Origin of the sequence: Pseudomonas sp. NY15372 (assembly GCF_048068215.1) — a bacterium.
Taxonomy (GTDB): domain Bacteria; phylum Pseudomonadota; class Gammaproteobacteria; order Pseudomonadales; family Pseudomonadaceae; genus Aquipseudomonas; species Aquipseudomonas guariconensis_A.
Genome location: NZ_JBLUPY010000007.1, coordinates 55,287 through 112,957 on the forward strand (window position 1 = coordinate 55,287; position 57,671 = coordinate 112,957).

Sequence of the window (57,671 nt, forward strand, 5' to 3'; positions counted from 1 at the left end):
CCCACCAGGTGGCGCTGCTGGACGCGGCCACCAGCGGCAACAGCAAGTTCTTCCTCGGCACCGATTCGGCGCCCCATGCCCGTCACGCCAAGGAAGCCGCCTGCGGCTGCGCCGGCTGCTATACCGCCTATGCGGCCATCGAGCTGTATGCCGAGGCCTTCGAACAGCGCAATGCGCTGGACAAGCTCGAAGGTTTCGCCAGCCTGCACGGCCCGGCGTTCTATGGCTTGCCAGCGAACACCGACACCATCACCCTGGTCCGTGACGAGTGGACCGCTCCTGACAGCCTGCCATTTGGTGACAACACCGTGGTTCCGCTGCGCGCCGGTGAAAAACTGCGCTGGCGTCTGCTGGAGGAGAAGGCGTGAGCGAAGCGTTCTACGAAGACGACCAGGAAGGTCAAGGCAGCGGCGTTCGCCATCCGATGGCCGAGCGTTTCCGTGGTTACCTGCCCGTGGTGGTGGATGTGGAGACCGGTGGTTTCAACAGCGCGACCGACGCGCTGCTCGAAATCGCCGCCGTTACCATCGGCATGGACGAAAAAGGCTTCCTGTTCCCGGAGCACACCTACTTCTACCGGGTGGAGCCCTTCGAAGGGGCCAACATCGAACCGGCGGCCCTGGAATTCACCGGTATCAAGTTGGATCACCCGCTGCGCATGGCAGTGAGCGAAGAAACCGCGCTCACCGACATCTTCCGCGGGGTGCGCAAGGCATTGAAGGCCAATGGTTGCAAGCGGGCCATCCTGGTCGGCCACAACAGCAGCTTCGACTTGGGTTTCCTCAATGCTGCCGTGGCGCGCAACGACCTCAAGCGCAACCCGTTCCACCCCTTCTCCAGCTTCGACACGGCTACCCTGGCTGGCCTGGCCTACGGCCAGACCGTCCTGGCCCGAGCCTGCCAAAGTGCCGACATCGACTTCGACGGGCGTGAAGCCCACTCGGCACGCTACGACACCGAGAAGACCGCCGAGCTGTTCTGCGGCATCGTCAACCGCTGGAAGGAAATGGGCGGCTGGCGCGATTTCAACGACTGATCCAGGCGTTGTAAACGGCGAAACATAAAAAAACCGGCCATGAAGGCCGGTTTTTTTATTCGCGTGGCAATTACAGCTTGCCAGCGTTCTCGCTCAGGTAGGCCGCAACACCTTCCGGCGAAGCGGTCATGCCCTTGTCGCCTTTTTTCCAGTTGGCAGGGCAGACTTCGCCGTGCTCTTCGTGGAATTGCAGGGCGTCGACCAGGCGCAGCAGTTCTTCCATGTTGCGGCCCAGCGGCAGGTCGTTGACGATCTGCGAACGGACAACGCCGTTCTTGTCGATCAGGAAGGCGCCACGGAAGGCGACGCCACCTTCGGACTCAACGTCGTAGGCCTTGCAGATCTCGTGGGAGATGTCTGCAGCCAGGGTGTACTTGACCGGGCCGATACCGCCGTTGTTGACGGGGGTGTTACGCCAGGCGTTGTGGGTGAAGTGCGAGTCGATCGACACGCCGATCACTTCCACGCCGCGCGCCTGGAAGTCAGGGATGCGGTGGTCCAGGGCGATCAGCTCGGACGGGCAGACGAAGGTGAAGTCCAGTGGGTAGAAGAACACCAGGCCGTATTTGCCCTTGATGGCCGAAGCCAAGTTGAAGCTGTCGACGATCTCGCCGTTGGCCAGTACGGCTGGAACGGTGAAGTCAGGGGCTTGTTTACCAACGAGTACGCTCATTCGTTATCTCCTTGATGGTGGTGAAATCAGATACCCGGGAGGGTCGACCTGCCCCGGCATCCAGCAAAGGTTGCCCATCATACACGGCTTCGGGTGACAGGCCGAATCCAACCGCCGGTCGCACCGACACAAGGCCGGCGGAAAGTTCTTTGACACGCATTCTCATTACCATTAAGCTCCACCCCATCGAGCCTCAACCATGATGGTCTGACCTTATGTATGTGTGTCTTTGTGTCGGCGTCACCGACGGACAGATCCGCGATGCGATCTATGAAGGATGCTGCAGCTACAAGGAAGTCCGGGCCGCCACCAACGTGGGCAGCCAATGTGGCAAATGTGCATGCCTGGCCAAGCAGGTGGTGCGCGAGACCCTGACCGAACTTCAGGTCAGCCAGCAGGCAGCCCTGCCCTACCCCGTTGAATTCAACGCGGCGTAAATCACCGAAATTCGAAGAACCGGACCTAGTGTCCGGTTTTTTTATGCCTTCAATTCAATAAGTTAGCGTTCGAACGCGGTTCACAAACATTCTTATTCCTATTAATTTTCACTTACTATTCAATAACTTAGGTTTGACAGCGCTCCAGGTCGGGCTCAGACTTCCTGTATTGGCACACTTCAACAGGGCAGGAACCCGACATGAAAGGCGACGTAAGCGTCATCCAGCATCTCAACAAGATCCTCGGAAACGAGCTGGTCGCGATCAACCAGTACTTCCTGCACGCGCGGATGTACGAGGACTGGGGCCTGAACAAACTCGGCAAGCACGAGTACAAGGAATCCATCGACGAGATGAAGCACGCTGACAAATTGATCAAGCGTATTCTTTTCCTCGAAGGCATCCCCAACGTGCAGGACCTGGGCAAGTTGCTGATCGGCGAACACACCAAGGAAATGCTCGAGTGCGACCTGAAGATCGAACAGAAAGGCCTGGTCGACCTCAAGGCGGCCATCGCCCATTGCGAAACCGTCGGTGACTTCGGTTCGCGCGAACTGCTCGAAGACATCCTCGAGTCCGAGGAAGAGCACATCGACTGGCTGGAGACCCAGCTGGGCCTGATCGACAAGGTGGGAATGGAGAACTACCTGCAGTCGCAGATGGGCGAGGAATAAACCTGGATTCGGGCGCGCAGCGTGCTCTGTTCCATATGGAAAAGCCCCGCCTAGGCGGGGCTTTTCTTACCTGCAACGAAAGCGATCAGGCTTCGGAGGCCTTGGCCTTGGCGGCGGCTTCCTTGATCAGGGTTTGCAACTCACCCTTCTCGAACATCTCCAGCATGATGTCGCTGCCGCCGACCAGTTCGCCGCCGACCCACAGTTGTGGGAAGGTCGGCCAATTGGCGTACTTGGGCAGGTTGGCGCGGATTTCCGGGTTCTGCAGGATGTCGACGTAGGCGAACTTCTCGCCACAACCCATAACGGCCTGCGCGGCACGCGCCGAGAACCCGCACTGCGGGGCATTCGGCGAGCCTTTCATGTAAAGCAGAATGGTGTTGTTGGCGATCTGCTCTTTGATTGTTTCGATGATATCCATGAAGCACCTCGGCTGAACTTTCCGACGCGATCGTCGGCACGGTGACGCATTGTAACGGAAAGCCGAGCTGCATGCTCGGCCTTGCCAGCCCCGTTGCGGCCTGCGCATGCACAGCAGCGCCGCTCCCGAGGATTCGCCAGGCGCGGGCCCGCCGACACTCGCGACATGATTCGCGACGCAAGGTTTGCAAAAGGGCCGGCAAGCCGTGTACAACCCACCTGTGGAAAATAAAAAACAGTACGCTCACAAGGGCTTACGACATGCCTTGCAACAGAGCTGCTGGCCCCCCTCTTGGTTTCAGGCGACATTTAATTATAGTATTGCGCCTTCCCCCTATTCCGTCCGCCCCGTGCGGCTTACGCCGCAGGTCGCTCCCGTTGTCAACAAAACCATACGGTCGGCCTGCAAACCGTTGCAGATAAGGTAGTCAATCATGAGCGCTAGGCACTTTCTCTCCCTGATGGATTTCACTGCTGACGAACTGCTCGGCGTGATCCGTCGAGGCATCGAGCTGAAGGACCTGCGCAAGCGAGGCGTGCTGTTCGAACCCTTGAAAAACCGCGTGCTGGGGATGATCTTCGAGAAGTCCTCCACCCGTACTCGCGTGTCGTTCGAGGCCGGCATGATCCAGCTCGGCGGCCAGGCCATCTTCCTCTCGCCCCGCGACACCCAGCTGGGCCGTGGCGAGCCGATCGCCGACAGCGCCATCGTGCTGTCGAGCATGCTCGATGCGGTGATGATCCGCACCCATGCCCACAGCACCCTCACCGAATTCGCCGCCAACTCGCGGGTCCCGGTGATCAACGGCCTGTCCGACGAGTCGCACCCCTGCCAATTGCTGGCCGACATGCAGACCTTCCTCGAGCACCGCGGCTCGATCCAGGGCAAGACCGTGGCCTGGATCGGCGATGGCTTCAACATGTGCAACTCCTACATCGAGGCGGCCCTGCAGTTCGACTTCCAGCTGCGCATCGCCTGCCCGGAAGGCTACGAACCCGATCCACGCTTCCTGGCCCTTGGCGGCGACCGTGTGCACGTCATCCGTGACCCCAAGCAAGCCGTGCAAGGTGCCGACCTGGTGACCACGGATGTCTGGACTTCCATGGGCCAGGAGGAGGAAACTGCACGGCGCCTGGCGCATTTCGCGCCTTACCAGGTCACCCGCGAACTGCTCGACCTGGCGGCACCCGACGCCCTGTTCATGCACTGCCTGCCCGCCCACCGTGGCGAGGAAATCAGCCAGGACCTGCTCGACGACCCTCGTTCGGTCGCCTGGGACCAAGCTGAAAACCGCCTGCATGCACAGAAGGCCCTCCTGGAATTCCTTGTAGAACCGGCTTACCACCACGCATGAGTCAACCGCTATTGCTCAACCTGCGCGACCTGGCCTGTGGCTATGGCGACCAGCGCATCGTCCAGAACCTCAATCTGCACCTGAACGCAGGCGACATCGGTTGCCTGCTGGGTTCCTCAGGTTGTGGCAAGACCACCACCCTGCGGGCCATCGCAGGCTTCGAGCCCGTGCACGAAGGCGAAATCCAGCTGGCCGGCGAGGTCATCTCCCGCGCAGGTTTCACCCTGGCGCCGGAGAAACGCCGGATCGGCATGGTGTTCCAGGACTATGCCCTGTTCCCCCACCTGACCGTGGCGCAGAACATCGCCTTTGGCCTGGGCAAGCATCCACGCCCGAACGAGGTGGTCGAGGAAATGCTCGAGCTGGTCAAGCTCGGCGGCCTGGGCGGGCGTTATCCCCACGAGCTGTCCGGCGGCCAGCAGCAACGGGTCGCCCTGGCCCGCGCCCTGGCACCGGAGCCGCAGTTGCTGCTGCTCGACGAGCCCTTCTCCAACCTGGATGTGGAACTGCGTCGGCGCTTGAGCCATGAAGTGCGCGACATCCTCAAGAGCCGAGGCACCAGCGCGATCCTGGTCACCCATGACCAGGAAGAAGCCTTTGCCGTCAGCGACCAGGTCGGGGTATTCAGGGAAGGCCGCCTGGAGCAGTGGGACACACCCTATAACCTCTACCACGAGCCGCAGACGCCCTTCGTCGCCAGCTTCATCGGCCAGGGCTACTTCATCCGTGGCCAGATGAGCAGCCACGAAGCGGTCAAGACCGAGGTAGGCGAACTGCGCGGCAACCGTGCCTATACCATGGCGCCAGGCAGCTCGGTGGACGTGCTGTTGCGTCCGGACGACATCATCCACTCTCCCGACAGCGACCTGCGGGCGAATATCGTCGGCAAGAGTTTCCTCGGTGCCTCGACCCTGTACCGGCTGCAACTGCCCACCGGCAGCCAGCTGGAGGCGATCTTCCCAAGCCACGTCGACCATCAGGTCGGGCAGGAAGTCGGCATCACCGTGGCCGCCGACCACCTGGTGCTGTTCCCCGTTCCAGGCACTGTCGCGGCGCAGCTGCCACGGCAGGAAAACGGCGTGCGCCGCTACAGCTCGGCGACCTGATCGGCGCATCACCTCTGAGCGGGCTTGGCCCGCTCCTACAGGGGCGAGCTTCAGCCCCGGCCAATCTCGGCGAACGTTCCTTGGGTGTGCTCGGCCAGCACCGCTGCGGCCAGTTCGACCTCCAGCCCACGCCGCCCGGCACTCACATGGATGCTGTCGAATAGCTGCGCCGATGCGTCGATAAACGTGCGCAGGCGCTTCTTCTGCCCCAGCGGGCTGATCCCCCCAACCAGGTAGCCTGTGGAACGCTGCGCCACCGCCGGGTCAGCCATTTCGCACTTCTTGGCGCCTGCTGCGTGGGCCAGCGCCTTGAGGTCTAGCGTGCCCCCTACCGGTACCACCGCCACCAGCAACTCGCCCTTCTCGCTGCTGGCCAGCAGGGTCTTGAACACACGTTGCGGATCGAGCCCCAGCTTTTCAGCTGCTTCAAGGCCATAGGACGCAGATTTCGGATCATGTTCGTAGCTGTGCACGCGATGTTCGGCACGCGCCTTCTTCAAAAGATCGAGGGCGGGGGTCATGTACGGCTCCAGTCGATGGCAAGTCGGCGGCTACTTTAGGCCAATTCCTACAACCCGACCAGCCGCCCGTCTAACTCGGTATTCGGGATCGATGTGTGCAGCCAGAATGTGACTGAGCGTTCACTTTCGACCTTTGACATCAGCGTTTCTTGTCTATATTTTTTCGTTTCTGAATAAATGACACCTTTTAAAGGTGCGTTTCCTACACTTGTCCGGCGTCAACGGGGATAGACACCGGACCTTGCTGTCGAGCGCCCAGTGCCTCACAACAACAAGAAACGAGGTCATACATGACGACTGCTCTACGACAACCGACTTTGTCCGGCCAATGCATGGCCGAATTTCTCGGCACCGCACTGCTCATCTTCTTCGGCACCGGCTGTGTCGCGGCGCTCAAGGTCGCCGGTGCCAGCTTCGGGCTCTGGGAGATCAGCATCATCTGGGGCGTCGGCGTAAGCATGGCGATCTACCTCACCGCCGGCATTTCCGGTGCGCACCTGAACCCGGCCGTGAGCATCGCCCTGTGCCTGTTCGCCGGTTTCGACAAGCGCAAGCTGCCCTTCTACATCCTCGCCCAGGTATGTGGTGCCTTCTGCGCCGCCGCGCTGGTCTACGGGCTGTACAGCAACCTGTTCTTCGATTTCGAACAGGCCCATGCCATGGTCCGCGGCAGCGAGGCCAGCCTGGAGCTGGCGTCGGTGTTTTCCACCTATCCACACCCGGCCCTGTCCATCGCCCAGGCCTTCCTCGTCGAAGTAGTGATCACCGCCATCCTGATGGCTGTGATCATGGCCTTGACCGATGACAACAATGGCCTGCCCCGAGGCGCCATGGCGCCGCTTCTGATCGGCCTGCTGATCGCGGTGATCGGCAGTGCCATGGGCCCGCTGACCGGCTTTGCGATGAACCCGGCACGAGATTTCGGGCCTAAACTGATGACATTCCTGGCCGGCTGGGGCGAAATTGCCTTTACCGGTGGGCGCTCCATTCCCTATTTCCTGGTTCCGGTGTTCGCACCGATCCTCGGCGCATGCCTGGGGGCAGCCCTGTACCGGGGCCTGATCGCCCGCAACCTGCCGATGGCGCAAATCGCGACCCCGCAAACAGACGATAATCCACAGGGCGATACCCAGGCTTCCTGATACTGGCGCGCCGGCAAGACACCCGGCCCCCTGATTTCCCCTATTTTGTGCAAGGCCACCGACATGACAGATTCCCAGGACAAGAACTACATCATCGCCCTGGACCAGGGCACCACCAGTTCGCGGGCCATCATCTTCGACCGGGACGCCAACGTGGTCGGCACCTCCCAGCGCGAGTTCGTGCAGCATTACCCGCAAGCCGGCTGGGTCGAACACGACCCAATGGAAATCTTCGCGACCCAGAGCGCAACCATGGTCGAGGCCCTGGCCCAAGCCGGCATCAGCCATGCCCAAGTCGCCGCACTGGGTATCACCAACCAGCGTGAAACCACGGTGGTCTGGGACAAGGAAACCGGGCGCCCGGTATATAACGCCATCGTCTGGCAATGTCGCCGCAGCACCGAGATCTGCGAGCAGCTCAAGCGCGATGGCCACGCTGCCTATATTCGCCAGACCACCGGCCTGGTCACCGATCCCTATTTCTCCGGCACCAAGCTCAAGTGGATCCTCGACAACGTCGAAGGGGCCCGCGAACGCGCAGAGCGTGGCGAGCTGCTGTTCGGTACGGTCGACACCTGGCTGATCTGGAAATTCTCCGGCGGCAAGGTGCATGTCACCGACTACACCAACGCCTCGCGCACCTTGATGTTCAACATCCACACGCTGGAATGGGACGAGAAGCTCCTGCAGATCCTCGGCATCCCCCGCCAGATGCTGCCGCAGGTACGCCCGTCTTCCGAAGTCTACGGCCACACCAAGAGCGGCATCGCCATCGCCGGCATCGCCGGGGACCAGCAGTCCGCCCTGTTCGGCCAGATGTGCGTCGAACCTGGCCAGGCCAAGAACACCTACGGCACCGGTTGCTTCCTGCTGATGAATACAGGCGACAAGGCGGTGACTTCCTCCCACGGCCTGCTCACCACCATCGCCTGCGGCCCGCGCGGCGAAGTGGCCTATGCGCTGGAAGGCGCTGTGTTCAACGGCGGCTCCACCGTGCAATGGCTGCGCGACGAGCTGAAGATCGTCAATGACGCCTACGACACCGAGTATTTCGCCAGCAAGGTCAAGGACAGCAACGGCGTCTACCTGGTACCGGCCTTTACCGGCCTGGGCGCTCCCTACTGGGACCCTTATGCCCGCGGCGCGTTGTTCGGCTTGACCCGGGGCGTCAAGGTCGACCACATCATCCGCGCCGCCCTGGAGTCGATCGCCTACCAGACCCGCGACGTGCTCGACGCCATGCAGCAGGACTGCGGCCAGCGCCTGAGCGAACTGCGCGTGGACGGCGGTGCGGTAGCCAACAACTTCCTGATGCAGTTCCAGGCCGACATCCTCGGTACCTGCGTGGAGCGACCGAAGATGCGCGAAACCACAGCCCTGGGCGCCGCCTACTTGGCAGGCCTGGCTTGTGGCTTCTGGAGCGGCCTGGATGAACTGCGCGACAAGGCGATCATCGAGCGTGAGTTCAGCCCGCAGTTGGACGAAGCGCAGAAGGAAAAACTCTACAAAGGTTGGCGCAAGGCCGTGGACCGCACGCGCGACTGGGAAGATCACGAGGCCTGAACCTGCAGATCTCATATCGCCTGGCCCGCCCTATCGCCGGCAAGCCGGCTCCTACCTGCCCTGCGCTGTTTTCCTAGACATCGCCGTACCTGTGGGAGCCGGCTTGCCGGCGATAGGGCCAGAACAGGCAATACGCCGAACCTGTGGTAGCAGGCTGGCCGTCATCTCCGTCCTACGGCATCATTGCAGCATTTGCCCGGCTGCCCCAAAGGACCGCCCATGAATCTGCCCCCCCGCCAACAACAAATCCTCGAACTGGTGCGCGAGCGTGGTTACGTCAGTATCGAAGAAATGGCGCAGTTGTTCGTCGTAACCCCCCAAACCATCCGCCGCGACATCAACCAACTCGCCGAAGTGAACCTGCTGCGGCGTTACCACGGCGGCGCAGCATACGACTCCAGCATCGAGAACACGGCCTACGCCATGCGCGCCGACCAGATGCGCGACGAGAAGCAGCGCATCGCCGAGGCCGTGGCCCGGCAAATTCCCGATCATGCCTCATTGTTCATCAACATCGGCACCACCACCGAATCGATCGCTCGCGCCCTGCTCAATCACAACCACCTCAAGGTCATCACCAACAACCTGCATGTAGCAGCGATCCTGGGCGCCAAGGATGATTTCGAAGTCCTGGTCGCCGGCGGCACCGTACGCCGGGATGGTGGCGTGGTCGGCCAAGCCAGTGTCGATTTCATCAACCAGTTCAAGGTCGATTTCGCCTTGGTCGGCATCAGTGGCATCGACGAGGACGGCAGCCTGCTGGACTTCGATTACCAGGAAGTGCGGGTTTCCCAGGCGATCATCACCAATGCCCGCCAGGTGATCCTTGCCGCCGACTCCAGCAAGTTCGGACGCAACGCCATGGTACGCCTCGGCTCGATCAGCCTGGTCGACTGCCTGGTGACCGACCAGCAACCTACCCCTGCCCTTGCCCAGCTATTGAGCCAGCACAAGGTTCGCCTCGAAGTGGTCTGAAAGACCCGATCGCCCGCGCCTACGGCATGCCCGTAGAAGCGGGCTCGTCCCGAGACCGACTGCCCTTTCGGTCTCGATGTTCACTATTGTTCACTTCTTTGTAATCCGATCAGTTTTTTCTATAGAGACTGACTGGCGGACGCCTTTTCGTTGCGCTAGTATTTTCGAAAACGAACATCAATGTTCACTTTCGATGTGAATCGCGCCCCAGGAGGCCTTGCCGTGTCCCAGTTCGCTCCGCCCCAGCCCCCCCTCGCCGATTGCTACGACCTTGCCGTGATCGGGGGGGGCATCAATGGCGTGGGTATTGCCGCCGACGCGGCCGGACGCGGGCTGAAGGTGTTCCTTTGCGAAAAGGACGACCTGGCCAGCCACACCTCTTCGGCCAGCAGCAAATTGATCCATGGGGGCCTGCGCTACCTCGAGCATTACGAATTCCGCCTGGTCCGCGAGGCATTGGCCGAGCGTGAGGTCTTGCTGGCCAAAGCACCGCACATCGTCAAACCGATGCGCTTCGTCCTGCCTCATCGTCCGCACCTGCGCCCAGCCTGGATGATCCGCGCCGGCCTGTTCCTCTACGACCACCTGGGCAAGCGCAAGCGCCTGGGTGCCTCCCGCAGCCTGCGCTTCGGCCCGGGCAACCCCCTCAAGCCGGCCATCACCCGTGGCTTCGAATACGCAGACTGCGCAGTGGACGATGCTCGACTGGTCGTGCTCAACGCCATGGCGGCCCGCGAGAAAGGCGCGCACATCCATACCCGCACCCGCTGCCTGCGCGCCGAGCGGGTCGATGGCGTCTGGGAAGTCGAGCTGCTGCACGCCGACGGCCGCCAGCAGAGCATCCGTGCCCGCGCCCTGGTCAACGCTGCGGGTCCATGGGTCGCCAGCTTCATCAAGGACGATCTGAAACTCGATGCCCCGTATGGCATTCGCCTGATCCAGGGCAGCCACATCATCGTCCCACGCCTGTACGAGGGCGAACATGCCTACATCCTGCAGAACGAGGACCAGCGCATCGTGTTCGCCATTCCGTACCTCGAGCGCTTCACCCTGATCGGCACCACCGACCGCGAATACAGCGGCGATCCTGCCAAGGTGGCGATCACTGAAGCTGAAACGGATTATTTGCTCAATGTGGTGAACGAGCATTTCAACCACCAGCTCGGTCGGGCCGATATCCTGCACACCTACTCGGGCGTGCGCCCGTTGTGCAATGACGAATCGGACAACCCCTCGGCCGTGACCCGCGACTACACCCTGGCGCTGTCCGCCAGCGAGGGCCAGGCCCCGCTGCTGTCGGTGTTCGGCGGCAAGCTGACCACCTACCGGAAACTGGCCGAATCGGCCATGGCCGAGCTCAAGCCTTTCTTTACCCAGATGCGCGAAAGCTGGACGGCCGGCGCCGCGCTGCCTGGGGGAGAAAACATGACCACCGTCCAGGCGCTGGTGGACGCCATACTGGCCCGGTATGACTGGCTGCCCGTGGCGATCGCCACACGCTGGGCCAAGACCTACGGCAGCCGCACCTGGCGGCTGCTCGAAGGCGCCCAAGGGCCGGAAGATCTGGGCCAGTCCATAGGCGCGGGCCTGTTCACCCGTGAAGTGGATTACCTCTGCGCCGAGGAGTGGGCTGGCAGCGCCGAAGACATCCTGTGGCGCCGTAGCAAGCTCGGCCTTTTCACCAGCGAAGCCGAACGGCAAACCTTGGACGAATACCTGCAGCAAGCCCAGACCAGACGCGGATCGGCACAGGCCGCCTGACACGCGCAGCCTCAGGCCGGGTGGCGCTCGTAGGCTTCCCTGGCCAGGGCTCGCATCAGGGCCCGCCTGGCTGACTCATATTCCAGGCGCAGGCGCTCGGATTCCTGTACGTAGTCAAATTCCCGAACGGCCCGGGCGGATTCCGTCTGCTCCTGCCCAGCCGCTTCTGCGGCCGCGGCAGCCTTGGCCAGGCGTTCCTGGAACGGTTCGACCAGCGCATCGAACCGATCGGCATAGCGTTGCTGCACGTAATCGTGCCAGAACGGTCGCTGCGCCAAGGAATCAATGATTGCTTCCGGAGTTTCGAGCCTGGCGATCTCGTTTTGCGCAGAAAGCAGGTCACTGTCCCTGACCTTGGCAAAGCTGGGATGATGCATCCTGTCCAGCTCAATCGGCAGGTGATAGCGCTTGGCCATCCTCAATCGATAGGCGAGGATGATTTCAAGTTCATCGATGCCCATGGCCTCGGCCGCACGAAGCCTGTCGATGTGCTGCCGGGCAATGGTATCGACCAGGTCCAGTCGATAGAACGAGCGCCCCAGCTGGACCAACCGGCTTTCGAGCTGCGCTGGGGGAACGTCTTCGATACCTCTGAGCACCAACAAGCCGACTTCAAGCTGGTTGAGTACCATCACAGGGCGGTCGTCGCAAGTCGCGGTGCCGAACTGCACACGAAACAAGTGCTCCCGGACAGCTTCGCTCTGCTCGCAAGCATCCAGGATCCGCCAAATGCGACGCTGCAGATGCTCGGCATGTTCGATGAAATCGTCGCTGTCCGCCAGATGCGCGAGAAAATGGAACAGTTCCTGTGAATCAGGCTCTTCGCGCAAGCGATTCCAGGTCGCTTCCCGTCGCCCTCGCAGTGCCTTGTCTGCGGTCCTGGTCCAGGCCCGACGTACGACTGCCTCCTCCAGCATCGGTCGATGCGAACCGCTTCCCTGCAACTGCTCCAGGTACTGCTCTGACGCAGGGTCCAACGGATTGCCATGCAGGTTCAGGCGCCGCCAGGATGCGATCATCCCATGCACGTTCTGACGCAGCCGCCTGATGCCGTTGTCGCGGGCGTTCACATAGGCCCGCCAGGGCATTTCCCGCACCGGGTCGGGGGCTTCGGTGAGGTCTGCCAGACGCAGCCCCAGGTGGCGCAGGTTCGGCAAATGGGCAAGCGCTGGGCAACGCCCCATCGGGTTGCCCCCGACCTCCACCACTTCGAGGCGGGACAACCCAGCCAAACGTTGGTCGACCAGAGGACTCGCGACGATCTGGTTGCCCGACAGCGTCAGGTGCCTGAGCCGACGCAACAGTCGCAGGCCCGCAGGAACGGTCGTCAACTGGTTGCCATGCAGGTCGAGGGTATCGAGATTGGCGAAACGCCTCAGGAACGCAGGATCCAGCGCCTCCAGATTCATCTTGCGCAATACCAGCCGCCGCACGTGGCTGAAATCGATACTCGCAGGCAATGTCGGAAGCTCATCCACCGGCTCACCGTCGATCACCAGTTCGTATTCGCCATCGGCACCTACCAGCTTGCGTCGCCAGCATCGGCGTATCGTGTCAGCGACCCGACGCCGCCTCAACAGATCAAGCGGATTGCGCCAACGCCCCTGCCAATCGCTCAGGGCGCTACGCAGCTCAGACAGTTGCTGCTGGAGTTCCACGTAATGACTCCACAGGCTGGTGCTTCCTCCCCTGGCCTGACGCAGGTACGTATCCAGCTCTTCTTCGCTGAGGGTCGGATAGATCTGGTGGATGCCTCGCCTGATCGCCCGTGTGCTGCTTTCCGGCCGACCGCTCAAGGCATAGCCCAGCCGCCCGTCGGCGAACCGTCGAGGCAGCCGCCATTGCGCTTGCGACTCCATGCCGAGCAGCCTTGCAAGCTGCTGACGATTGTCGCGAGCCTGTTCCAGCAACCACCTGCTCAGTTGCGAAACGCTGGCCCTGGGACCGATCTGTGCCATCTGCGCCGGCCCCATCGTACGTAGCAGCATCGTCATCAGGCCACCCTCGGGTTCGAGCGAGCTGGCAGCGAGCTCCCCCAGCAACCGATAGCCGTGTTCGCCTTTGACGATGCAATGCGTCGTTCCAGCCTCCTGCGGACCGGCAGCGGCAAGCAACACCCCCTGTCCATTGCCGACGCGCAACTCCACCCGCACCGAACCGGGCCAGGGCGCCCGTTCGCCGATCAAGCCCAGGGCCAGTTTTTCAGTGTCGGCGTTGACTGCCTGGCTCAAGCGCAGCCCCAGGCAGGCGCGATCAAGACGGCTGTCGTATAGATACTGGCGAACCCGCTGCGCCATGGCCAACGGAACGCGCGAGGACGCCAGCAGTGCATCGACCTGATCACTGCTGGATTGCTCGAGGACTTCTTGCGCCCCCCGCCACGTCAGGTCGTGGTATTGGCCTAGCAGCAAGGTTTGTGCCTGGCTCGGCTCACCTGGCGCAGCGCCGATATGAATCTGAGACAGCAGCGTCTGTGAGCCTGCAGAGGAGGCTTTGTACGCCTGAAAACGCGCCTTGGTATCGAGCAGGCGTGCCGGGACGGGGCCGTTTTCCACGCGCAATCGGCGCAACTGGTCAATGCTCAGCCCTGTGATCGCCAACAGATCTTCGGCCTCGCTCTCCAGCAGTTCGGCGAACTCACTTCCTGCCAGGCCTTCCAGCAGGTGCCCGGCACTGCGCAGGCCGTGGGGTTGATCGGGATCATGGGCCAATCTGGCCTGACCATCCCTGACCCGCGGGTGCAGGTCATCGACGAAGGGAACGCGTCGGAAACCATGGACGACTCCCGCCAGGGGCACCTGTGACGAACAGATCCTGCGCCACGCCATACACGTGATCCAACGCGCCCTGGCGATCGCCCAGGCGCCAGCTTCGATAGCCGTCGAACACCTCCTCCGCCAATTCCACGGCGCACTCCAGCAACAGCAGCTCACCCAGCACCGGCACGAACATCCCGGCCAGGCCCAGCAGACTGAATCCGGCGCTCTTCATTTCCTGAAGGCGTGCATGCCGGCTGGCCATGTCCTCATCCCCGGTGGGCACCGCCAGGGCGCGGGCGTTTTCAACGATGCTTTCCATCTGCACCGCTCGCAGATATTGGAACAGGTCACCCGGGATGACGAAATGACGCCCATCGAGCTCGACCGGCGCTCCTGCTGCCGTGTTCGACAGCGCCTTTGCCAGAGCGCTGTCGAACGAGAGCCGGTCCTCTTCCTTGATGAAACGGGCAAAGAAACGTCGATAGGCCTGCTGACGCAGGCGACTTGCCAGGGAGCGGTACAACGAAGCCCAGCTTCGATGCCAACCTACAGCTTGCTGCGGGTCGCCCGGGATCCAAGCGACCACGCCCTCCACGGGTGCGTCGCGATCAGCCCGCAGCTCCAGTGTGACCACGCCCGCCACGCGCTTGCCCAGCAGCCAGAGCTGGCAAGGCGTGACCACTCCGGCGCAGCGCTGGGCATTCGGATCGACAAGGGTTATGGGCAGTGCTTGCCGGTAGCTGGCTTCATCAAGCGCCCCCTTGAGCGCGGCCATGCGCACCGCCGCTTCCATCCGTGCGCGAAGGCTGTCTTCGAACAACCGCTCGACAGCTTGCCGCGCGTGCCCTTCAGCATGCCCGGGCCGCTCGGCGGGCAACAGCACGCTGGCAATCTTGTGCTGGTACGCCCCGCCAATATCCACTTGCCTGCACAATCTGACGAAGACTTCGAAGCTCAGCGCCAACCGAACACCCTGCGCATTCTGCAACTGCGCCTTGCGAAAGATCGAAGGCTTGGTCTCTTCCTGGTGATAGTTGTGCAGCGCGGCGGCCAATGCACTCTGCCGGGAATGGTAAGTGAACCGAGGCGCATAGAGTTTCGATGCAGCCGAAGGCAGCTCCACGCTCTGCTCGATGGCGACCCAGATACGCCTTGGATCAGGGTCGGCCAAGCCTGCCTTGCGTAACGCTGGTGTAAGCAATGAAACGGCGAACTCATCCAGCGCCGGGATCTGTCGCAACAGATGTCCCAGCCGCTCTGTGCTTTCCTGCTCCCTGCGCAACGCTTGGTGAAATGCAGTGCGCTGATCGGGTGCAGCTTGCCTGAACCAATCCGGCAACCGCTGCGCAATCAAAGCGTCGATCGAATCCATGGGAAAGGACTGCATGGGCACAACCTCTTGACGTCGAAAGACATCAGTCGATCATTTGCCCGCCATTGCCCAGCGGCATTTATTAGCTACCTGTGTGCCGATTGCGGAAACATCTCGCAGGCACCCGTTCGGATTTCCGAATGATCACTACGCACCCATTCGGAAAACCGTACACCTAAACCTTCGCGCAATCGTCAAAAAACATTAATGCTCCCGTGTTTTCGGGCTTTATGATCGATATCAGGGCTTGGCACGACTCATGCTCTACACTCAATAGCCGAATGCACCCGCTTCTTGCTGTATTCGTAGAACGAAGAGTCCGCCAACGACTCCATAAAAAAAACAACGTCGAGGAAAATTTGATGCGTATCGTTCGTCAACTGTTGGGCGCCGCCATCGCGGCTGCGGTCATCGCTTCGCCCGCCATGGCCGAAGAGCTGACCGGCACCCTGAAGAAGATCAAGGATTCGGGCACCATCACCCTGGGCCACCGCGACTCCTCCATTCCGTTTTCCTATCTGGCAGGCAAGCCACAGCCTGTGGGCTACTCCCACGACATCCAGCTGGCCGTCGTCGAAGCGCTGAAAAAACAGCTCAACGTGCCTGACCTCAAGGTGCGCTACAACCTCGTCACCTCCCAGACCCGCATCCCGCTGGTGCAGAACGGCACCGTGGACCTGGAGTGCGGCTCCACCACCAACAACGTCGAACGCCAGCAACAGGTCGGCTTCTCGGTGGGCATCTTCGAAGTCGGTACCCGTCTGCTGACCAAGGTCAAGGACGGTCAACCGGCCTACAAGGACTTCCCGGACCTGGCCGGCAAGAACGTGGTGACCACCGCCGGCACCACCTCCGAGCGCATCCTCAAGGCGATGAACGCCGACAAGCAGATGAAGATGAACGTGATCTCCGCAAAAGACCACGGCGAAGCCTTCAACATGCTCGAAAGCGGCCGCGCCGTGGCCTTCATGATGGACGACGCCCTGCTGGCCGGCGAGATGGCCAAGGCACGCAAGCCTGCAGACTGGGTCATCACCGGCACGCCACAGTCCTACGAGATCTACGGCTGCATGGTGCGCAAGGGTGACGAGGCGTTCAAGAAAGCGGTCGATGACGCCATCATCGCTTACTTCAAGTCGGGCGAAGTCAACAAGAGCTACGAGAAGTGGTTCCAACAGCCGATCCCGCCAAAGGGCCTGAACCTGAACTTCCCGATGAGCGAAGAGCTGAAAAAACTGATCGCCGAGCCGACCGACAAGGCGGCAGACGAGAAAAAGTCCTGATCCTCAGCCAGTGGCCGGGTGCTCGAGCCGAGCAGTAAACAACCCGACAGGCCACTCATTAGTGTCTAACCTTTCAACCGAGGGCGTTCGCCGCCCTCGGTTGCTCGAAGGTGCCCATGAAACAACCGTCTGAGGGGAAATCCCGATGAATTACAACTGGGACTGGGGCGTGTTCTTCAAGTCCACGGGCGTGGGTAGCGAAACCTACCTGGACTGGTACATCGCCGGTCTGGGCTGGACCATCGCCATTGCCATCTCCGCCTGGATCATCGCCTTGCTGCTGGGCTCGCTGCTCGGCGTGATGCGCACCGTGCCGAACCGCCTGGTGTCGGGCATCGCCACCGCCTACGTGGAGCTGTTCCGCAACGTGCCGCTGCTGGTGCAGCTGTTCATCTGGTACTTCCTGGTACCCGACCTGCTGCCGGAGGGCTTGCAGGAATGGTTCAAGCAAGACCTCAACCCGACCACCTCGGCGCTGATCAGCGTGGTCATCTGCCTGGGCTTGTTCACCGCCGCACGGGTCTGCGAACAGGTGCGCACCGGCATCCAGGCCCTGCCCCGAGGCCAGGAAGCCGCCGCCCGCGCCATGGGCTTCACCCTGCCGCAGATCTACAACAACGTGCTGCTGCCCCAGGCGTACCGGATCATCATTCCGCCACTTACCTCGGAATTCCTGAACGTATTCAAGAACTCCTCGGTGGCTTCGCTGATCGGCCTGATGGAGCTGCTGGCGCAGACCAAGCAGACCGCCGAGTTCTCCGCCAACCTCTTCGAAGCCTTCACCTTGGCCACCCTGATCTACTTCACCCTCAACATGGGTCTGATGCTGCTCATGCGCATGGTCGAGAAGAAAGTCTCGGTACCTGGCCTGATTTCCGTGGGGGGCAAGTAAATGGAAATGGACTTCAGCGAAATCATCCCTGCCCTGCCAGCCCTCTGGGAAGGCATGGTCATGACGCTCCAACTGATGGTCATGGGCGTGGTCGGCGGTATCGTGCTGGGTACGATCCTGGCGCTGATGCGCCTGTCGTCGAGCAAGCTGCTGTCGAACCTGGCCGGTGCCTACGTCAACTACTTCCGCTCCATCCCGCTGCTGCTGGTGATCACCTGGTTCTACCTGGCGGTGCCGTTCGTGCTGCGCTGGATCACCGGCGAAGACACCCCGGTGGGTGCCTTCACCTCCTGCGTGGTGGCGTTCATGATGTTCGAGGCCGCGTACTTCTGCGAAATCGTGCGTGCCGGGGTGCAGTCGATCTCCAAGGGTCAGATGGGCGCCGCGCAGGCACTGGGCATGACCTATGGCCAGACCATGCGTCTGATCATCCTGCCCCAGGCATTCCGCAAGATGACCCCATTGCTGCTGCAACAGAGCATCATCCTGTTCCAGGACACCTCGCTGGTCTACACCGTGGGCCTGGTGGACTTCCTCAACTCGGCCCGCTCCAACGGCGATATCATCGGGCGCTCCCATGAGTTCCTGATCTTCGCCGGTGTCGTCTACTTCCTCATCAGCTTCTCCGCTTCGTGGCTGGTCAAGCGCCTGCAAAAAAGGATCACCGTATGATTTCCATCAAGAACGTCAACAAGTGGTACGGGGACTTCCAGGTGCTGACCGACTGCAGCACCGAGGTCAAGAAAGGCGAGGTGGTAGTGGTCTGCGGCCCATCCGGCTCGGGCAAGTCCACCCTGATCAAGTGCGTCAACGCCCTGGAGCCGTTCCAGAAAGGTGACATCGTCGTCGACGGCACCTCGATCGCCGACCCCAAGACCAACCTGCCCAAACTGCGTTCGCGGGTGGGCATGGTGTTCCAGCACTTCGAACTGTTCCCGCACCTGTCGATCACCGAGAACCTGACCATCGCCCAGCGCAAGGTGCTCGGCCGCAGCGAAGCGGAAGCCACCAAGAAGGGCCTGGCCCTGCTTGACCGCGTCGGCCTGGGCGCCCACGCCAAGAAACACCCCGGCCAGCTCTCTGGTGGCCAGCAACAGCGCGTGGCCATCGCCCGCGCGCTGTCGATGGACCCGATCGTCATGCTGTTCGACGAACCGACCTCGGCGCTGGACCCGGAGATGGTCAACGAAGTGCTGGACGTGATGGTCGAATTGGCCCACGAGGGCATGACCATGATGTGCGTGACCCACGAGATGGGCTTTGCCCGCAAGGTGGCCAACCGGGTGATCTTCATGGACAAGGGCAGCATCATCGAGGATTGCCAGAAGGAAGACTTCTTCGGCAACCCTGAAGGCCGCCACGAACGCACCCAGCATTTCCTCAGCAAGATCCTGCAGCACTGAGTCGGCCCGTGCCGCTGCCCGGTGCATCCGGGCAGCGGACGCTGGTCGTGACAAGGCCACTGTGATGAAATGCGACCCCTCGCTCCTTCGCCCTGCCCAACCTGTCGTGAAATCCCGCTTGATCCGCCAATTGCTGCTGCCGCCCCTGATCATCCTGCTGATGGTCGGCCTGGGCCTGGTCGGCTACCTGTTCAGCGAGAACAACGGCATCCGCACCTTGAGTGAAAACGGCGAGCGCCAGCTCGAGCTGCATGCGCGCACGGTCGAGAGCGAAATCAGCAAGTACACCTACCTGCCGAGCCTGCTGGAGCTCGAGGACAGCGTCTCGCGCCTGCTCACCGACCCGGACGGCGGCTATCGCCAGACGGTCAACGAATACCTCGAAGGCCTGAACCGCCGCAGCCGCAGCCGGGCCATCTTCGTGCTCGATACCAGCGGCCGGGTCCAGGCCACCAGCAACTGGCGCGACGCCGACTCCTTCCTGGGCGAGGACCTGTCGTTCCGCGCCTACTTCCAGGACGCCGTGCGCGGCGAGCCCGGGCGCTTCTATGGCATCGGCAGCACCACCGGCGAAGCCGGCTACTACCTGGCCCATGGGCTGGAAGAACACGGCAAGATCATCGGCGTGGCGGTGATCAAGGTCCGCCTGGACACCCTCGAAGAGCGCTGGCAGCGCGCGCGCCTGGAGGCGTTCGTCAGTGACGAGAACGGCATCATCATTCTCTCCAGCGACCCGGCCCGCCGGCTCAAGTCGGTACGCCCGCTCACCCCGCAGATCAAGGAACGTCTGGCGCGCAGCCTGCAGTACTACTGGTGGCCACTGAACGAGTTGCAACCCTTGGCCCGCGAAACCCTGGCCGATGGCGTAGAAAAGCTCACCTTCCCGGCCAACAGCGAAGGTGGCCAGGGCAAACCGCAGAACATGGCCTACCTGGCCCAGACCCGACGCCTGGTCGACACCCCCTGGCATTTCACCCTGCTCACGCCGCTGCAGGATTTACACCGTGAATCCATGGTGCAAGGCATCCTGGTGGGCGTGGCCTTCGCCCTGCTGACCATCCTGGCTATCGCCTGGAACGAACGGCGCAAGGTGATCGCCACCCGCCTCGCCGCCCGCGAGGCCCTGGAAGAAGCCAACAGCCAGCTGGAGCGACGCATTGCCGAGCGCACCGCCGACCTGCGCGCCAGCAACGAGCGTCTCAAGGGGCAGATCCGCGAACGCCGGCATGCCGAACAGACTCTGCGTCATGCCCAGGACGAGCTGGTCCAGGCCGGCAAGCTGGCGGCCATCGGGCAAATGTCCACCAGCATCGCCCATGAGCTCAACCAGCCGCTGGCCGCCCTGCGTACGTTGTCGGGCAATACCGTGCGCTTCCTTGAGCGTGGCGCCCTGGAAACCGCCAGTACCAACCTGCGCACCATGAACGACCTGATCGACCGCATGGGGCGCATCACCGCCAGCCTGCGCTCCTTCGCCCGGCGTGGCGACGACAGCGGCCAGGCCTCGCTGAACAAGGCCGTGGAAGCCAGCCTACAGGTGCTGGGCAACCGAATCGCCGGCTGCAACCTGCAATTGCACCGTCAGTTCGACGACCAGCTACTGGCCATCGATCAGACCCGCCTGGAGCAGATCCTGGTCAACCTGATCGGCAACGCCCTGGACGCCATGGCCAGCCAGCCCCAGCCGCAGCTCTGGCTGGAAGGCGAGGCACAGGGCGACAAATACCGCCTGCGGGTGCGCGACAACGGCCACGGCATCGACGCCGAGGCGCGCAAGCACCTGTTCGAACCCTTCTTCACCACCAAACCGGGCGAGCATGGCCTGGGCCTGGGCCTGACCCTGTCGGCGAGCCTTGCCGCCGCCGCCAAGGGTTCCTTGGGCGTCGAGCATCCCGCCAGCGGCGGTACCGCCTTCGTCCTCGCCCTGCCCCTGGCCACGCCTACCGGCACATCGGCTGAACCACTATGAATAAAGGGTCCCCATGAACCAAGCACCCTTGACCGTCCTGATCGTCGAAGACGACCCCCACGTGCTGCTGGGTTGCCAGCAGGCCCTGGCCTTGGAAGACATCGCCTGCGAAGGCGTGGGCAGTGCCGAACAGGCCCTGGAACGCATCGGCGACGACTTCGCCGGTATCGTCGTCAGCGACATCCGCCTGCCGGGCATGGATGGCCTGGAACTGCTCGGCCGCCTCAAGGCGCGCGATCGCAGCCTGCCGGTGGTGCTGATCACCGGCCACGGCGATATCGACATGGCCGTGGGCGCCATGCGTAACGGCGCCTACGACTTCATGGAGAAACCGTTCTCCCCGGAGCGCCTGGTAGAGGTAGTACGCCGCGCCCTGGAGCAACGCGGCCTCTCCCGTGAAGTGCATGCCCTGCGGCGCCAACTGGCTGGTCAGAGCACCCTCGAAGGCCGCATCATCGGCCGCTCGCCAGCCATGCAGAACCTGCGCGAACTCATCGCCAACGTCGCCGATACGTCGGCCAACGTGCTCATCGAAGGCGAGACCGGCACTGGCAAGGAGCTGGTCGCCCGCTGCCTGCACGACTTCAGCCGGCGCCAGGGCCAGCCCTTCGTTGCGCTCAATTGCGGCGGGCTGCCGGAGAACCTGTTCGAAAGCGAGATCTTCGGCCATGAGGCCAACGCCTTCACCGGTGCCGGCAAGCGGCGTATCGGCAAGATCGAGCACGCCAATGGCGGCACGCTGTTCCTCGATGAGGTGGAGAGCATGCCGATCAACCTGCAGATCAAGCTGCTGCGCGTGCTGCAGGAACGCACCTTGGAACGCCTGGGTTCGAACCAGAGCATCCCGGTGGATTGCCGGGTGATCGCTGCCACCAAGTCGGACCTGGACGCCATGGGCCAGACCGGCCAGTTCCGCAGCGACCTCTACTATCGCCTGAACGTGGTCACCCTGGAGCTACCGCCCCTGCGTGAGCGGCGCGAGGACATCCTGCAACTGTTCGAACATTTCCTTCAGCAGTCGGCCTTGCGCTTCGACCGCGAAGTGCCGGAGCTCGACAGCCAGACCGTGTCGCGCCTGATGGCCCACGACTGGCCGGGCAACGTGCGCGAACTGCGCAACGTCGCCGAGCGCCATGCCCTGGGCCTGCCGGCGTTCAAGAAGAGCGCAGGCGGCGCCAGCCAGGGGCTGGGGTTCGCCGAGGCGGTGGAGGCTTTCGAGCGCAACCTGCTCAGCGACGCCCTGCAACGCACCGGCGGCAACCTCAGCCAGGCCAGCCAGGAACTGGGCATGGCCAAGACCACGCTGTTCGACAAAGTGAAGAAATACGGCCTGAGCTGAACCAAGGAAAGCCAACGTGGACCTGATACTCAAGGCCAGCCTGGGCGCCGCCGTCGTGGTGCTGCTGGCCATTCTTTCCAAGACGCGCAACTACTACATCGCCGGGTTGGTGCCGCTGTTTCCGACCTTCGCCCTGATCGCCCACTACATCGTCGGCAAGGGCCGGTCGTTGGCTGACTTGAAGACCACCATCCTGTTCGGCATGTGGTCGATCATTCCCTATTTCATCTACCTGGCGACGTTGTACGTGCTGGTCGACAGGATGCGCCTGGAGGCCTCGCTAGCGCTGGCCACGGTGGCCTGGCTGGTGGCGGCGACGGCGTTGGTCACCTTGTGGATGCGCTTTCACTGAAAGCACCCGGGGCCGCGTTGCGGCCCAATCGCGGCACAAGGCCGCTCCTACAGGGTCTGTGACGGTCCGGTTACAGAAGCCCTGCCACATGCCTTGGCGCTTCGCGATGCGATTTCAGGTACGGCAGCACCGCCGCCAGCAACGGCCCCTTGAACGGCTCCTGGAAACGATGGGCCAAGCCCGGAATCAAACGCAGCTGGCTGCCCCGGATATGGGCCGCCAGGTGCACGCCATGCATCACCGGCAACAGCGGGTCGGCCGTGCCATGCACCACTAACGTCGGCACGCGCAGCTGGTTGAGCAGCGCCACCCGGCTCGGCTCGGCGAGGATCGCCATGATCTGGCGCTTCACGCCGTCCGGGTTGAACGCTCGGTCATAGGCGTCCGCGGCCTGTTGCAGCAACACCGCGCGCTCATCGGTGATCTCGGGGCTGCCCAAGGCGGCCAGCAGGTCGGCCTGATGCTCGATAGCCACCGACCGGTTGGGTGCATCGCGGCGCGCCAGCAACTGCACCAGCGCTGGGCTGGGCGCCGGCAAGCCTTCGTCGCCGGAACTGGACATCACCAGCGTCAGGCTACGCACGCGCTGCGGGGCCATGGCCGCCAAGCGCTGGGCGATCATGCCACCCATGCTCACCCCTAGCACATGGAACTGCTCGATGTTCAGCGCATCCATCAGCCGCAACCCGTCGCTGGCCATGTCGGTCAGGGTATAGGGCGCGGCCACCGGCAGCCCCAGCTTGTAGCGCAGCAGTTCGACGGTCAGGCTAGCCGAGGCCGGCATTCGGTTCCAGCGCGACAAGCCGACATCGCGATTGTCGTAGCGGATGACGCGAAAACCCTGCCGGCACAAGGCCTCGACCACATCGTCGGGCCAATGGATCAATTGCCCGCCCAGGCCCATGACCAGCAGCAACGCAGGGTCCGACGGCGCACCGACGCTTTGGTAGACCAGGCTCAGTTCGCCCAGCTCGGCCCGTTGCACCGGCACCTGGGCGTCGCAGCGCTGGGCGGCCGCAGCGGCCGGCACGCTGACCAACAAGAATAAAAAGACCAATAAAGCCCGCATGAAAGAAACACCAGAATGCAGATCCCCAGTAGATCGCGAGTCTGATGAAAACCTTTCGAGCGCGCTGCCACAAAACCATGACAGTTTGATTAAGGCTGCCGAGCGGTCATACGCAGCCACCTCGACAGCCACACGCAACATGAGGGAAACTCAAGCACCGTACCCCATTACCCAGAGTTACCCCCGGAGCCACCTGTGCTGGAAATCCGCCACCTGAAAACCCTTCATGCCTTGCGCGAGGCCGATAGCCTGGTGGAAGCCGCCGAGCGCCTGCACCTGACCCAGTCGGCGCTGTCGCATCAGTTCAAGGAACTGGAAGAACGCCTGGGCATGGCGCTGTTCGTGCGCAAGACCAAGCCGATCCGCTTCACCAGCGCCGGCCTGCGCCTGTTGCAACTGGCCGATGCCACCCTGCCCCTGCTGCGCGGTGCCGAGCGCGACATCGCCCGCCTGGCAGGCGGTACCGCCGGGCGCCTGCACATGGCCATCGAGTGTCATAGCTGCTTCCAATGGCTGATGCCCACCATCGACCAGTTCCGCGATGCCTGGCCGGAAGTGGAGCTGGACCTGGCCTCAGGCTTCGCCTTCGCCCCATTGCCGGCCCTGGCCCGGGGCGACCTCGACCTGGTGGTGACCTCCGACCCGGTGGACCTGGCCGGCATCACCTACGTGCCGCTGTTCACCTACGAGGCGATGCTCGCCGTGGCCAACCAGCACCCGCTGGCCAGCAAGCCCTACATCGTGCCTCAGGACCTTTTGGACCAGACCTTGATCACCTACCCGGTGGAACGCGACCGCCTGGACATCTTCACTCGCTTCCTGGAGCCGGCCGATATCGAGCCGGCCGCGGTGCGCACGTCGGAGCTGACCGTGATGATGATGCAGTTGGTGGCCAGCGGCCGTGGCGTATGCGGCATCCCCCATTGGGCGCTGCACGAGTACAGCTCGCGAGGCTACGTCAAGGGCAAGCGCCTGGGCGAAAAGGGCCTGTTCGCCACGCTCCACGCTGCGGTGCGCACCGACATGCTCGACGCCCCCTACATGCGCGATTTCCTGCTGACGGCCAAGGACACCTCGTTCTCGACCCTCGATGGCGTCAGCGCGGTGCGTTGAGCGCCTCGCGGTAGAGCGGCAGGATCAGGTCGCGGGTCAGCGGCGCCAGTTCGAGATCGAGCGCATCATCGGCCGCCAACCACTTCACTTCCTCGATTTCTGCCGCCGGGCTCACGGCGTCGCTGCTGTCGACGCGAAACAGCTCGGCCACCACCTGGAAACCCGGCTCGTTGGCGGCTGGGGCGGTGAATTGCCCCAGATAGCGAGCGTTCTGCGGGTCCAGGCGCAGGCCCAGTTCCTCGTGCAGCTCCCGTACCAGCGCCGCTTGTGGGGTTTCGCCGGTATCGATCTTGCCACCCGGCTGCATGAAGGCCTGGGTGCCGCGCTTGCGTACCAGCAAGGTACGCCCTTGGGCGTCGATCAGCAGGGCGGCGGCGATACGGAGGGTCTTGGACATGGGAGCTCGCTAAACAACAGGAAAAGACGGGCAAGAATCACATGCAGGTCGGAGGCTGACAAGCGTCCAGGCGGACCAGGACGAACGGCCCCTTGCCAACCCGCCCTTCACCCGCCATAAACAACACATGAACCTCCCAGCCCAGCACCACCCCGTGCTCGACCTGTTCCACCCCGCCATCGGCGCCTGGTTCCGGCGACACTTCGCCACGGTCACCGATGCCCAGGCCCGGGCCTGGCCGCTGATCCATGCCGGCCAATCGATGCTGCTCGCCGCGCCGACCGGCTCGGGCAAGACCCTGAGCGCCTTCCTGGCCGTGCTCGACGAGCTGTTTCGCCAAGGCCTGGAGCATGACGGCGAGCTGCCTGCACAGACCCAGGTGGTCTATGTGTCGCCCCTCAAGGCGCTGTCCAATGACATCCGCCTGAACCTCGACCTGCCGCTGGCCGGCATCAGCCAGGCCCTGCAAGCCCAAGGGTTGAAGGCGCCGCGCATCACCACCGCCGTGCGCACCGGCGACACACCGCAAAAAGAACGCGCGGCCATGCGCAAGCTGGCGCCGCACATCCTGGTGACCACGCCCGAATCGCTCTACGTGCTGCTCGGCTCAGCCTCCGGTCGCGAAGGCCTGGCCAACGTACACACGGTGATCGTCGACGAGATCCACGCCCTGGCCGGCAACAAGCGAGGCTGTCACCTGGCCTTGACCCTGGAGCGCCTGCAAGCATTGTGCGGCCGGCCCCTGCGACGCATCGGGCTTTCCGCTACGCAGCGGCCGGTGGAACGCGTGGCGCAGTTCCTGGTAGGCCACCAGCGCCCCTGCGCCATCGTCGACGTCGGCCATGCACGCCGCCGCGACCTGGCCATCGAGGTCCCGCCGGTGCCACTGGGGGCAGTGATGGCCACCGATGTCTGGGGCCTTGTCTACGACCGCATCGCCGTGCTTGCCCGAGAGCATCGCACCACCCTGGTGTTCGTCAACACCCGGCGCCTGGCCGAACGCCTGACCCGCCACCTGAGCGAACGCCTGGGCCAGGATGCCGTGACGGCGCATCACGGCAGCCTGGCCAAGGAACACCGCCTGGCGGCCGAGCAGCGCCTGAAGGCAGGCCAGTTGCAGGTGCTGGTGGCCACCGCCTCGCTGGAGCTGGGCATCGACATCGGCGAGGTCGAGCTGGTTTGCCAGATCGCCTCGCCCGGCTCGATCTCGGCGTTCTTGCAGCGCGTCGGGCGCTCCGGGCACCAGGTCGAAGGCATCCCCAAGGGGCGGCTGTTTCCGACCTCGCGGGACGACCTGATCGAATGCGTGGCCTTGCTCGAGGGTGTGCGTCAGGGCGAACTCGATCAACTGCAGATACCCCGCGCACCGCTGGATGTCCTGGCCCAGCAGATCGTCGCCGAAGTGAGCAACCAGCCATGGCCAGAGCAGGCCCTGTACGACTGCCTGCGCCAGGCCATGCCCTATGCCGAGCTGGACCCGGCGCACTACCAGGCGCTGCTGCGCATGCTCGGCGAGGGCTACAACGGCCGCCAGGGCGTGCGCAGCGCCTACCTGCACCGCGATGCCGTCAGCGCCACCCTGCGCGGGCGCCGCGGCAGCCAGCTGACGGCCTTGACCAGCGGCGGCACCATTCCCGAGACCGCCGACTATGCCGTGCTGCTCGAACCCCAGTCGCTGAACATCGGCAGTGTCAACGAAGACTTCGCCGTGGAAAGCATTGCCGGCGATATCTTCCAGCTGGGCAACGCGTCCTATCGCATTCTGCGGGTCGAGCCTGGCCGGGTACGGGTCGAGGATGCCCATGGCCTGCCGCCGACCATTCCGTTCTGGCTCGGCGAGGCCCCAGGGCGTAGCGATGAGTTGTCCGCCGCCGTCGCCCGCCTGCAGGCGCAGGTCGATGAGCGCCTGCAGGCCAGCGACGGGGATTTCGCCCCGGTGCTGGCCTGGTTGCAGCAGGCGTTCGGGCTGGAAGCAGGCAGCGCCAGCCAGTTGCTCGACTACCTGGGGCAGGCCTGGCAGGTGCTGGGCGCTTTGCCCTCCCAGGAAACGCTGGTGATGGAACGCTTCTTCGACGAAACCGGCGGCACCCAGCTGATCATCCATTCGCCCTATGGCAGCCGGATCAACCGCGCCTGGGGCCTGGCACTGCGCAAACGCTTCTGTCGCACCTTCAACTTCGAGCTGCAGGCCGCTGCCAGCGAAGACGCGATCGTGCTGTCGTTGTCCACCAGCCACAGCTTCGAGCTCGATGAAGTCTGGCGCTACCTGGCCAGCCGCAGCGCCGAGCCGATCCTGGTCCAGGCCCTGCTCGACGCACCGTTGTTCGGCGTGCGTTGGCGCTGGAACGCCGCCGTGGCCCTGGCCTTGCCGCGTTATGTCGGCGGGCGCAAGGTGGCGCCGCAGATCCAGCGCATGAAGAGCGAAGACCTGATCGCGGCGGTGTTCCCCGACCAGATCGCCTGCCTGGAAAACATCGCCGGTGAACGGCAGATCCCGGACCACCCGCTGGTGGAACAGACCCTGGACGATTGTCTGCACGAGGCCATGGACAGCGAAGGCTGGCGGGCCCTGCTTCGGCGCATGGAAAACGGCGAAATACGCCTGCTCGCCCGCGACCTGCCCGCCCCCTCGCCCTTGGCCGCGGCCATCCTCAATGCCCGGCCCTATACCTTCCTGGACGACGCCCCATTGGAGGAGCGCAGGACCCAGGCGGTGCTCAACCGGCGCTGGAACGAGGTGCACAGCGGCGACGACCTCGGGGCGCTGGATATCGAGGCCATCGTCGCCGTACAGGCCGAGGCCTGGCCGCAGCCTGGCAACGCCGACGAGATGCATGAAGCCTTGATGAGCCTGGGCGCCATCAGCGCTGAGGAAACCCACCTGGGCAACGACTGGCCCGGCCTTCTCGCCCAGTTGGCCCAGGCAGGCCGTGCGTGCCTGCTGCGCAGCGGCGAACAGGCCCTGTGGCTGGCGCGCGAACGTCTGAATCTGCTGTTGGCGTGTTACCCACACGCCAGGCTGGAGCCTTCGCTCGGCCTGTTGCCGGGGTTCGACCAGCCTATCGAACGAGATGCCGCGCAGGTCGAGCTGCTGCGCGCGCGGCTCAGCGGTTTCGGCCCGCTGACAGTGGCCCAGATCGCGGCACCGTTAGGCCTGCCCAGCAGCGATATCGAACAGGCCCTGGCGCGTCTGGAAGTCGAAGGCTATGTGCTGCGCGGCCATTTCAGCCCTGGCCAGCGAACCCTGCAGTGGTGCGAGCGGCACCTGCTGGCGCGCATCCATCGCTACACGGTCAAGCGCCTGCGGCGGGAAATCGAACCGGTGACCCTGCAGGTCTACATGCGTTTCCTGTTCGACTGGCAACACCTGGCGACCGACGAACGCCTGAGGGGACCCCAAGCGGTGGCCGAGGTACTCGGCCAGTTGCAAGGCTTCCCCAGCGCGGCCGGGGCCTGGGAGGCCGAGCTGCTGCCGGCCCGGATCAAGGACTACAGCCCACACTGGCTCGACGATGCCTGCCGCAGCGGGCAATGGGCCTGGAGCCGGCTGGCGAGCACGCTGTCCACCAGTACCTTGTCCAGCACACCGCTGGTACTGCTGCCGCGCGAGCACCTGAGCCTCTGGCGCAGCCTGGCACCAATGCCCGCGCTCGATGACTTGCCTCCAAGGGCGCAACGGGTATTCGAGACGCTGCAGGCCCAGGGCGCCTTGTTCTTCGACGAGCTCACCCAGGAGGCCCACCTGCTGCCCAGCGAGCTGGAAAGCGCATTGCAACAATTGGTGGGCGCCGGGTTGGTCGGTGCCGACAGCTTCACGGGCCTGCGCGGGCTGATCACACCCGCCGCCAAGCGCACCTCGCGCAACAGCCGCCGCGGCCATCCACCGATGGCCAGCGACATGGCCCAGGCCGGGCGCTGGGCATTGTTGCGTCGTGGCACTACCCTGCCAGACAGCGACCAACGCCTGGAACACGTCGCGCGGACCTTGCTGCGCCGCTACGGGGTGATCTGCTGGCGCCTGCTAGAGCGCGAAAGCGATGTGCTGCCGCCCTGGCGTGACCTGTTGCGTTGCTACCACCGGCTGGAGGCTCGGGGCGAAATCCGTGGCGGGCGATTCATTGCCGGGCTGGCCGGGGAACAGTTCGCCCTGCCGGAGGCGGTCGGCCTGCTGCGCCAGGTACGACGGCGGGCACCGGACGGTGGGCTGGTGATGATCAGCGCTTGTGACCCGCTGAACCTGCTGGGGACGCTGTTGCCAGGCGGGAAGGTACCGGCGGTGGTCGGCAACCGGCTACTGTATCGCGACGGTGTGCCGGTGGCCACGCGGGTAGCGGGGCGCTACGAGTACCTGGTGGAGGTGCCGGCCGCAGAACAGGAAGCCTGGCGACAGCGCCTGTTACGCGATATTCACTGAAGCACTCCAAACGCATCGCGGACAAGCCCGCTCCCACAGGGGGCGGCGCTAGCCGCTTGTCCTGTGCGCAACAGCGCGGCCCGGAAGAGATAGTGCCGCTCTGGCGATCGACGCCAAGCCTGTGGGAGCGGGCTTGCCCCGCGATGCGGTCCTGCGTCGATGACTGATCTTTCATGTTCTGCCCCCGCGATCGACTGGCCATGCGCCACCCAATGGGGCTATGGTCGGGGTTTGACCCAGGCCCCTGAGCCTGACCGAGCCATCGCAAGGACCCCGTATGAGCCTGTCACTTCTCAGTCGCTATGCCTTTTTCGCCGCCTGCGTTCTTTTCACCCTGGCGAGCCTGCCCTTCCTGCACCACGAATGGCTGTGGCCGTTCACCCTCGTCACCGCCGTGCTCAGCCTGATCGGCCTGTTCGACCTGCTGCAGCAACGCCATGCGGTACGGCGCAACTATCCGATCCTCGGCAATATCCGCTACCTGGTCGAAGCGATTCGCCCGGAGATCCGCCAATACCTGCTCGAAGCGGACAGCGATGCCCTGCCCTTCTCCCGTGCCCAGCGTTCACTGGTGTATGCCCGGGCCAAGAACGAAGCGTCGGACAAGCCCTTCGGCACCTTGATCGATGTGTACGAATCAGGTTTCGAGTTCATCGGCCATTCCATGCGCCCAGCGCCCCTGGCCGACCCGGCAAGCTTTCGCGTGATAGTCGGCGGCCCGCAGTGCAGCCAGCCGTATTCGGCATCGATCTTCAACATTTCAGCCATGAGCTTCGGTTCGCTGAGCGCCAACGCCATCCGTGCCCTCAACCAAGGGGCCAAGCTCGGCAATTTCGCCCACGACACCGGCGAAGGCAGCATCAGCCCCTATCACCGCGAGAACGGCGGTGACCTGGTCTGGGAATTGGGCTCGGGCTATTTCGGCTGCCGCACCGCGGATGGCCGCTTCGACCCCGAGCGTTTCGCCGAGCAGGCGCGCGACCCACAAGTGCGCATGATCGAGATCAAGATGAGCCAGGGCGCCAAGCCCGGCCACGGCGGCATCCTGCCCAAGCACAAGGTGACCGAAGAAATCGCCGCCACCCGCGGCGTACTGATGGGCGAGGACTGCATTTCGCCGTCGCGTCACACGGCATTCTCCACGCCGATCGAAATGATGCAGTTCATCGCCCGCCTGCGTGAGCTGTCCGGCGGCAAGCCGGTAGGCTTCAAGTTCTGCCTGGGCCACCCTTGGGAGTTCATGGGTATCGCCAAGGCCATGCTGGAAACCGGCATCCTGCCGGACTTCATCGTGGTGGACGGCAAGGAAGGCGGCACGGGAGCCGCACCGGTGGAATTCACCGACCATATCGGCGTGCCACTGCGCGAAGGCCTGCTGTTCGTGCACAACACCCTGGTAGGCCTGAACCTGCGCGACAAGATCAAGCTGGGCGCTAGCGGCAAGATCGTCAGTGCCTTCGACATCGCCAGCGTCCTGGCCATCGGTGCCGACTGGGCCAACGCGGCCCGCGGCTTCATGTTCGCCATCGGCTGTATCCAGTCGCAGAGCTGCCATACCAACAAGTGCCCCACCGGGGTGGCGACCCAGGACGCCCTGCGCCAGCGTGCCCTGGTGGTGCCGGACAAGGCCCAGCGGGTGCTCAACTTCCACCACAACACCTTGCGCGCGCTGGCCGAGATGCTCGCCGCGGCAGGCCTGGAACACCCTGCACAGCTGGAGGCCAAGCACCTGGTGCGGCGTATCTGCGCCACCGAGATCAAGCTGTTCTCGCAGATGCACGTGTTCCTCAAACCGGGCGAGCTGCTCACAGGCGAGGTCAACGGGCAGTTCTATTCGAGAATGTGGCAGATGGCCCGGGCCGACAGTTTCGAGCCGCATACGGAAGTGGCGGCCTGACGGTATTCGCGGCACAAGGCCGCGCCTACAGGATGACGCATTCGCCTGTAGGCGCGGCCTTGTGCCGCGAATGGGCCGCAAAGCGGCCCCAAGGGCTTTGGATCAGGACGCGGTGCTCGCCTTGCCCTGCTCGTCTTTCGGCGCCAGACGAAACGCGTAGTACAGCACCGTCAGCAGCACCAGGAACGCCGGGCCGATGTACAGGGCCACGCGGGTGTCTTCGAAGTAGGCCATCAGGCCCACCACCAGCACCAGGAAGGCCAGGGCCAGGTAGGAGCTCAGCGGCCACAGCCACATGCGGTACTTCAGCGCCTGGCGCTCGACAGTGGACAGCCCGGCACGGAACTTGAGCTGGGCCAGCAGGATCATCACCCAGGTCCAGATCGCGCCGAAGGTGGCGATCGAGGTCACCCAGACGAACACTTTCTCCGGCACCAGGTAGTTCGCCAGCACGCCCAGCAGCAAGGCAGCGATCGACAGCAGCAGCGCATTGCGCGGTACGCCGCTTTTCGAGGTCCGAGCGAAGGGCGCGGGGGCCTGGCCGTTCTGCGCCAAGCTGTAGAGCATGCGCCCGGTGCTGAAGATGCCGCCGTTGCACGAAGACAGCGCAGCGGTGATCACGACGAAGTTGATGATGCCAGCAGCGGTCTTGATGCCCAGGCGCTCGAAGGTCATCACGAACGGGCTGCCCTGGCTGCCGATCTCGTTCCAGGGGTAGATCGACAGGATCACGAACAGCGCACCGACATAGAACAGCAGGATGCGCCAGAACACCGAGCCGATGGCCTGTGGAATGGTCTTCTGCGGGTTGCGCGCTTCACCGGCGGTCAGGCCGATCATCTCTACGCCCAGGTAGGCGAACATGACCATCTGCAGCGACATCAGCACACCGGTCACACCGTTGGGCATGAAGCCACCGTTGCTCCACAGGTTGGAGATCCCCATGGCCACGCCGTCGTTACCGAAGCCGAAGGCGATGATGCCAATGCCGCCCAGGACCATGGCGATGATGGTGACGATCTTGATCAAGGCGAACCAGAACTCGAACTCGCCGAACGCCTTGACCGCGATCAGGTTGATCGCCCCCATGCTGCCCAGGGCCGCCAGGGCCCAGATCCAGCGTGGCACGTCGGGGAACCAGATGCCCATGTAGATGGCCACCGCGGTGATCTCCGCGACGCAGGTCACCAGCCACAGGAACCAGTAGTTCCAGCCGGTGAGGAAGCCCGCCAGCGGGCCGAGGTAGTCTTGGGCATAGCGGCTGAAGGAACCAGCGACCGGGTTGTGCACGGCCATTTCGCCAAGGGCGCGCATGATCACCAGGATGGCCAGGCCACCGATGATGTAGGACAGCATGATCGCAGGACCGGCCATTTCGATGGCCTTGGCTGAACCGAGGAACAGGCCTACACCGATACAGGCGCCCAGCGCCATCAGACGGATGTGCCGTTCGCCCAGCTCGCGCTTGAGTGGGCCGCCCTGGGCGGTCTCACCATGGGCAGGGTGGTTGCCGACTGGCATAGCAATACAACCTCATTTTGTTATTGGATTGACCTTCGCGCAGAACCGGCCAGGCCGATGGGCATGGCGTCGTCTTGCCGGGCGAGCCTCGTGGGCGCGCCTGTCCGCCGGCGAACGGCAGGACGAAGGGGTCGAGCAGTATAGGAATCAGCTTGTAGGGCTTTTCACTATATAAACAGGGAAATTTGGAGAGAATTCTCGGCCAAAAACCCTTTCGCGGAAGGTAGAAATTCCTTCCGCCCCACCCTTGCGAAGAATGGGGGCGGCTACCATAGCAACATTGCCCAAGAATGGAAGCCGCACCAAAGCCGCATATTCCTACGTAGGAATTCACTGCTTCTTACAAATTTTTCACCAAACCCTGCCAACGTCTAAGCTTCAGACAAAGCAAGACGAAAAAACTGGCCGGATTTGAAGACTATGGGCGCACTGTGGCAATCGGAACCAACCAGAACGGAAGCACCCGAGACACATCTGGCTGAGGCTCCATTGCCCAAGACTCCACGCCAGCGGCGGCTGTGGTGGCGGCTGATCGTGCTCATCACGCTGGTGGCGATCATCGCCATAGGCTTTGCCGTCTACGACGAAATGCGCACCTCGAAACTGCAGTCGCGCGAATTCAGCCGGCTGGCCAGTACCCTTACCTATTCGCTGGAGCCAGGCCCGAGCGATGCCATCGTCTACCCAGGGGACGGGCCCTTCGACAAACGCCTGGGCTACAGCGCCCTGGGCGAATTCCTGCCGCGCCTGCTCAAGCGTGATTACCTGATCAGCGAGCAGGTGCGCTTCTCGCCGGCGTTGATGAACTATGTCGAGCATGGCCTGTTCGTGCCTTACGTGGAAAAGATCCAGACCGGCCTGTCGATCACCGACTGCCGGGGCGAGGACCTGTACCACTACAACTACCCCCAGCACCTGTACCCCGACTTCGCCTCGATCCCTCCGGTGGTGGTCAACAGCCTGCTGTTCATCGAGAACCGCGACCTGCTCAAGCCCGACGACCCGCACAACAACCCGGCGGTGGACTGGCCGCGCTTCGCCAAGGCCGCCTACAGCCAGGTCGCCAAGTACCTGGCTCTGCCCGGCCAGTCGGCCGGCGGCAGTACCCTGGCGACCCAGCTGGAGAAATACCGCCATTCGCCGGACGGCCTGACCGTCTCGGGGGCCGAGAAGATCCGCCAGATGATTTCCGCCAGCGTGCGCGCCTACCTGGGCGGACCGGACACCACCGAGGCCCGGGAACGCATCGCCCGCGACTACCTCAATAGCGTGCCGCTCTCGGCAGTGCCGGGCCACGGCGAAGTGCACGGCATGGCCGAAGGCCTGCGGGTCTGGTACGGCGCCGATTTCGACCAGGTCAACCAGGTGCTCTCCTCCACCGCCACCGACCCCGAGACCATGGCCGCCCGGGGCCTGGCACTGCGTCAGGTACTGTCCCTGATGATCGCCCAGCGCAGGCCTTCCCATTACCTGTCCAAGGGCCGGGTGGAGCTGGCCGAGCTCACCAACGCGCATATCCGCGTGCTGGCCGCCAATGGCGTGATCGACCGGCCCCTGGCCGACGCCGCGCTGGCCAGCAAGGCGGTATACCGCGACTGGGTGGCCCAGCCGACCATCGTGCCGATCATCACCAACAAGGGCATCAGCCTGGCCCGTAACCGCCTGGCGGCCATGCTCAACCGCCCACTGTACGATCTGGACCGGCTCGACGTGTCCGCCACCAGTACCCTGCAGGCCGACCTGCAGATGCAGGTCAGCCAGTACCTGAAGAACCTCTCCGACCCCGAGTTCGCCGCGCAGATGGGGCTGATCGGCGAACGCTTGCTGACCACCAAGACCACCGACCAGGTCCGCTACAGCTTCACCCTGTTCGAGCGCACCGCCGATGGCTCGCGGGTACGGGTCCAGACCGACAGCACCGACCAGCCCTTCGACATCAACGAAGGCAGCAAGCTGGAACTGGGCTCCACCGCCAAGCTGCGGGTGCTGACCACCTACCTGGAAATCATCGCCGAGCTGCACGACAAATACGCCGGCAAGCCCGTGGCGGAGCTGAAGAAAGTGCCAGTGGCCGAACTGGACCGCATCACCCAATGGTCGCTGGAATGGCTGATGCAGAACAGCAAGGACCAGAACCTGGACGCGATGCTCGATGCCGCCCTTGAGCGCAAGTACTCGGCCAACACCGGCGAGGCCTTCTTCACCGGCGGCGGCATGCACGTGTTCAACAACTTCCGCAAGGAAGACAACAGCCGCAACCCGACTCTCAAGGATGCGCTGCGCGAATCGATCAACCTGCCGTTCATCCGCCTGATGCGTGACCTGGTGCGCTATGTCACCTACCAGCAACCCTATAACCGTGAGCCGCTGCTCAAGGACGACTCCGACCCTCGCCGCCAGGAATACCTGGCGCGCTTTGCCGACAAGGAAGGCACCAACTACCTGATGCGTTTCTGGCGCAAGTACCAGCGCAAGACCTCCCAACAGCGCCTGGACACCTTCCTCGACGGCATGCGCGTGACGCCGCAGCGCCTGGCCGCGGTGCACCGCTACCTGTTCCCCGAGGCGGGCCAGGAGACGTTCAACGCCTTCGTCCGCGCCCACAGCGCCACTGACAAGAAAGCCCTGGCCAAGCTCACCGACGGGCGCCTGTCGGAGATGTACGACGCCTATGGCCCAGGCAAGTACGACCTGCCGGACCAGGGCTACATCGCCAAGGTCCACCCGCTGGACCTGTGGTTGCTGGGCTACCTGCTGAAGAACCCTGGCGCCTCGCTTACCGAAATGGTCAATGCCAGCCGCTTCGAGCGCCAGGAGGTCTACAGCTGGCTGTTCAAGAGCCGCCACAAGGGCGCCCGCGACAGCCGCATCCGCACCATGGTCGAGATCGAAGCCTTCCTGGATATCCACCAGCGCTGGAAGCGCGTGGGCTACCCGTTCGACCACCTGGTGCCGTCGCTGGCCACCGCCATCGGCAGCTCCGGCGACCGCCCGGCGGCGCTGGCCGAACTGGTGGGCATCATCCAGAACGATGGCGTGCGCCTGCCGACCCTGCGCATCGATACCCTGCATTTCGCGGCCGATACGCCCTACGAAACCAAGCTGGTCAGCGATCCGGACCGCGGCCAGCGGATCCTCCCGGTGGCGGTGGCCCGTGCCCTCAAGGGGGCAATGTCGCAGGTGGTGGATGCCGGTACCGCACGGCGGATCTCCGGCAGCTTCAAGCTGCACGACGGCACTTCGCTGGTCATGGGCGGCAAGACCGGCACCGGCGACAACCGTATCGAAAGCTTCGGCGCAGGCGGCCGCCTGATCGGTTCGCGTTCGCTGAACCGCACCGCCACCTTCGTGTTCTTCCTGGGCGAGAACCACTTCGGCACCCTCACCGCTTTTGTCCCGGGCCGCACGGCAGAAGCCTTCACCTTCACCTCGGCCCTGCCGGTGCAGGTCCTCAAGGGCATGGCGCCGATCCTCATGCCCTATTTGGAACCGGGCAGCGCCACCGAATGCAAGGCACCGCAGCTGGCCGCGCATTGATCCGGGGCAGCGCTCGATCTGTGGGAGAGGCCTGCGCCGTGAAAGGGCCGCAAAGCGGCCCTGCCCTCCCTACCCATCGAAACCATAGATGAGAATCATCAGCATTCAGGTGCTTGTCTTTAGATATATCTTGAGTAATATCTTGCGATATATCTAAACACACAGGCGCCTTCCGAATGCGAGACCACGACCCCTTCGAACGCCGCCCCACCCGAGGCGAGCGCGGCCCCCGGGTATTCGCCCCCGGCGACCTCAGGCTGCTCATGCTGTCGATGCTGGCCGAACAACCTGGCCACGGCTATGACCTCATCCGCCAGATCGAGAACCTCTTCGACGGCAGCTACACCCCCAGCCCCGGCGTCATCTACCCCACCCTGAGCTACCTGGAAGAAGCCGAACTGATCACCGGCCACGTTCAGGGCAGTAAGCGCCTCTACGCCATCACCGAGGCCGGCCGCCATGCCTTGGCCGATCAGGCCGTAGCGCTGGATGGCGTACGCATGCGCATCGAGGTGAGCAAGCGCGCCCTGCGTGGCCATGACCGCCCGGCGGAAATCCACGAGGCGGTCGGCAACCTGCGCCACGCCCTGCACATGCACAGCGGGCGCTGGAGCCCCGAGGAAATCGAGCGCGTGCGCAAACTGCTCAACGATACGGCCAAGGCCATCGCCTCCGGCCCGGACGAGGCTGTCACGGAGAACACCCCATGAACGACACCATCCATCGCGTGAACCACCAAATTCGCCAACGTCGCCTGCAGGTGCTGCGGGTCGAAGACCTGACTCCACGCATGCGCCGCATCACCTTGGGCAGCCCGGAGCTGGAGGGCTTCACCAGCCTTGGCAGCGACGATCACATCAAGCTGCTGTTCGCCCAAACCCCGGAGGAACAACAGGCCATCGACGCCCGCACCCTCGGCCGTGACGGCGGCGCCCGCCCGACCATGCGTGAATACACGCCACGGCGCGTCGACCTGGTGGCCAACGAACTGGACATCGACTTCGTGCTGCACGGCGACGGCCCCGCCTCGACCTGGGCCGCCCAGGCCACGCCCGGCCAGACCCTGGACATAGCAGGCCCACGCGCCTCGATGGTGGTGCCGGACATCTTCGACAGCTATCTGCTGATCGGCGACGAAACCGCCCTGCCCGCCATCGGCCGGCGTCTGGAAGAACTGCCTGCCGGGCGCCAGGCGCTGGTGTTGGTCCAGGTCGAGAACGAGCAGGAACGCCAGCCGCTGCCGAGCAAGGCGCAGGTCGAGGTGATCTGGGTACATCGGCATGAGCAAGACCTGCTGACCTTGGTGAAGGGCCTGGCGCTACCGCAAGGTGCGCTGTACACCTGGGTCGCCCTGGAGAAGACGCTCACCCGCCAGGCCAAGGCGCTGTTGCTGGAGAAAGGCGTGCATGAAGATGCGCTGAAAGCGGCCGCCTATTGGCGCCTGGATGGGAGTGCCGACGACGAATGATTGGTGGAGTGCGGGCCCCATCGCGGGACAAGCCCGCTCCCACAAAGGACCTGCAAACTCAAATAGTTATGCGTTGTTCTGTGGGAGCGGGCTTGCCCCGCGATGGCCTCCACACCGCCTCAACGGCCTGGCACCGACCGCCGCCCTCGCCATCGATCCAGCCCGATCAGCACCAACCCGATCACCCAGAACCCGGCCAGCACTCCAAGGGCGTTGAGCATCACCTGCCCATACCCAAGGCTGGCCACGTCGATGAACGGGTAGGCGTACACGCCGATCTCATTCCCCCGCCACAAGGCATAGGCAAAATACAGCGCCGGGTACAGGCTCCACGCCGCCAGGTGCCACAACCGCAGGCTGCCCTTGGGCACCACGCGCCACCAGTACAGCACGCACAGCAGCGGCATCACGTCGTGCAAAAGCTCATCGGCCAGCCATTGCCAGCCCTGGGGCTGCCACAGGTGGCGCAGCAGCACGCTGTAGGCCAGCGCCACCAGCACGATGCTCGCGGTAATCCCCGAACCCACCATGGGCGAGAGGAACAACCGCCGCGCGCCTGATGCCCGGCCGAACGCTGCATAGCTGAGCAGCGTGGCGACCAGGGTGTTGGTCAACACGGTGAAATAGCCAAAGACATTGATCAGCCCGCCGACCAGGCTGGCCTGCTCCTGCCAGCGCGCCCAGAGCACCAGGTAGACCTGAATCGCAAGGCCGCTCCAGCCCAGCAGTGCGCTCAAGCTCAGCCAGGGATGTCGCCGCATTTACCCGGCCCGTTGCAGCTTCACGTAGAGCTGCTCGACCTTCTCCCGGGCCCATGGCGTCTTGCGCAGGAAGGTCAGGCTCGACTTGATGCTCGGGTCGCTCTTGAAACAACGGATGTCGATGCGCTCGGCCAGGCCCTGCCATTGGTAGTGGGCAACCAGCTCGGTGAGGATCTGTTCCAGGGTCTTGCCATGCAGCGCGTTGTGTTGGGCCGTGCCCATGGTTGTGCTCCAGCGGGTAAAGATGCGCACCTTACACGAGTGTAGTGGGCTGGTGGACCGCCGAGCGCTGCTGCGCTGCATGGCAAGCTGAAAACCGCTGGCCAGAGGGAAACGGCTTGTGCTGAAATAGTGATGTTATATTGTAACAACAGCCATTTCTGCCAAGGAACACCACAGCCCCATGCGTCACATCCCGCTGCGCCTCTCTCCCCTCGCCGTCGCCCTCTGGCTGGCCTCCACGCCCAGCCAGGCGGTGGAACTCGAACCCCAGGTCATCACCGCGAACCCGCTGGGCAATCGTCAACTCGCCACGCCCACTACCGTCCTCGAAGGCGACGACTTGTTGCAACAGCAACAAGGCAGCCTCGGCGAAACCCTCAACAAACAACCTGGCGTCGCCTCCACCTGGTTCGGCCCTGGCGCCAGCCGCCCGGTCATCCGCGGCCTGGATGGCGACCGCATCCGCATCCTGCGCAACGGCGTCGGCGCCCTGGATGCCTCGTCCCTCTCCTATGACCACGCCGTGCCGCTGGACCCGGTGAATGTGGAGCGCATCGAGATCGTCCGCGGCCCCGCAGCACTCTTGTATGGCGGCAATGCCATCGGTGGGGTGATCAATACCTTCGACAACCGCATCCCCGACGCGCCCATCGAGGGCATCCACGGCGCCGGTGAACTGCGCTACGGCGGCGCCGACACCACCCGCAGCAGCGCCGGCAAGCTCGAGGCGGGCAATGGCGCCTTCGCCCTGCACCTGGACGCCAACAGCCGCCAGTTCAACGACCTGCGCATCCCCGGGTATGCTCGCAGTTCCAAAGTGCGCGACGCCGATGAGCCCGGCAGCCGGCACCGCTTGGAAAACAGCGATGGGCGCCAGGACGGTGGCGCGATCGGCGGTGCCTACCATTGGGACCACGGCTATACAGGCCTGTCCTACAGCCGCTACGACAGCAATTACGGCTCGGTCGCCGAACCGGGCGTACGCCTGGACATGCAGCAGGACCACTACGGTTTCGCCTCCGAATTGCGTGACCTGGATGGCCCGTTCAGTTCGGTCAAGTTCGATGCCGGCTACACCGACTACCAGCACCGCGAGATCGAAAGCGGCGAAGTCCACACCACGTTCAAGAACAAGGGCTATGAAGCCCGTATCGAAGCCCGTCATCAGCCGCTCGGGCCCCTCGAGGGCGTGATTGGCGCCCAGGTCGCGCGCAACGAATTCTCCGCCTTGGGCGAGGAAGCGTTCGTGCCGCACACCGATACCGACAGCCTGGCGCTGTTTCTGCTGGAGCAGTGGCAAGCCAGCGAACGCCTGGCCCTGAGCTTGGGCGCCCGCCTGGAGCACACCCGGATCGACCCCGATGCCAAGGGCAACGACACGTTCGCCGGGGCAGACAACACTGCCAGCTTCAATGCCGCCAGCCTGTCTTCAGGCGCGGTGTACCAGCTCGACCCGGTCTGGTCGCTGGCTGCCAGCCTGGGTTACACCGAGCGTGCGCCGACCTTCTACGAGCTGTACGCCAACGGTGCCCATGTGGCCACGGGCGCCTATGAAGTAGGCGACCCGAACCTGGACAAGGAAAAGGCCATCTCCGCCGATTTGGCGCTGCGTTTCGACAACGGCACGCACAAGGGCAGCGTCGGCGTGTTCTACAGCCATTTTCGCAACTACATCGGCCTGATCGGCACGGGCAACCTGCGCGAGGGTCATGACCATGACCACGAAGAACATGAGCATGAACACGATCATGATCACGGCGACCTGCCCGAATACTTGTACCAGGGGGTGCGGGCCCGCTTCTACGGCATCGAGGCCCAAGACCGCTGGGAGTTGCTCGAGAACCGCTACGGCAGCTTTGCCCTGGAACTGTCCGGCGACTATACCCGCGCCAAGAACCTCGACAGCGGCGAGGCGCTGCCACGCATCGCACCGCTGCGCCTGAACACCGGGTTGGTCTGGGAGCGGGATCGCTGGCAGGCACGCGTTGATGTGCAGCATGCCGCTTCGCAGCATCGCAAACCCGCCAACGAGACCAGCACCGATGGCTATACCACCCTTGGCGCGAGCCTGGGCTATCGCTTCGATATCGGCCAGAGCGAATGGCTGGCCTTCGTCCGCGGCGAGAACCTGACCGACCAAACGGTACGCTATGCCAGCTCGATCCTGCGGGATGTGGCGCCAGCCGCCGGGCGCAGTGTGCAGGTCGGGTTACGTACGAGCTTCTGATCGCCACGGCCTGCTTCGCGCGCCAATCGCCGGCAAGCCGGCTCCCACCTGCTCTGCGCTGCTTTCAGAGACATCGCCGCACCGGTGGGAGCTGGCTTGCCAGCGAGAGGGCAACTCAAGACAGTTGCTCCACAAGCTCAGCGGCTCTCCATGCCGTACTGTTACTGCTCAAGCAACAATCAGCTGCGACATTTTGTCTTTTTTTCTTACAAGTTCCTCTATATCCTCCACGCCGCACGCTGAAACGCTTCACCCTTGAACCTTGCAGCCGCTTCCATCGATGGGCCCTCCCATTCGATGCGTTTGCCGTTGCCAAACAATCAAAAGATAGCGCTATCTCATGTTCCAACTGCCCAATATCCGTTCTTCGAGCCTTGCCCTCGCCGCCCTCCTCGGTGGCGTGTCGCCCACCAGCGGCGCCCATGAAATGTTCGCCAGCGATTCGCCGTGGATGCTCGGCGACTGGAACGGTACCCGTACCGAACTGCTGGAAAAAGGCTACGACTTCACCTTTGGCTACACCGGCGAAATGGGCAGTAACCTGCACGGCGGCTACGACCATGACCGCACCGCGCGCTATAGCGACCAGTTCACCTTCGCCAGCCACCTGGACCTGGGGAAGATCCTCGGCTGGCACGACACCGAATTCCAGCTGACCATCACCGAACGCCACGGCCAGAACATCAGCAACGACCGCATCAACGACCCACGTGTCGGCGGCTTCACCTCGGCCCAGGAAGTCTGGGGGCGTGGCGAAACCTGGCGTCTGACCCAGCTGTGGATCAAGCAGAAGTACTTCGATGGCGCCCTGGACGTGAAATTCGGCCGTTTCGGGGAAGGCGAGGACTTCAACAGCTTCCCCTGCGACTTCCAGAACCTGGCGTTCTGCGGCTCCCAGGTGGGCAACTGGGTGGGCGGCATCTGGTACAACTGGCCCGTCAGCCAATGGGCGCTGCGCGTGCGCTACAACTTCAACGACGAACTCTACGCCCAGGTCGGCGTGTTCGAGCAGAACCCCTCGAACCTGGAGTCGGGCAACGGTTTCAAGCTCAGCGGCAGCGGCACCCAAGGCGCCGTCATGCCGATCGAACTGGTATGGAGCCCACGGGTCAATGGCCTTAAAGGGGAATATCGCGCCGGCTACTACTACAGTAATGCCAAGGCGCAGGATGTTCTTAAGGACAGCAACGGTCAGCCGGCAGCCCTGAGCGGCCAGGCCTACCGCAGCAGCTCGAGCAAGCATGGCTTCTGGCTCGGCATGCAGCAGCAGGTGACCTCGCTGGCCTCGGACCAGTCCCGCGGCCTGAGCCTCTTCGCCAATGCCACGATGCACGACAAGAAGACCAATGCCATCGACAACTACGTTCAGGCAGGTGTGGTGTACAAAGGGCCTTTCGATGCCCGCGCCAAGGACGACATCGGCTTCGCCCTCGCCCGCGTGCACGTCAACCCCGGCTACCGCAAGAACGCCCGCCTCACCAACCAGGCCGCAGGCCTGGACGACTACGACAACCCCGGCTACCTGCCCGTGCAGGACACCGAGTACAGCGCCGAACTCTACTACGGCATCCACGTTGCCGACTGGCTCACCGTGCGCCCCAACCTGCAGTACATCCGTCACCCGGGCGGTGTGTCGCAGGTCGACGCCGCCCTGATCGGCGGCCTGAAAATTCAGAGCAGTTTCTAACCCCACCCTTCGACCTACGGAGAACATACGATGAGCACTGACGGTGCCAAGAATGGAACCCGCTGGCTACCGCGCCTTCTGGGCGTGCTGCTGTTGCTGATGGGCCTGGCCCTGCTGGCCGGTGGCATCAAGCTGAGCCAGCTGGGAGGTTCCCTGTACTACCTGATCGCCGGCATTGGCTTCGCCTTGTCCGGTATCCTCCTGCTGGCCATGCGCCGCATCGCCCTGGGCCTGTACGGCCTGGTGCTGCTGGGCAGCACCGCCTGGGCCCTCTGGGAAGTGGGCTTGGACTGGTGGCAACTGGTGCCGCGCCTGGCCATCTGGTTCGCCATCGGCGTGCTGTTGCTGCTGCCCTGGGCCCGTCGCCCGTTGCTCGGCCCTTCCTCCAAGGTCAACACCGCGCTGTTGAGCGTCGCGGTCGTCGCCGCCGGTGCCAGCGCCCTGGGCAGCCAGTTCACCCACCCGGGCGAGGTATTCGGCGAGCTGGGCCGCGAGAGCAGCGAGATGGCCAGCGCCGCGCCGGCCATGCCGGATGGAGAGTGGCAGGCCTACGGCCGCACCGAGCACGGCGACCGCTATTCGCCGCTGCGCCAGATCACCCCGCAGAACGCCTACCGCCTGGAAGAAGCCTGGCGTATCCGCACCGGTGACCTGCCAACCGAAAACGACCCGGTGGAGCTGACCAATCAGAACACCCCGTTGAAGGTCAACGGCAAGCTCTACGCCTGCACCGCCCACAGCAAGCTGCTGGCCCTGGACCCGGACACCGGCGCCGAGATCTGGCGCTACGACCCACAGGTCAAGAGCCCGGTCGGCACCTTCAAGGGCTTCGCCCACATGACCTGCCGCGGTGTTTCCTACTACGACGAGAACCGCTACGTCAGCCGCGACGGCAGCCCCGCGCCGAAGGTCTCCGAGGCCGGCCAGGCCGTGGCCCAGGCCTGCCCGCGCCGTCTCTACCTGCCCACTGCCGATGCGCGCCTGATCGCCATCAACGCCGACACCGGCAAGGTTTGCGAAGGCTTCGCCAACCAGGGCGTGATCGACCTGACCCGCGGCATCGGCCCGTTCACCGCCGGTGGCTACTACTCCACCTCGCCCGCGGCAATCACCCGTGACCTGGTGATCATCGGCGGCCACGTGACCGACAACGAGTCGACCAACGAGCCCTCCGGCGTGATCCGCGCCTACGACGTGCACGACGGCCGCCTGGTGTGGAACTGGGACAGCAACAACCCGGACGACACCGCCCCCCTGGCCGACGGCAAGATGTACAGCCGCAACTCGGCCAACATGTGGTCGATTGCCAGCGTCGATGAAGAACTGGGGATGATCTACCTGCCATTGGGCAACCAGACCCCCGATCAGTGGGGCGCAGACCGCACCCCGGGCGCGGAGAAGTACAGCGCTGGCATCGTCGCCCTGGACCTGGCCACCGGCAAGGCACGCTGGAACTATCAGTTCACCCACCACGACCTGTGGGACATGGACGTGGGCAGCCAGCCGACCCTGGTGCACCTGAAGACCGACGACGGCGTCAAGCCTGCGGTCATCGTGCCTACCAAGCAAGGCAGCCTGTATGTGCTCGACCGCCGCGACGGCACCCCGATCGTGCCGATCCGCGAGATCCCGGTACCCCAGGGCGCAGTGAAGGGCGACCACACTTCGCCGACCCAAGCCCGCTCCGACCTGAATCTGCTCGGCCCTGAGCTGACCGAACAAGCCATGTGGGGGGCCACGCCGTTCGACCAGATGCTGTGCCGCATCCAGTTCCGCGAACTGCGCTACGAAGGCCAGTACACCCCGCCGTCCGAGCAGGGCTCGCTGGTCTACCCAGGCAACGTCGGTGTGTTCAACTGGGGCAGCGTCTCGGTCGACCCGGTGCGCCAACTGCTGTTCACCTCGCCGAACTACATGGCGTTCGTCTCGAAGATGGTGCCGCGCGAGAAAGTCGCCGCCGGCAGCAAGCGCGAGAGCGAGACCAGTGGCGTGCAGCCGAACACCGGTGCGCCGTACGCGGTGATCATGCACCCGTTCATGTCGCCGCTGGGCGTGCCTTGCCAGGCGCCGGCCTGGGGCTATGTGGCCGCCATCGACCTGTTCACCAACAAGGTTGTGTGGAAGCACAAGAACGGCACTACCCGTGACAGCACCCCGGTACCGATCGGCCTGCCCGTGGGCGTGCCGAGCATGGGCGGCTCGATCGTCACCGCAGGTGGCGTCGGCTTCCTCAGCGGCACTTTGGACCAGTACCTGCGCGCCTATGACGTGAACAACGGCAAAGAGCTGTGGAAAGCCCGCCTGCCGGCCGGCGGCCAGGCCACGCCGATGACCTACACCGGCAAGGACGGCAAGCAGTACGTGCTGGTCACCGCTGGCGGCCATGGTTCGCTGGGCACCAAGATGGGTGACTACATCATTGCCTACAAGCTGGCCGAGTAACACTCTCGGGCCCCGCCTGCGGGGCCCATTGGCCTGAAGCGGCCATCGCCGGCAAACCGGCACCCCGGCCCTTGTGGGAGCGGGGTGCCGGTTTGCCGGCGATGAGGCCCGTGCAGGTCATCTCAAATGAAACCCTCCCCCTGCCCCCTCGTCTACCATTGAAACCTGCCAACCACCGCCCCATCTAAGCACCATAGTCATTCACGCAGGTGCCCCATGAGCGACCAGCAGGATCTACCGGACCATCCAGACGAACACGACACAGTCGAACACCTCGAAGCCAAGGCCACGCCCGGCCACCACCTCGCCCTGCCCGGCCAGCAACTGCCGGACAAGGTCTATGTGATCCCGATTCACAACCGCCCGTTCTTCCCGGCCCAGGTCTTGCCGGTGATCGTCAACGAAGAACCCTGGGCGGAAACCCTCGACCTGGTGGCCAAGACGCCACACCATGCCCTGGCGCTGTTCTTCATGGACGAGCCCGCCGAAGACCACCGCCATTTCGACACTTCGGCCTTGCCGCAGTACGGCACCCTGGTCAAGGTGCACCATGCCAGCCGCGAGAATGGCAAGCTGCAGTTCGTCGCCCAGGGCCTGACCCGGGTGCGCATCCGCACCTGGCTCAAGCACCACCGCCCGCCGTACCTGGTCGAGGTGGACTACCCGCACCAACCAACCGAGCCCACCGACGAAGTGAAGGCCTACGGCATGGCCCTGATCAACGCGATCAAGGAGCTGCTGCCGCTCAACCCGCTGTACAGCGAAGAGCTGAAGAACTACCTCAACCGCTTCAGCCCCAACGACCCGTCGCCCTTGACCGACTTCGCCGCGGCGCTGACCTCCGCCACCGGTTCGCAGCTGCAGGAAGTGCTCGACTGCGTGCCGATGCTCAAGCGCATGGAGAAAGTCCTGCCGATGCTGCGCAAGGAAGTCGAGGTCGCGCGCCTGCAGAACGAGATCTCCGCCGAGGTCAACCGGCAGATCGGCGAGCACCAGCGCGAGTTCTTCCTCAAGGAGCAGCTCAAGGTCATCCAGCAGGAGCTGGGCCTGACCAAGGACGACCGCAGCGCCGACCTCGAGCAGTTCCAGCAGCGCCTGGAAGGCAAGACCCTGCCGGACCAGGCGAAAAAAAGGATCGACGAAGAGATGGGCAAGCTGGCGATCCTGGAAACCGGCTCGCCCGAATACGCCGTCACCCGCAACTACCTGGACTGGGCCACCGCCCTGCCCTGGGGCGTGTACGGCCAGGACAAGCTCGACCTCAAGCATGCGCGCAAGGTGCTCGACCAGCATCATGCCGGCCTCGATGACATCAAGGAGCGCATCCTCGAATTCCTCGCCGTCGGTGCGTGGAAAGGTGAGATCAGCGGCTCCATCGTGCTGCTGGTGGGCCCGCCTGGGGTGGGCAAGACCAGTATCGGCAAGTCCATCGCCGAGAGCCTCGGCCGGCCGTTCTATCGCTTCAGCGTCGGCGGCATGCGCGACGAAGCAGAGATCAAGGGCCACCGCCGCACCTACATCGGCGCCCAACCAGGCAAACTGGTGCAGGCGCTGAAGGACGTCGAGGTGATGAACCCGGTGATCATGCTCGACGAGATCGACAAGATGGGCCAGAGCTACCAGGGCGACCCCGCTTCGGCCTTGCTCGAAACCCTCGACCCCGAGCAGAACGTCGACTTCCTCGACCACTACCTGGACCTGCGTCTGGACTTGTCCAAAGTGCTGTTCGTGTGTACCGCCAACACCTTGGACTCGATCCCCGGCCCCCTGCTCGACCGCATGGAAGTGATCCGCCTCTCCGGCTACATCACCGAGGAGAAACTGGCAATCGCCAAGCGTCACCTGTGGCCCAAGCAATTGGACAAGGCCGGTGTGGCCAAGAGCAGCCTGGGCATCAGCGACAGCGCCCTGCGCACGGTGATCGAGGGCTACGCCCGCGAGGCCGGCGTGCGCCAGCTGGAAAAACAGCTGGGCAAGCTGGTACGCAAGGCAGTGGTCAAGCTTCTGGAGAACCCCGACGCCAAGCTCAAGATCGGCACCAAGGACTTGGAACCGGCCCTAGGCATGCCAGTGTTCCGCAGCGAGCAGGTGCTGGCCGGCAAGGGCGTGATCACAGGCCTGGCCTGGACCAGCATGGGTGGGGCCACCTTGCCGATCGAAGCCACCCGTATCCATACCCTCAACCGTGGCTTCAAGCTCACCGGCAAGCTGGGCGATGTGATGAAAGAGTCCGCCGAGATCGCCTACAGCTACGTCAGCTCCAACCTCAAGCAGTACGGTGGCGACCCGGGCTTCTTCAACGAAGCCTTCATCCACCTGCACGTACCCGAGGGCGCCACGCCCAAGGATGGCCCGAGCGCCGGCATCACCATGGCCAGCGCCCTGCTGTCCCTGGCCCGCGACCAGGCACCGAAGAAAGGCGTGGCCATGACCGGCGAACTGACGCTGACCGGCCAGGTGCTGCCGATCGGTGGCGTGCGCGAGAAGGTGATTGCAGCGCGGCGACAGAAAATCTTCGAGCTGATCCTGCCGGAAGCCAACCGCGGCGACTTCGAGGAACTGCCCGATTACCTGCGCGAAGGGCTGACGGTGCATTTCGCCAAGCGCTTTGCCGACGTGGCGAAGGTGTTGTTCTGATGCTGTAAAGCCCCATCGCCGGCAAGCCGGCTCCTACAGGCCCTGCGTCAGCGCAGGTCATGTGGGAGCGGGATTGCCCCGCGATTGGCGCAGGCCAGGCAACACAAAACGTCTCCCGGTTCGGTTATCCTCAGGCCATTGCCAGCCTCCGGAGCCACCATGACCGCCTTTCGTCTGCTCGCCCCCCTGAGCCTCGCCCTACTCACCGCCTGCGCCCAGCACCCTGCAAAAACTGTCGTACTGGACGCCGAGAGCGAATGTCCCCAGCAGCTTCAGGTCGGCCAGAACCTGACCCTGACCCTGCCCAGCAACCCCAGCACCGGTTACCGCTGGCTGGTGCAAAACCCTGCACCGGAGGTCCTGCAAAGCATGGGCCCGGAGGTCTACAACACACCGGAAGAGGCCGGTATCGTGGGCAGCGCAGGGACATCCACCTGGCGCTTCCTGGCCAAGGCCAGCGGCGAAGGACATTTGATCCTGGTCTACCAGCAGCCCTGGGCGCCGGAAGTACGGCCAGTGCAGACCTTCGATTGTGCGATCCAGGTGCGATAACGGCAGCTTCCGATCAGTCGGTCATGCATCCGCGTCCCGGTTTGGCTAAAATGCCCGCCCTTCATATCGCTAGCCAGCCGGACCCACCGTGAGCAAAGAACCCGACCGCCTATTCGCCCAGCCCCTGGAGCAGGTGCCCGACTTCGTCTTCAACGAGGACGTGGTGCGCGTGTTCCCGGACATGATCAAGCGTTCGGTGCCTGGTTACCCGACCATCGTCGAAAACCTCGGCGTGCTCGCCGCCCGCTTCGCCCAGCCGAACACCGCCCTGTACGACCTGGGTGCATCGCTGGGCGCGGTGACCCAATCGCTGCGCCGCCATGTGCGCAACGAGGGTTGCCGGGTCATCGCGGTGGACAACTCCGCGGCGATGGTCGAACGTTGCCGCCAATACCTGACCGCACAGGACTCGATGTTCCAGGAGCTACTGCCGGTACAGGTGCTCGAGGCGGATATTCTCACCCTGCCCCTGGAGCCGGCCTCGGTGGTGGCGATGAACTTCACGCTGCAGTTCATCGCGCCCGAGCGACGCCTGGAATTGCTCGGCCGCATCCGCCAGGCCCTGCTGCCTGGGGGCGCGCTGATCCTTTCCGAGAAGCTGCGCTTCGAAGACGACCAGGAGCAGGCGCTGCTCAATGAACTGCACCTGGACTTCAAACGTGCCAATGGCTACAGCGAACTGGAAATCGCCCAGAAACGCAGTGCCATCGAGAACGTGATGAAGCCCGACACCCTGGAAACCCACAAGCAGCGCCTGCGCGACGCCGGGTTCTCCAAGGTCGTTCCCTGGTTCCAATGCCTTAACTTCGCCTCGCTGATTGCCCTGCCATGATCGATCTCTCTCCCCTCGTCCGCCGCCTGGCGGGAACCCCGCTTGCCGCTTGGTCCCAGGGCCTGCAGGCACAACTGCAGGCCAAGCTGGAAAAAGGCCATGGTGATCTCGACCGTTGGCGCGGTGCCCTGGACGCCTTGCCGCAGCTGACGCCGAGCGAGGTCGACCTGGCCAACGGCCTGCGCCTGGATTGCGCCTGCGACGATGCCACTCGTACCCGGATGCACGACGCCCTGATGGGCCTGTCGCCCTGGCGCAAAGGGCCGTTCGACCTGTTCGGCGTGCATGTGGACACCGAATGGCGCTCGGACTGGAAGTGGTCGCGGGTCAGCCCGCACCTGGACCTCAAGGGCAAGCGCGTGCTCGATGTCGGCTGCGGCAACGGCTACTACCAGTGGCGCATGCTCGGTGCCGGTGCCGACATGGTGATCGGCGTCGACCCGAACTGGCTGTTCTTCTGCCAGTTCCAGGCGGTGCAGAAGTACCTGCCCGACCTGCCCGCCTGGCACCTACCGTTCGCCCTGGAAGACTTGCCGGCCAACCTCGAAGGTTTCGACACGGTGTTTTCCATGGGCGTGTTCTACCACCGTCGCTCGCCCATCGAGCACCTGCTGGCCCTCAAGGATTGCCTGGTAAAAGGCGGGGAATTGGTATTGGAAACCCTGGTGATCGAGGGTGATGAACATCAGGTATTGGTACCGGAGGACCGCTATGCGCAGATGCGCAACGTCTGGTTCCTGCCGTCGGTACCGGCCCTGGAGCGCTGGTTGCGCCGTGCCGGTTTCAGCGATGTGCGCTGCGTGGACGTCAGCGTCACCAGCGTGCAGGAACAGCGCAGTACCGACTGGATGCGCTATCAGTCGCTCGAGCACTTCCTCGACCCGAACGACCACAGCCGCACGGTCGAAGGCCTACCGGCCCCGCGCCGCGCCACCTTGCTGGCGCGCAAATAAAAAAGACGTTCCGTCTGGGCGAATCAGGGCCGCTGCGCGGCCATCGCGGGGCGAGCCCGCTCTCATAGAACAACGCATAACTATTTGATTTCGCAGGCCCTGTGGGAGCGGGCTTGTCCCGCGATTGGGCCGGGCCCGATATCACCGTCGCCTGGCAAGGGCTTCGCCCTTGATCGCGGGACAAGTCGGACCGCCGCACCGCCGCTCCCACAGGAGGTGGCGCTAGCAGCTTGTTCTCTGCGCGACAGCGCAGCCCGAAGGGCTGGGTAATCTCCCACAAGGTTGAGCGCCAGCCTGACCCTGAGGGAGAAGCGGTGTGGCCCTTGGAACGCCAAACACGCCTTCGACAGAGGAGCGCCTGCGAAGGCGACGATACCGTCAATCCTTGGCCAGCTTGCGGGCCCGCTCCTGCGCCTTGCGCTCACGCTCCACCACCGCTTGTTCCTTGTCGCCGTGTATACGCTGCTGGTCTTGCCGGAAGGCTTCCCAGAACTGGCGGGAACGTTCGGCGCCGCCTTCGGCCAGCGCCGCGGTGCTGCCCAGGGTGAGTACGGCGAGCAACAGATACTTGGTCAGGTTCATCGTGTTTGCCTCGTGATAGCCATTCATGGGAGCCATCCTAGCGAGGCACAGCTAACGCCAAGGTGAGGCGGACATTACAGTGTTGCAAGGCGTGCCCCCTCGTACACCTCCCCCGAAAAGCACCGGTCTATCGCCAGGATGACCGCTGCATTACAAATCCGTTATCCACGCCCCCCCGCCATTCGCATACCGTAACATCCCTGCCCTTGACCCTGATCCTGCTACAGGGTCGAGAATCACCGCCTTTCAGCACACGAGCCCTGCCCATGCGCCTACTGATCATCGAAGACGAACTGCGTACCGCCGACTACCTGCAACAAGGCCTGCGCGAGAACGGCTACGTGGTCGACTGTGCCCACACCGGTATCGACGGCCTGCACCTGGCCCGGCAACAGCCCTACGACTTGGTGATTCTCGACGTCAACCTGCCTGAACTCGACGGCTGGAGCGTGCTGCAGCGCCTGCGGGCGGAGTCGTCCACGCGCATCATGATGCTTACGGCCCATGGTCGCCTGGCCGACCGGGTCCGGGGGCTGGACTTAGGCGCCGACGACTATCTGCTCAAGCCGTTCGAGTTTCCCGAGTTGCTGGCGCGCATCCGCACCCTGTTGCGGCGCAACGACCAACACCTGCAACCGAGCACCCTGCGCGTCGCCGACCTGGAACTGGACCCCGGCCGCCACCGCGCCTTCCGTGCCGGCCGGCGCATCGACCTCACTGCCAAGGAGTTCGCCCTGCTGCACCTGTTGATGCGCCAGAGCGGTGAGGTACTGTCGCGCACGCAGATCATCTCGCTGGTCTGGGACATGAACTTCGACTGCGACACCAACGTCGTGGAGGTATCGATCCGGCGTCTGCGGGCGAAGATCGACGACCCGTTCGACGACAAGCTGATCCACACTCTACGCGGTGTTGGCTATGTGCTCGAGGCACGCCCGTGAAGCAGGCAAGCCTGTCCGTTCGCCTGGGCCTGACGGTGACGCTCATGGGAGCGGCCCTGGTGATGCTGCTGGCCTGCCTGGCGGTGTTCGCCCTGGACCACGAACTGGACAGCCGCGCGCGCAAGGACCTGACGCGCAAGATGCTGCAGGTCGAGCACAACCTGCGCGTGGACATGCGCAACGAAGACCTGGGCAGACGCGCCCACCCTTTGCTCGACTTGGTCATGGGCCATGACAACCTGAGCCTGAGCGTGCTGGCCCTGAACGGTCGTCACCCCTTGCTGCTGAGCCTGGGCCCGGCCCTGGCGACACAGGCGAGCCAACTGCCGGTCGAATCCCGATTGACCTTCCATACCTGGCGCGACACAGCCGGCAACCAGTTCCTCACTGCCACCCGCCTGATGCGCCTGCGCGACGACACGCCCGTGCGGGTGATGATGTCACTCAACCGCGCGGACGATAGCGCCTTGCTCCAGGCTTACCTGCACTCGACCCTATGGGCCCTGCCGCTATTGCTGCTACTGATCGGCTTCAGTGCCTGGAAATTGGTTCAACGAGGTCTCCGCCCATTGCGCCATTTCCGCCGCATCGCCGGCCGGGTGTCAGCCCAGGACCTGGAGCATCGCCTGCCCGACAGCGGCCTGCCCCAGGAGCTCGCGGAGCTGGCCCGGGCCATCAATGTCATGCTCGACCGCCTGGACCAAGGCGTCAGCCAACTGTCCCAGTTCTCTGATGACCTGGCCCACGAACTGCGCACGCCCATCGGCAACCTGATGGGCAAGGCCCAGGTCACCCTGGCTCGCGAGCGCGAGGGTCTGCGCTACCGGGAAGCCCTGGAAGAAAGCGTCGAGGAACTGACCCGGCTCAACCGCATCATCAACGACATGCTCTTCCTCGCCCAGGCCAGCCAGCCGCAGGCGCAGCTCACCCAGGTGCCGCTGGCGCTGGCCGAGGAAGCCGGGCGAGTCGTCGAGCTGTTCGCCTTCAGTGCCGAGCTCAAGGGGGTCGAACTGCGCTTGCGGGGCTGGGGCACCGCACTTGGGGATCGGCTCATGGTCCAGCGGGCACTGTCCAACCTGCTGAGCAATGCCATCCGGCACAGCCCTGAGCACCACGTGGTGGACGTGACGATCGAGCGTCGGGGCGACGAAGTCAGGCTGGCGGTGCGAAACCAGGGGCCGGGCATTGCCCAGGCACACCTGCCGCACTTGTTCGAACGCTTCTATCGTGCCGGGAGTGGGCGTTCCCGGCAGGAAGGCGGGACCGGCCTGGGGCTGGCGATCGTGAAGTCGATCATGCAGCTGCATGGAGGGCGGGTCGAGGTCAGCAGCCAAAGCCTGGGGCCGACGCAGTTCGCATTAGTGTTTCGCGCGGAATGATGTTTTCCGTACCGGCCTGATCGCGGGACAAGCCCGCTCTCGTAGAACAACGCATAACCATCTGATTTTGCGCGCCTCTTGTGGGAGCGGGCTTGTTCCGCGATCAGGCCACGCGGAAAATCAGCGGGAAGCGGCCACTATCAGCGCCTTCATCTCCGCCACCGCCGCCTTGAAACCGACGAACAGGGCATGGGCCACTAGCGCATGGCCGATATTCAGCTCGTTGATGCCCTTGATCGCCGCTACTGCCTCGACGTTGTGGTAGTGAAGGCCGTGGCCGGCGTTGACGATCAGCCCCTGTCCCACGCCAAAGGCCACGCCATCGACGATACGCTGCAGCTCTTCGGCCACTTCGGTGGGCGTCTGGGCATCGGCGTAACGGCCGGTATGCAGCTCGACGGCAGGTGCGCCGACGCGACGCGAAGCCTCGATCTGACGCTCGTCCGGGTCGATGAACAGCGAAACCTCGGCGCCCGTACGCGCCAGGCGCTCTACAGCGGCCTTGATCCGCGCTTCCTGGCCAGCGACATCCAGGCCGCCTTCAGTAGTGAGTTCCTGGCGGGTTTCCGGCACCAGGCAGATGTGCGCCGGGCGGATTTTCTCGGCGAAGGCCATCATCTCTTCGGTGATGCCCATTTCGAAGTTCATGCGCGTCTGCAGCACATCCTTGAGCAACAGCACGTCGCGCTCCTGGATGTGCCGGCGGTCTTCACGCAGATGCACGGTGATGCCGTCGGCTCCCGCCTCCTCGGCATCCAGCGCGGCCTTGACCGGGTCCGGGTAACGGGTGCCCCGGGCTTGGCGCAGAGTCGCCACGTGGTCGATATTGACGCCAAGAAGCATGCGGTTGCTGTGAGTCACGAAAGGGCTCTCCTGAAGTGTTAGCCCCACAGCATACGATGTGCTCAGCGCTTGCGAAACAGTTCCCGACTGACCAGCGGCTTGGGGCCCAGGTGCACCGCCAGGGCCTGGCGCATGAGGCGCTTGGCGGCCAGCAAGGCGCCAGGTGTCGCCCAGTCGGCCTGGCCCAGCGCCAGCAGCTCGGCACCGGTGAACAACCCGGGCTGCGCCAGGTGCACCCGCTCCAGCCCTGCATCTACTTGCAAGCGGTACAGGCCGCTGCTTTCGATCGGATCGTCGTTGATATCGCGGTCCAGTGCGAAGGCATACCCCAGCTCGTCCAGCAGGCGCCATTCGAAGGCACGTAGCAGGGGTTCCAGTGCACGCCCGGCGGCCAGGGCCTGGAGCGTCAGGGAATAGTGTTCGAACAAGCCGGGGTGCGGGGCCTCTGCCGGCAGCAGGCGCATCAGCAGCTCGTTGAGATAGAGCCCGCTGAACAGGGCGTCGCCGTGCAGCCAGCCGGCAATGCCGATGCTCTCCAGGTGGTAGACATTCTTCAGCTCACCACGCCCACGCAGTTCTACTTCCAGCTCCACGAACGGGCGCACCAGGCTGCCGCCTTTGCCCCGAGCACGGCGCAGCACGGCCCGCACGCGGCCCTGCGGCGTGAAGAAGTCCACCAGCGCACTGGTTTCCTTGTAGGCACGGCTATGCAGCACGTAGGCCGGTTGGCCGACAGGTTGTTCCATGGAAATCACTCGCCCCGGTTCGGCATATGCCCCTGTAGGAGCGGCCTTGTGCCGCGAAGGGGCTGCGAAGCGGCCCCAATTCGTCATGCAGCGACGCTTGAACGTGGGGGCCAACGCAGCCCTTCGCGGCACAAGGCCGCTCCTACAGGGGGGGTGACCAGCCTGTGGGGTTACAGGTCGCCGTAGCCCAGCGAGCGCAGGGCACGTTCGTCGTCGGACCAGCCGCCCTTGACCTTGACCCAGAGGTTGAGCATGACCTTGGCGTCGAACAGCAGCTCCATGTCCTTGCGCGCCTCGGAGCCGATACGCTTGATGCGCTCGCCCTTGTCGCCAATGATGATCTTCTTCTGCCCGTCGCGCTCGACCAGGATCAGCGCGTGGATGTGCAGCACGTGACCTTGCTGCTTGAACTCTTCGATTTCCACGGTGATCTGGTAAGGCAGCTCCGCTCCGAGCTGGCGCATGATCTTCTCGCGGACCAGTTCTGCGGCCAGGAAGCGGCTGCTGCGGTCGGTGATCTGGTCTTCGGGGAAGAAGTGCTCGTTCTCCGGCAGGTGCTTGGCGATCAGCGCCTCGAGGGCCTCGAGGTTGTGCCCCTGCTGGGCGGAGATCGGCACGATCTCGGCGTTCGGCAGTTGCTGCTGCAGCCATTGCAGGTGCGGGATCAGCTCGGCCTTTTCATCCATGCGGTCGGTCTTGTTGACCGCCAGGATCACCGGGCCAGTGACGTACTGGACGCGCTCGAGCACCAGTTGGTCCTCGTCGGTCCAGCGGGTACGGTCGACCACGAAGATAACCACGTCGACGTCCTTCAGGGCCGCCGAGGCGTTGCGGTTCATGTAGCGGTTCAGGGCCTTGTCGTTGGCCTTGTGCATGCCGGGGGTGTCGACGTAGATCGCCTGCACGTCACCCTCGGTCTTGATGCCGAGCATGTTGTGGCGGGTGGTCTGCGGCTTGCGCGAGGTGATCGCCAGCTTCTGGCCGAGGATGTGGTTGAGCAAGGTCGACTTGCCCACGTTGGGGCGGCCGACGATGGCCACATAGCCGCAGCGGGTCGGGTTGCTATCAGTCATTGCCATTCTCCACGCCCAGGGCGATCAATGCGGCGGCAGCGGCGACCTGCTCGGCGATACGCCGGCTCACGCCCTGGCCACGGCTCTTGTTGTTCAGCAGCACCACTTCGCATTCGACGAAGAAGGTACGGCAGTGCGGTTCGCCCTGGATATCCACCACTTCGTAGCGCGGCAGTTCGCAGGCACGCGACTGCAGGAACTCCTGCAGGCGGGTCTTGGGGTCCTTGTTGGTGTCGACCAGCGTCAGGCCGTCGAACTCACCGGCCAGCCAGGCCAGAATGCGCTCGCGCGCCGCCGCCATGTCGGCGTCCAGGTAGATCGCACCGATCAATGCCTCGAGCGCATCGGCCAGGATCGACTCGCGGCGAAAACCGCCGCTCTTGAGCTCACCCGAGCCCAGGCGCAGGTACTCGCCCAGGTCGAAGCCACGGGCCAGACGGGCCAGGGTCTCGCCCTTGACCAGGCGTGCGCGCAGGCGCGACAGCTGGCCTTCCCGGGCCTGGGGGAAACGCTCGAACAGCGCTTCGCCGACCACGAAGTTGAGGATGGCATCGCCCAGAAACTCCAGGCGCTCGTTATTGCGCCCGGCATAGCTGCGATGGGTCAGGGCCAGCAGCATCTGGTCCTGATTCTTGAAGGTATAGCCGAGCTTGCGCTCCAGGCGGGCAAGGGAAGCACTCATGGGGCCACCCGTGGGTTGTTCAACGCGTTGTTCAAATCAACATCCTGAAAGACTGTTTGGCTGTGGTCCACCACCTTGTGGGCAGCAGAATCTCTCGATCCCTGAGAACACAGCCTATGTCAGAAATGCATTCGGCGCTGTCTGCCAGACAGCGCCGTTGGGTATCAATGGATCAGGCCGACCCGCGACAGGTTGGGGAAGTGGCTGAGCTTGGGCTCCGGCCAGCTCATCCAGACCGCGAAGGCCTTGCCGACGATGTTCCGATCCGGAACCATGCCATGCAGTTCCTTCGGAATGTTCGGGTCGTCCCAGTAACGGCTGTCGTTGGAGTTGTCGCGGTTGTCGCCCATCATGAAGTAATGGCCGGCAGGCACGGTCCATTGCTGGTCCGGCGGCATGCGGTAGCGGCTCATCTCCTTGCGGATCAGGTGCTCGGCCTCGCCCAGTTTTTCCTTGTACAGCTGGGCGCTGCCCAGGGTACCGGGCTCGGTGCCGACCAGTTGCTCGGCTACCGGCTGGCCATTGACATACAGGCGCTTGTCGCTGGTGTAGCGAACCTGGTCGCCCGGCAGGCCGACCACGCGCTTGATGTAGTTGACGTTCGGGTCGCTGGGGTAGCGGAACACCATCACGTCGCCCCGCTGCGGGTCACCGATCTCGATGA

General features: G+C 63.9%; 48 protein-coding genes (2 of these 48 cut by a window edge). 32 read left to right on the forward strand and 16 right to left on the reverse strand.

Annotation, left to right across the window (positions count from 1 at the left end; genetic code table 11):
• Positions 1 to 368 carry the 3' end of a dihydroorotase gene (gene pyrC / locus ACNFG0_RS07855; protein ID WP_196144234.1) on the forward strand. Its footprint begins 679 nt before the window's first position, so only the last 368 of its 1,047 coding nucleotides appear in the window; its start codon lies beyond the left edge, outside the window; the stop codon is at positions 366 to 368.
• Between the two features lie 56 nt (positions 369 to 424).
• Entirely contained in the window at positions 425 to 1,036 is a 612-nt protein-coding gene (rnt, locus tag ACNFG0_RS07860; RefSeq protein WP_230381177.1) for a ribonuclease T, read from the forward strand.
• A 70-nt stretch (positions 1,037 to 1,106) separates the two neighbouring features.
• Here rnt and ACNFG0_RS07865 read toward each other — a convergent pair whose 3' ends face one another.
• Positions 1,107 to 1,709, reverse strand: coding sequence for a peroxiredoxin (locus tag ACNFG0_RS07865; RefSeq protein ID WP_196144236.1), 603 nt, complete (start codon positions 1,707 to 1,709; stop codon positions 1,107 to 1,109).
• A gap of 215 nt (positions 1,710 to 1,924) precedes the next feature.
• Between ACNFG0_RS07865 and ACNFG0_RS07870 the strand changes: the two genes are divergently transcribed.
• Both ACNFG0_RS07870 and bfr read left to right on the forward strand, forming a co-directional pair.
• Positions 1,925 to 2,146: a bacterioferritin-associated ferredoxin gene (locus ACNFG0_RS07870; protein ID WP_196144237.1), complete on the forward strand. Its 222-nt coding sequence runs from the start codon at positions 1,925 to 1,927 to the stop codon at positions 2,144 to 2,146.
• 200 nt (positions 2,147 to 2,346) lie between these two features.
• Entirely contained in the window at positions 2,347 to 2,820 is a 474-nt protein-coding gene (bfr, locus tag ACNFG0_RS07875) for a bacterioferritin (RefSeq protein ID WP_196144238.1), read from the forward strand.
• A gap of 85 nt (positions 2,821 to 2,905) precedes the next feature.
• Here the strand turns inward: bfr and grxD are convergent, their stop codons facing one another.
• Positions 2,906 to 3,241 carry a Grx4 family monothiol glutaredoxin gene (grxD, locus tag ACNFG0_RS07880; RefSeq protein WP_043206518.1) on the reverse strand — a complete coding sequence of 112 codons (336 nt, stop codon included), beginning with the start codon at positions 3,239 to 3,241 and terminating at the stop codon, positions 2,906 to 2,908.
• A 433-nt stretch (positions 3,242 to 3,674) separates the two neighbouring features.
• On the opposite strand from grxD, the gene argF reads away from it, so the two are divergent.
• Together argF and ACNFG0_RS07890 are read left to right on the forward strand one after the other, a co-directional pair.
• Positions 3,675 to 4,595: an ornithine carbamoyltransferase gene (argF, locus tag ACNFG0_RS07885; RefSeq protein WP_416764410.1), complete on the forward strand. Its 921-nt coding sequence runs from the start codon at positions 3,675 to 3,677 to the stop codon at positions 4,593 to 4,595.
• Positions 4,592 to 5,701 carry an ABC transporter ATP-binding protein gene (locus ACNFG0_RS07890; RefSeq protein ID WP_196144240.1) on the forward strand — a complete coding sequence of 370 codons (1,110 nt, stop codon included), beginning with the start codon at positions 4,592 to 4,594 and terminating at the stop codon, positions 5,699 to 5,701. Before argF ends, ACNFG0_RS07890 begins: the two co-directional genes overlap by 4 nt.
• A 50-nt stretch (positions 5,702 to 5,751) precedes the next feature.
• On the opposite strand, the gene ybaK is transcribed toward ACNFG0_RS07890, so the two are convergent.
• A complete protein-coding gene (gene ybaK, locus ACNFG0_RS07895; protein ID WP_196155479.1) occupies positions 5,752 to 6,222 on the reverse strand; it encodes a Cys-tRNA(Pro) deacylase in 471 nt (156 codons plus the stop codon).
• A 290-nt stretch (positions 6,223 to 6,512) separates the two neighbouring features.
• Between ybaK and ACNFG0_RS07900 the strand changes: the two genes are divergently transcribed.
• The 4 genes from ACNFG0_RS07900 to glpD all read left to right on the forward strand — a co-directional run bounded on the left by ACNFG0_RS07900 (position 6,513) and on the right by glpD (position 11,663).
• Entirely contained in the window at positions 6,513 to 7,364 is an 852-nt protein-coding gene (locus tag ACNFG0_RS07900; protein ID WP_196144242.1) for an MIP/aquaporin family protein, read from the forward strand.
• Between the two features lie 63 nt (positions 7,365 to 7,427).
• Positions 7,428 to 8,927, forward strand: a complete 1,500-nt coding sequence (gene glpK / locus ACNFG0_RS07905; RefSeq protein WP_196155480.1) for a glycerol kinase GlpK — start codon at positions 7,428 to 7,430, stop codon at positions 8,925 to 8,927.
• A gap of 219 nt (positions 8,928 to 9,146) precedes the next feature.
• Complete coding sequence (gene glpR, locus ACNFG0_RS07910) at positions 9,147 to 9,902, forward strand: DNA-binding transcriptional repressor GlpR (RefSeq protein ID WP_196144244.1); 756 nt, start codon at positions 9,147 to 9,149, stop codon at positions 9,900 to 9,902.
• 180 nt (positions 9,903 to 10,082) lie between these two features.
• The gene (gene glpD / locus ACNFG0_RS07915) at positions 10,083 to 11,663 is read left to right on the forward strand and encodes a glycerol-3-phosphate dehydrogenase (RefSeq protein ID WP_416764411.1); all 1,581 of its coding nucleotides are present in this window, start codon (positions 10,083 to 10,085) and stop codon (positions 11,661 to 11,663) included.
• A gap of 11 nt (positions 11,664 to 11,674) precedes the next feature.
• Here glpD and ACNFG0_RS07920 read toward each other — a convergent pair whose 3' ends face one another.
• Together ACNFG0_RS07920 and ACNFG0_RS07925 are read right to left on the reverse strand one after the other, a co-directional pair.
• Complete coding sequence (locus ACNFG0_RS07920; protein WP_416764412.1) at positions 11,675 to 14,374, reverse strand: NEL-type E3 ubiquitin ligase domain-containing protein; 2,700 nt, start codon at positions 14,372 to 14,374, stop codon at positions 11,675 to 11,677.
• A 34-nt stretch (positions 14,375 to 14,408) separates the two neighbouring features.
• Positions 14,409 to 15,809, reverse strand: a complete 1,401-nt coding sequence (locus ACNFG0_RS07925; RefSeq protein ID WP_416764413.1) for a dermonecrotic toxin domain-containing protein — start codon at positions 15,807 to 15,809, stop codon at positions 14,409 to 14,411.
• A gap of 347 nt (positions 15,810 to 16,156) precedes the next feature.
• Here ACNFG0_RS07925 and ACNFG0_RS07930 point away from each other — a divergent pair, with 347 nt between their 5' ends.
• From ACNFG0_RS07930 to ACNFG0_RS07960, 7 genes are all read left to right on the forward strand, one after another.
• Positions 16,157 to 17,077 carry a glutamate/aspartate ABC transporter substrate-binding protein gene (locus tag ACNFG0_RS07930; protein WP_084856003.1) on the forward strand — a complete coding sequence of 307 codons (921 nt, stop codon included), beginning with the start codon at positions 16,157 to 16,159 and terminating at the stop codon, positions 17,075 to 17,077.
• A 145-nt stretch (positions 17,078 to 17,222) separates the two neighbouring features.
• Complete coding sequence (locus ACNFG0_RS07935) at positions 17,223 to 17,969, forward strand: amino acid ABC transporter permease (protein ID WP_196144247.1); 747 nt, start codon at positions 17,223 to 17,225, stop codon at positions 17,967 to 17,969.
• The gene (locus tag ACNFG0_RS07940) at positions 17,970 to 18,641 is read left to right on the forward strand and encodes an amino acid ABC transporter permease (RefSeq protein ID WP_196144248.1); all 672 of its coding nucleotides are present in this window, start codon (positions 17,970 to 17,972) and stop codon (positions 18,639 to 18,641) included.
• Positions 18,638 to 19,372: an amino acid ABC transporter ATP-binding protein gene (locus tag ACNFG0_RS07945; RefSeq protein ID WP_043206506.1), complete on the forward strand. Its 735-nt coding sequence runs from the start codon at positions 18,638 to 18,640 to the stop codon at positions 19,370 to 19,372. Before ACNFG0_RS07940 ends, ACNFG0_RS07945 begins: the two co-directional genes overlap by 4 nt.
• A 64-nt stretch (positions 19,373 to 19,436) precedes the next feature.
• A complete protein-coding gene (locus ACNFG0_RS07950) occupies positions 19,437 to 21,341 on the forward strand; it encodes a sensor histidine kinase (RefSeq protein ID WP_416764414.1) in 1,905 nt (634 codons plus the stop codon).
• Between the two features lie 13 nt (positions 21,342 to 21,354).
• On the forward strand, positions 21,355 to 22,680 hold the full coding sequence (locus ACNFG0_RS07955; protein WP_196144250.1) for a sigma-54-dependent transcriptional regulator: 1,326 nt from the start codon (positions 21,355 to 21,357) through the stop codon (positions 22,678 to 22,680).
• Positions 22,681 to 22,705: 25 nt separating this feature from the next.
• Positions 22,706 to 23,032: a GlpM family protein gene (locus ACNFG0_RS07960; RefSeq protein WP_196144340.1), complete on the forward strand. Its 327-nt coding sequence runs from the start codon at positions 22,706 to 22,708 to the stop codon at positions 23,030 to 23,032.
• Positions 23,033 to 23,102: 70 nt separating this feature from the next.
• On the opposite strand, the gene ACNFG0_RS07965 is transcribed toward ACNFG0_RS07960, so the two are convergent.
• The gene (locus tag ACNFG0_RS07965) at positions 23,103 to 24,101 is read right to left on the reverse strand and encodes an alpha/beta fold hydrolase (RefSeq protein ID WP_416764415.1); all 999 of its coding nucleotides are present in this window, start codon (positions 24,099 to 24,101) and stop codon (positions 23,103 to 23,105) included.
• Positions 24,102 to 24,296: 195 nt separating this feature from the next.
• Between ACNFG0_RS07965 and metR the strand changes: the two genes are divergently transcribed.
• Complete coding sequence (gene metR / locus ACNFG0_RS07970; protein WP_196144252.1) at positions 24,297 to 25,214, forward strand: transcriptional regulator MetR; 918 nt, start codon at positions 24,297 to 24,299, stop codon at positions 25,212 to 25,214.
• Here the strand turns inward: metR and ACNFG0_RS07975 are convergent.
• Positions 25,198 to 25,611, reverse strand: a complete 414-nt coding sequence (locus tag ACNFG0_RS07975; RefSeq protein WP_196144253.1) for an NUDIX hydrolase — start codon at positions 25,609 to 25,611, stop codon at positions 25,198 to 25,200. The genes metR and ACNFG0_RS07975 overlap by 17 nt on opposite strands.
• A 127-nt stretch (positions 25,612 to 25,738) precedes the next feature.
• Here ACNFG0_RS07975 and ACNFG0_RS07980 point away from each other — a divergent pair, with 127 nt between their 5' ends.
• Positions 25,739 to 30,025, forward strand: a complete 4,287-nt coding sequence (locus ACNFG0_RS07980; RefSeq protein WP_416764416.1) for a DEAD/DEAH box helicase — start codon at positions 25,739 to 25,741, stop codon at positions 30,023 to 30,025.
• A gap of 277 nt (positions 30,026 to 30,302) precedes the next feature.
• Positions 30,303 to 31,922, forward strand: coding sequence for an FMN-binding glutamate synthase family protein (locus ACNFG0_RS07985; protein ID WP_416764417.1), 1,620 nt, complete (start codon positions 30,303 to 30,305; stop codon positions 31,920 to 31,922).
• A 102-nt stretch (positions 31,923 to 32,024) separates the two neighbouring features.
• Here ACNFG0_RS07985 and ACNFG0_RS07990 read toward each other — a convergent pair whose 3' ends face one another.
• Positions 32,025 to 33,443: an amino acid permease gene (locus ACNFG0_RS07990; RefSeq protein WP_196144256.1), complete on the reverse strand. Its 1,419-nt coding sequence runs from the start codon at positions 33,441 to 33,443 to the stop codon at positions 32,025 to 32,027.
• A 420-nt stretch (positions 33,444 to 33,863) separates the two neighbouring features.
• Between ACNFG0_RS07990 and ACNFG0_RS07995 the strand changes: the two genes are divergently transcribed.
• From ACNFG0_RS07995 to ACNFG0_RS08005, 3 genes are all read left to right on the forward strand, one after another.
• Complete coding sequence (locus ACNFG0_RS07995; protein WP_416764418.1) at positions 33,864 to 36,980, forward strand: transglycosylase domain-containing protein; 3,117 nt, start codon at positions 33,864 to 33,866, stop codon at positions 36,978 to 36,980.
• Between the two features lie 176 nt (positions 36,981 to 37,156).
• Positions 37,157 to 37,690 carry a PadR family transcriptional regulator gene (locus tag ACNFG0_RS08000; RefSeq protein ID WP_416764419.1) on the forward strand — a complete coding sequence of 178 codons (534 nt, stop codon included), beginning with the start codon at positions 37,157 to 37,159 and terminating at the stop codon, positions 37,688 to 37,690.
• Positions 37,687 to 38,448: a siderophore-interacting protein gene (locus ACNFG0_RS08005; protein ID WP_416764420.1), complete on the forward strand. Its 762-nt coding sequence runs from the start codon at positions 37,687 to 37,689 to the stop codon at positions 38,446 to 38,448. Before ACNFG0_RS08000 ends, ACNFG0_RS08005 begins: the two co-directional genes overlap by 4 nt.
• 119 nt (positions 38,449 to 38,567) lie before the next feature.
• On the opposite strand, the gene ACNFG0_RS08010 is transcribed toward ACNFG0_RS08005, so the two are convergent.
• Together ACNFG0_RS08010 and ACNFG0_RS08015 are read right to left on the reverse strand one after the other, a co-directional pair.
• Positions 38,568 to 39,209: a Pr6Pr family membrane protein gene (locus ACNFG0_RS08010; protein WP_196144260.1), complete on the reverse strand. Its 642-nt coding sequence runs from the start codon at positions 39,207 to 39,209 to the stop codon at positions 38,568 to 38,570.
• Positions 39,210 to 39,431: a VF530 family DNA-binding protein gene (locus tag ACNFG0_RS08015; RefSeq protein WP_196144261.1), complete on the reverse strand. Its 222-nt coding sequence runs from the start codon at positions 39,429 to 39,431 to the stop codon at positions 39,210 to 39,212. It lies immediately after the preceding gene.
• A gap of 181 nt (positions 39,432 to 39,612) precedes the next feature.
• Here ACNFG0_RS08015 and ACNFG0_RS08020 point away from each other — a divergent pair, with 181 nt between their 5' ends.
• The 7 genes from ACNFG0_RS08020 to cmoB all read left to right on the forward strand — a co-directional run bounded on the left by ACNFG0_RS08020 (position 39,613) and on the right by cmoB (position 50,761).
• Complete coding sequence (locus ACNFG0_RS08020; protein ID WP_416764421.1) at positions 39,613 to 41,658, forward strand: TonB-dependent receptor; 2,046 nt, start codon at positions 39,613 to 39,615, stop codon at positions 41,656 to 41,658.
• Between the two features lie 340 nt (positions 41,659 to 41,998).
• Entirely contained in the window at positions 41,999 to 43,345 is a 1,347-nt protein-coding gene (locus tag ACNFG0_RS08025; protein WP_416764422.1) for a carbohydrate porin, read from the forward strand.
• Positions 43,346 to 43,375: 30 nt separating this feature from the next.
• Entirely contained in the window at positions 43,376 to 45,787 is a 2,412-nt protein-coding gene (locus ACNFG0_RS08030; protein ID WP_196144264.1) for a glucose/quinate/shikimate family membrane-bound PQQ-dependent dehydrogenase, read from the forward strand.
• A gap of 216 nt (positions 45,788 to 46,003) precedes the next feature.
• Complete coding sequence (gene lon, locus ACNFG0_RS08035; RefSeq protein WP_196155491.1) at positions 46,004 to 48,424, forward strand: endopeptidase La; 2,421 nt, start codon at positions 46,004 to 46,006, stop codon at positions 48,422 to 48,424.
• A 159-nt stretch (positions 48,425 to 48,583) separates the two neighbouring features.
• Entirely contained in the window at positions 48,584 to 48,976 is a 393-nt protein-coding gene (locus tag ACNFG0_RS08040) for a protease inhibitor I42 family protein (protein ID WP_196144266.1), read from the forward strand.
• A gap of 88 nt (positions 48,977 to 49,064) precedes the next feature.
• Positions 49,065 to 49,808, forward strand: a complete 744-nt coding sequence (cmoA, locus tag ACNFG0_RS08045; RefSeq protein ID WP_416764423.1) for a carboxy-S-adenosyl-L-methionine synthase CmoA — start codon at positions 49,065 to 49,067, stop codon at positions 49,806 to 49,808.
• Positions 49,805 to 50,761 carry a tRNA 5-methoxyuridine(34)/uridine 5-oxyacetic acid(34) synthase CmoB gene (gene cmoB / locus ACNFG0_RS08050; RefSeq protein WP_416764424.1) on the forward strand — a complete coding sequence of 319 codons (957 nt, stop codon included), beginning with the start codon at positions 49,805 to 49,807 and terminating at the stop codon, positions 50,759 to 50,761. The genes cmoA and cmoB overlap by 4 nt, the downstream gene beginning before the upstream one ends.
• Before the next feature lie 378 nt (positions 50,762 to 51,139).
• On the opposite strand, the gene ACNFG0_RS08055 is transcribed toward cmoB, so the two are convergent.
• Positions 51,140 to 51,343, reverse strand: a complete 204-nt coding sequence (locus tag ACNFG0_RS08055) for a hypothetical protein (RefSeq protein WP_196144269.1) — start codon at positions 51,341 to 51,343, stop codon at positions 51,140 to 51,142.
• A 266-nt stretch (positions 51,344 to 51,609) separates the two neighbouring features.
• On the opposite strand from ACNFG0_RS08055, the gene ACNFG0_RS08060 reads away from it, so the two are divergent.
• Both ACNFG0_RS08060 and ACNFG0_RS08065 read left to right on the forward strand, forming a co-directional pair.
• Positions 51,610 to 52,284 carry a heavy metal response regulator transcription factor gene (locus ACNFG0_RS08060; RefSeq protein WP_196144270.1) on the forward strand — a complete coding sequence of 225 codons (675 nt, stop codon included), beginning with the start codon at positions 51,610 to 51,612 and terminating at the stop codon, positions 52,282 to 52,284.
• On the forward strand, positions 52,281 to 53,663 hold the full coding sequence (locus ACNFG0_RS08065; protein ID WP_196144271.1) for a heavy metal sensor histidine kinase: 1,383 nt from the start codon (positions 52,281 to 52,283) through the stop codon (positions 53,661 to 53,663). Before ACNFG0_RS08060 ends, ACNFG0_RS08065 begins: the two co-directional genes overlap by 4 nt.
• A gap of 120 nt (positions 53,664 to 53,783) precedes the next feature.
• Here ACNFG0_RS08065 and pdxJ read toward each other — a convergent pair whose 3' ends face one another.
• The 5 genes from pdxJ to lepB all read right to left on the reverse strand — a co-directional run.
• Entirely contained in the window at positions 53,784 to 54,506 is a 723-nt protein-coding gene (gene pdxJ, locus ACNFG0_RS08070) for a pyridoxine 5'-phosphate synthase (protein ID WP_230381171.1), read from the reverse strand.
• Between the two features lie 62 nt (positions 54,507 to 54,568).
• Positions 54,569 to 55,252, reverse strand: coding sequence for a DNA repair protein RecO (gene recO / locus ACNFG0_RS08075; protein ID WP_196155497.1), 684 nt, complete (start codon positions 55,250 to 55,252; stop codon positions 54,569 to 54,571).
• A 170-nt stretch (positions 55,253 to 55,422) separates the two neighbouring features.
• Positions 55,423 to 56,325 carry a GTPase Era gene (era, locus tag ACNFG0_RS08080; RefSeq protein WP_196144274.1) on the reverse strand — a complete coding sequence of 301 codons (903 nt, stop codon included), beginning with the start codon at positions 56,323 to 56,325 and terminating at the stop codon, positions 55,423 to 55,425.
• Positions 56,318 to 57,007 carry a ribonuclease III gene (gene rnc / locus ACNFG0_RS08085; protein ID WP_084855946.1) on the reverse strand — a complete coding sequence of 230 codons (690 nt, stop codon included), beginning with the start codon at positions 57,005 to 57,007 and terminating at the stop codon, positions 56,318 to 56,320. Before rnc ends, era begins: the two co-directional genes overlap by 8 nt.
• Before the next feature lie 164 nt (positions 57,008 to 57,171).
• Positions 57,172 to 57,671: the 3' portion of a signal peptidase I gene (gene lepB / locus ACNFG0_RS08090; RefSeq protein WP_196144275.1), read on the reverse strand. 355 nt of this gene lie beyond the right edge of the window; 500 of the gene's 855 nt are visible here — the last part of the coding sequence; the start codon falls outside the window, past its right edge; its stop codon occupies positions 57,172 to 57,174.

Coding starts and splice junctions, on each gene's coding strand:
- rnt (WP_230381177.1), top strand. CDS start 425: ATGGCCGAGCGTTTCCGTGGTTACCTGCCCGTGGTGGTGGATGTGGAG.
- ACNFG0_RS07865 (WP_196144236.1), bottom strand. CDS start 1,709: ATGAGCGTACTCGTTGGTAAACAAGCCCCTGACTTCACCGTTCCAGCC.
- ACNFG0_RS07870 (WP_196144237.1), top strand. CDS start 1,925: ATGTATGTGTGTCTTTGTGTCGGCGTCACCGACGGACAGATCCGCGAT.
- bfr (WP_196144238.1), top strand. CDS start 2,347: ATGAAAGGCGACGTAAGCGTCATCCAGCATCTCAACAAGATCCTCGGA.
- grxD (WP_043206518.1), bottom strand. CDS start 3,241: ATGGATATCATCGAAACAATCAAAGAGCAGATCGCCAACAACACCATT.
- argF (WP_416764410.1), top strand. CDS start 3,675: ATGAGCGCTAGGCACTTTCTCTCCCTGATGGATTTCACTGCTGACGAA.
- ACNFG0_RS07890 (WP_196144240.1), top strand. CDS start 4,592: ATGAGTCAACCGCTATTGCTCAACCTGCGCGACCTGGCCTGTGGCTAT.
- ybaK (WP_196155479.1), bottom strand. CDS start 6,222: ATGACCCCCGCCCTCGATCTTTTGAAGAAGGCGCGTGCCGAACATCGC.
- ACNFG0_RS07900 (WP_196144242.1), top strand. CDS start 6,513: ATGACGACTGCTCTACGACAACCGACTTTGTCCGGCCAATGCATGGCC.
- glpK (WP_196155480.1), top strand. CDS start 7,428: ATGACAGATTCCCAGGACAAGAACTACATCATCGCCCTGGACCAGGGC.
- glpR (WP_196144244.1), top strand. CDS start 9,147: ATGAATCTGCCCCCCCGCCAACAACAAATCCTCGAACTGGTGCGCGAG.
- glpD (WP_416764411.1), top strand. CDS start 10,083: ATGTTCACTTTCGATGTGAATCGCGCCCCAGGAGGCCTTGCCGTGTCC.
- ACNFG0_RS07925 (WP_416764413.1), bottom strand. CDS start 15,809: ATGCAGTCCTTTCCCATGGATTCGATCGACGCTTTGATTGCGCAGCGG.
- ACNFG0_RS07930 (WP_084856003.1), top strand. CDS start 16,157: ATGCGTATCGTTCGTCAACTGTTGGGCGCCGCCATCGCGGCTGCGGTC.
- ACNFG0_RS07935 (WP_196144247.1), top strand. CDS start 17,223: ATGAATTACAACTGGGACTGGGGCGTGTTCTTCAAGTCCACGGGCGTG.
- ACNFG0_RS07940 (WP_196144248.1), top strand. CDS start 17,970: ATGGAAATGGACTTCAGCGAAATCATCCCTGCCCTGCCAGCCCTCTGG.
- ACNFG0_RS07945 (WP_043206506.1), top strand. CDS start 18,638: ATGATTTCCATCAAGAACGTCAACAAGTGGTACGGGGACTTCCAGGTG.
- ACNFG0_RS07950 (WP_416764414.1), top strand. CDS start 19,437: ATGAAATGCGACCCCTCGCTCCTTCGCCCTGCCCAACCTGTCGTGAAA.
- ACNFG0_RS07955 (WP_196144250.1), top strand. CDS start 21,355: ATGAACCAAGCACCCTTGACCGTCCTGATCGTCGAAGACGACCCCCAC.
- ACNFG0_RS07965 (WP_416764415.1), bottom strand. CDS start 24,101: ATGCGGGCTTTATTGGTCTTTTTATTCTTGTTGGTCAGCGTGCCGGCC.
- ACNFG0_RS07975 (WP_196144253.1), bottom strand. CDS start 25,611: ATGTCCAAGACCCTCCGTATCGCCGCCGCCCTGCTGATCGACGCCCAA.
- ACNFG0_RS07980 (WP_416764416.1), top strand. CDS start 25,739: ATGAACCTCCCAGCCCAGCACCACCCCGTGCTCGACCTGTTCCACCCC.
- ACNFG0_RS07985 (WP_416764417.1), top strand. CDS start 30,303: ATGAGCCTGTCACTTCTCAGTCGCTATGCCTTTTTCGCCGCCTGCGTT.
- ACNFG0_RS07990 (WP_196144256.1), bottom strand. CDS start 33,443: ATGCCAGTCGGCAACCACCCTGCCCATGGTGAGACCGCCCAGGGCGGC.
- ACNFG0_RS07995 (WP_416764418.1), top strand. CDS start 33,864: ATGGGCGCACTGTGGCAATCGGAACCAACCAGAACGGAAGCACCCGAG.
- ACNFG0_RS08000 (WP_416764419.1), top strand. CDS start 37,157: ATGCGAGACCACGACCCCTTCGAACGCCGCCCCACCCGAGGCGAGCGC.
- ACNFG0_RS08005 (WP_416764420.1), top strand. CDS start 37,687: ATGAACGACACCATCCATCGCGTGAACCACCAAATTCGCCAACGTCGC.
- ACNFG0_RS08010 (WP_196144260.1), bottom strand. CDS start 39,209: ATGCGGCGACATCCCTGGCTGAGCTTGAGCGCACTGCTGGGCTGGAGC.
- ACNFG0_RS08015 (WP_196144261.1), bottom strand. CDS start 39,431: ATGGGCACGGCCCAACACAACGCGCTGCATGGCAAGACCCTGGAACAG.
- ACNFG0_RS08020 (WP_416764421.1), top strand. CDS start 39,613: ATGCGTCACATCCCGCTGCGCCTCTCTCCCCTCGCCGTCGCCCTCTGG.
- ACNFG0_RS08025 (WP_416764422.1), top strand. CDS start 41,999: ATGTTCCAACTGCCCAATATCCGTTCTTCGAGCCTTGCCCTCGCCGCC.
- ACNFG0_RS08030 (WP_196144264.1), top strand. CDS start 43,376: ATGAGCACTGACGGTGCCAAGAATGGAACCCGCTGGCTACCGCGCCTT.
- lon (WP_196155491.1), top strand. CDS start 46,004: ATGAGCGACCAGCAGGATCTACCGGACCATCCAGACGAACACGACACA.
- ACNFG0_RS08040 (WP_196144266.1), top strand. CDS start 48,584: ATGACCGCCTTTCGTCTGCTCGCCCCCCTGAGCCTCGCCCTACTCACC.
- cmoB (WP_416764424.1), top strand. CDS start 49,805: ATGATCGATCTCTCTCCCCTCGTCCGCCGCCTGGCGGGAACCCCGCTT.
- ACNFG0_RS08055 (WP_196144269.1), bottom strand. CDS start 51,343: ATGAACCTGACCAAGTATCTGTTGCTCGCCGTACTCACCCTGGGCAGC.
- ACNFG0_RS08060 (WP_196144270.1), top strand. CDS start 51,610: ATGCGCCTACTGATCATCGAAGACGAACTGCGTACCGCCGACTACCTG.
- pdxJ (WP_230381171.1), bottom strand. CDS start 54,506: ATGCTTCTTGGCGTCAATATCGACCACGTGGCGACTCTGCGCCAAGCC.
- recO (WP_196155497.1), bottom strand. CDS start 55,252: ATGGAACAACCTGTCGGCCAACCGGCCTACGTGCTGCATAGCCGTGCC.
- era (WP_196144274.1), bottom strand. CDS start 56,325: ATGACTGATAGCAACCCGACCCGCTGCGGCTATGTGGCCATCGTCGGC.
- rnc (WP_084855946.1), bottom strand. CDS start 57,007: ATGAGTGCTTCCCTTGCCCGCCTGGAGCGCAAGCTCGGCTATACCTTC.